Origin of the sequence: Paenibacillus motobuensis (assembly GCF_039521865.1) — a bacterium.
In the GTDB taxonomy this organism is placed as follows: Bacteria; Bacillota; Bacilli; order Paenibacillales; family Paenibacillaceae; genus Fontibacillus; species Fontibacillus motobuensis.
In genome coordinates this window covers 281,959-339,629 of sequence record NZ_BAAACX010000009.1, presented here as the reverse complement: position 1 = coordinate 339,629, position 57,671 = coordinate 281,959, and the positions used below count along the sequence as shown (strand labels likewise).

The 57,671-nt window shown below is 46.4% G+C and carries 50 protein-coding genes (1 of these 50 running past the window's edge); 42 read left to right on the top strand and 8 right to left on the bottom strand.

The window, feature by feature from the left end; all coding sequences use genetic code 11:
- Nucleotides 1–211: the beginning of an aminopeptidase gene (locus ABD014_RS12225; protein ID WP_343861358.1), read on the bottom strand. Its footprint begins 1,019 nt before the window's first position; only the first 211 of its 1,230 coding nucleotides appear in the window; the start codon lies at nucleotides 209–211; its stop codon lies beyond the left edge, outside the window.
- Nucleotides 212–469: 258 nt separating this feature from the next.
- Between ABD014_RS12225 and ABD014_RS12220 the strand changes: the two genes are divergently transcribed.
- The 7 genes from ABD014_RS12220 to ABD014_RS12190 all read left to right on the top strand — a co-directional run bounded on the left by ABD014_RS12220 (nucleotide 470) and on the right by ABD014_RS12190 (nucleotide 10,739).
- Nucleotides 470–2,371: an assimilatory sulfite reductase (NADPH) flavoprotein subunit gene (locus tag ABD014_RS12220; protein ID WP_343861355.1), complete on the top strand. Its 1,902-nt coding sequence runs from the start codon at nucleotides 470–472 to the stop codon at nucleotides 2,369–2,371.
- 61 nt (nucleotides 2,372–2,432) lie between these two features.
- Complete coding sequence (gene cysI, locus ABD014_RS12215; protein WP_343861353.1) at nucleotides 2,433–4,157, top strand: assimilatory sulfite reductase (NADPH) hemoprotein subunit; 1,725 nt, start codon at nucleotides 2,433–2,435, stop codon at nucleotides 4,155–4,157.
- A gap of 277 nt (nucleotides 4,158–4,434) precedes the next feature.
- Nucleotides 4,435–5,805 (top strand): extracellular solute-binding protein, encoded by a 1,371-nt coding sequence (locus tag ABD014_RS12210; RefSeq protein WP_343861350.1) that lies wholly within the window; start codon nucleotides 4,435–4,437, stop codon nucleotides 5,803–5,805.
- 95 nt (nucleotides 5,806–5,900) lie between these two features.
- Nucleotides 5,901–6,794 carry a carbohydrate ABC transporter permease gene (locus tag ABD014_RS12205; RefSeq protein ID WP_343861348.1) on the top strand — a complete coding sequence of 298 codons (894 nt, stop codon included), beginning with the start codon at nucleotides 5,901–5,903 and terminating at the stop codon, nucleotides 6,792–6,794.
- Between the two features lie 28 nt (nucleotides 6,795–6,822).
- A complete protein-coding gene (locus tag ABD014_RS12200; protein ID WP_343862091.1) occupies nucleotides 6,823–7,695 on the top strand; it encodes a carbohydrate ABC transporter permease in 873 nt (290 codons plus the stop codon).
- 12 nt (nucleotides 7,696–7,707) lie between these two features.
- On the top strand, nucleotides 7,708–9,537 hold the full coding sequence (locus tag ABD014_RS12195) for a sensor histidine kinase (RefSeq protein ID WP_343861346.1): 1,830 nt from the start codon (nucleotides 7,708–7,710) through the stop codon (nucleotides 9,535–9,537).
- Nucleotides 9,534–10,739, top strand: coding sequence for a response regulator (locus ABD014_RS12190; protein ID WP_343861344.1), 1,206 nt, complete (start codon nucleotides 9,534–9,536; stop codon nucleotides 10,737–10,739). The genes ABD014_RS12195 and ABD014_RS12190 overlap by 4 nt, the downstream gene beginning before the upstream one ends.
- Before the next feature lie 105 nt (nucleotides 10,740–10,844).
- Here ABD014_RS12190 and ABD014_RS12185 read toward each other — a convergent pair whose 3' ends face one another.
- Nucleotides 10,845–11,432, bottom strand: coding sequence for a TetR/AcrR family transcriptional regulator (locus tag ABD014_RS12185; RefSeq protein WP_343861342.1), 588 nt, complete (start codon nucleotides 11,430–11,432; stop codon nucleotides 10,845–10,847).
- Nucleotides 11,429–15,661 (bottom strand): acyl-CoA dehydratase activase-related protein, encoded by a 4,233-nt coding sequence (locus ABD014_RS12180; RefSeq protein WP_343861340.1) that lies wholly within the window; start codon nucleotides 15,659–15,661, stop codon nucleotides 11,429–11,431. The genes ABD014_RS12185 and ABD014_RS12180 overlap by 4 nt, the downstream gene beginning before the upstream one ends.
- Nucleotides 15,662–15,895: 234 nt before the next feature.
- On the opposite strand from ABD014_RS12180, the gene ABD014_RS12175 reads away from it, so the two are divergent.
- The gene (locus tag ABD014_RS12175; protein WP_343861338.1) at nucleotides 15,896–16,600 is read left to right on the top strand and encodes a DsbA family oxidoreductase; all 705 of its coding nucleotides are present in this window, start codon (nucleotides 15,896–15,898) and stop codon (nucleotides 16,598–16,600) included.
- Nucleotides 16,601–16,709: 109 nt separating this feature from the next.
- On the opposite strand, the gene cls is transcribed toward ABD014_RS12175, so the two are convergent.
- Nucleotides 16,710–18,167, bottom strand: coding sequence for a cardiolipin synthase (gene cls, locus ABD014_RS12170; RefSeq protein WP_343861336.1), 1,458 nt, complete (start codon nucleotides 18,165–18,167; stop codon nucleotides 16,710–16,712).
- Nucleotides 18,168–18,760: 593 nt separating this feature from the next.
- Between cls and rsgA the strand changes: the two genes are divergently transcribed.
- The 5 genes from rsgA (at nucleotide 18,761) to ABD014_RS12145 (ending at nucleotide 22,668) form a co-directional block, all read left to right on the top strand.
- Entirely contained in the window at nucleotides 18,761–19,867 is a 1,107-nt protein-coding gene (gene rsgA, locus ABD014_RS12165) for a ribosome small subunit-dependent GTPase A (RefSeq protein WP_343861333.1), read from the top strand.
- Nucleotides 19,868–19,962: 95 nt separating this feature from the next.
- On the top strand, nucleotides 19,963–20,235 hold the full coding sequence (locus ABD014_RS12160; protein WP_343861331.1) for a hypothetical protein: 273 nt from the start codon (nucleotides 19,963–19,965) through the stop codon (nucleotides 20,233–20,235).
- 111 nt (nucleotides 20,236–20,346) lie between these two features.
- The gene (locus tag ABD014_RS12155) at nucleotides 20,347–20,658 is read left to right on the top strand and encodes an ArsR/SmtB family transcription factor (RefSeq protein ID WP_343861329.1); all 312 of its coding nucleotides are present in this window, start codon (nucleotides 20,347–20,349) and stop codon (nucleotides 20,656–20,658) included.
- 196 nt (nucleotides 20,659–20,854) lie between these two features.
- The gene (locus ABD014_RS12150; RefSeq protein ID WP_343861327.1) at nucleotides 20,855–21,814 is read left to right on the top strand and encodes an alpha/beta hydrolase; all 960 of its coding nucleotides are present in this window, start codon (nucleotides 20,855–20,857) and stop codon (nucleotides 21,812–21,814) included.
- A gap of 116 nt (nucleotides 21,815–21,930) precedes the next feature.
- On the top strand, nucleotides 21,931–22,668 hold the full coding sequence (locus ABD014_RS12145) for a tyrosine-protein phosphatase (RefSeq protein WP_343861325.1): 738 nt from the start codon (nucleotides 21,931–21,933) through the stop codon (nucleotides 22,666–22,668).
- 80 nt (nucleotides 22,669–22,748) lie between these two features.
- Here the strand turns inward: ABD014_RS12145 and ABD014_RS12140 are convergent, their stop codons facing one another.
- The gene (locus ABD014_RS12140; RefSeq protein WP_343862089.1) at nucleotides 22,749–23,588 is read right to left on the bottom strand and encodes a helix-turn-helix transcriptional regulator; all 840 of its coding nucleotides are present in this window, start codon (nucleotides 23,586–23,588) and stop codon (nucleotides 22,749–22,751) included.
- A 153-nt stretch (nucleotides 23,589–23,741) separates the two neighbouring features.
- Here ABD014_RS12140 and fabF point away from each other — a divergent pair, with 153 nt between their 5' ends.
- On the top strand, nucleotides 23,742–24,977 hold the full coding sequence (gene fabF, locus ABD014_RS12135; protein ID WP_343861323.1) for a beta-ketoacyl-ACP synthase II: 1,236 nt from the start codon (nucleotides 23,742–23,744) through the stop codon (nucleotides 24,975–24,977).
- A gap of 53 nt (nucleotides 24,978–25,030) precedes the next feature.
- Here the strand turns inward: fabF and ABD014_RS12130 are convergent, their stop codons facing one another.
- Nucleotides 25,031–25,927 (bottom strand): cation diffusion facilitator family transporter, encoded by an 897-nt coding sequence (locus ABD014_RS12130; protein WP_343861321.1) that lies wholly within the window; start codon nucleotides 25,925–25,927, stop codon nucleotides 25,031–25,033.
- Between the two features lie 246 nt (nucleotides 25,928–26,173).
- On the opposite strand from ABD014_RS12130, the gene ABD014_RS12125 reads away from it, so the two are divergent.
- The 9 genes from ABD014_RS12125 (at nucleotide 26,174) to ABD014_RS12085 (ending at nucleotide 35,702) form a co-directional block, all read left to right on the top strand.
- Nucleotides 26,174–27,202, top strand: a complete 1,029-nt coding sequence (locus ABD014_RS12125) for a UDP-N-acetylmuramate dehydrogenase (protein ID WP_343861319.1) — start codon at nucleotides 26,174–26,176, stop codon at nucleotides 27,200–27,202.
- 109 nt (nucleotides 27,203–27,311) lie between these two features.
- Nucleotides 27,312–27,797, top strand: a complete 486-nt coding sequence (locus tag ABD014_RS12120) for a GNAT family N-acetyltransferase (protein WP_343861317.1) — start codon at nucleotides 27,312–27,314, stop codon at nucleotides 27,795–27,797.
- Complete coding sequence (locus ABD014_RS12115) at nucleotides 27,794–28,570, top strand: HAD family hydrolase (RefSeq protein WP_343861315.1); 777 nt, start codon at nucleotides 27,794–27,796, stop codon at nucleotides 28,568–28,570. Before ABD014_RS12120 ends, ABD014_RS12115 begins: the two co-directional genes overlap by 4 nt.
- 274 nt (nucleotides 28,571–28,844) lie before the next feature.
- A complete protein-coding gene (locus tag ABD014_RS12110) occupies nucleotides 28,845–29,222 on the top strand; it encodes a hypothetical protein (RefSeq protein ID WP_343861313.1) in 378 nt (125 codons plus the stop codon).
- Nucleotides 29,223–29,449: 227 nt separating this feature from the next.
- On the top strand, nucleotides 29,450–30,496 hold the full coding sequence (locus ABD014_RS12105; RefSeq protein ID WP_343861311.1) for a hypothetical protein: 1,047 nt from the start codon (nucleotides 29,450–29,452) through the stop codon (nucleotides 30,494–30,496).
- A 14-nt stretch (nucleotides 30,497–30,510) separates the two neighbouring features.
- Complete coding sequence (locus tag ABD014_RS12100; RefSeq protein ID WP_343861309.1) at nucleotides 30,511–31,671, top strand: hypothetical protein; 1,161 nt, start codon at nucleotides 30,511–30,513, stop codon at nucleotides 31,669–31,671.
- A gap of 4 nt (nucleotides 31,672–31,675) precedes the next feature.
- On the top strand, nucleotides 31,676–32,536 hold the full coding sequence (locus ABD014_RS12095; protein ID WP_343861307.1) for an ABC transporter ATP-binding protein: 861 nt from the start codon (nucleotides 31,676–31,678) through the stop codon (nucleotides 32,534–32,536).
- Between the two features lie 18 nt (nucleotides 32,537–32,554).
- On the top strand, nucleotides 32,555–33,805 hold the full coding sequence (locus ABD014_RS12090) for a hypothetical protein (protein ID WP_343861305.1): 1,251 nt from the start codon (nucleotides 32,555–32,557) through the stop codon (nucleotides 33,803–33,805).
- Between the two features lies 1 nt (nucleotide 33,806).
- Nucleotides 33,807–35,702, top strand: coding sequence for a hypothetical protein (locus ABD014_RS12085; RefSeq protein ID WP_343861303.1), 1,896 nt, complete (start codon nucleotides 33,807–33,809; stop codon nucleotides 35,700–35,702).
- Here the strand turns inward: ABD014_RS12085 and ABD014_RS12080 are convergent.
- Entirely contained in the window at nucleotides 35,696–36,256 is a 561-nt protein-coding gene (locus ABD014_RS12080) for an RNA polymerase sigma factor (protein WP_343861301.1), read from the bottom strand. The two genes, ABD014_RS12085 and ABD014_RS12080, sit on opposite strands and share 7 nt — an antisense overlap.
- A gap of 201 nt (nucleotides 36,257–36,457) precedes the next feature.
- Here ABD014_RS12080 and ABD014_RS12075 point away from each other — a divergent pair, with 201 nt between their 5' ends.
- The 10 genes from ABD014_RS12075 to ABD014_RS12030 all read left to right on the top strand — a co-directional run bounded on the left by ABD014_RS12075 (nucleotide 36,458) and on the right by ABD014_RS12030 (nucleotide 46,333).
- On the top strand, nucleotides 36,458–37,975 hold the full coding sequence (locus tag ABD014_RS12075; protein ID WP_343861299.1) for an MFS transporter: 1,518 nt from the start codon (nucleotides 36,458–36,460) through the stop codon (nucleotides 37,973–37,975).
- 11 nt (nucleotides 37,976–37,986) lie between these two features.
- The gene (locus ABD014_RS12070; protein ID WP_343861297.1) at nucleotides 37,987–38,913 is read left to right on the top strand and encodes an ABC transporter ATP-binding protein; all 927 of its coding nucleotides are present in this window, start codon (nucleotides 37,987–37,989) and stop codon (nucleotides 38,911–38,913) included.
- Nucleotides 38,910–39,677, top strand: coding sequence for an ABC transporter permease subunit (locus ABD014_RS12065; protein WP_343861295.1), 768 nt, complete (start codon nucleotides 38,910–38,912; stop codon nucleotides 39,675–39,677). The genes ABD014_RS12070 and ABD014_RS12065 overlap by 4 nt, the downstream gene beginning before the upstream one ends.
- Nucleotides 39,678–39,796: 119 nt before the next feature.
- The gene (locus ABD014_RS12060) at nucleotides 39,797–40,393 is read left to right on the top strand and encodes an acyl-CoA-like ligand-binding transcription factor (protein ID WP_343861292.1); all 597 of its coding nucleotides are present in this window, start codon (nucleotides 39,797–39,799) and stop codon (nucleotides 40,391–40,393) included.
- A 126-nt stretch (nucleotides 40,394–40,519) separates the two neighbouring features.
- Entirely contained in the window at nucleotides 40,520–41,233 is a 714-nt protein-coding gene (locus tag ABD014_RS12055) for a response regulator transcription factor (protein ID WP_343862087.1), read from the top strand.
- Between the two features lie 5 nt (nucleotides 41,234–41,238).
- Entirely contained in the window at nucleotides 41,239–42,633 is a 1,395-nt protein-coding gene (locus tag ABD014_RS12050; protein ID WP_343861290.1) for a sensor histidine kinase, read from the top strand.
- Between the two features lie 117 nt (nucleotides 42,634–42,750).
- Entirely contained in the window at nucleotides 42,751–43,290 is a 540-nt protein-coding gene (locus ABD014_RS12045) for a hypothetical protein (RefSeq protein WP_343861288.1), read from the top strand.
- A 181-nt stretch (nucleotides 43,291–43,471) separates the two neighbouring features.
- Complete coding sequence (locus ABD014_RS12040; protein ID WP_343861286.1) at nucleotides 43,472–44,596, top strand: FtsW/RodA/SpoVE family cell cycle protein; 1,125 nt, start codon at nucleotides 43,472–43,474, stop codon at nucleotides 44,594–44,596.
- Between the two features lie 56 nt (nucleotides 44,597–44,652).
- Complete coding sequence (locus ABD014_RS12035; RefSeq protein ID WP_343861284.1) at nucleotides 44,653–45,237, top strand: undecaprenyl-diphosphatase; 585 nt, start codon at nucleotides 44,653–44,655, stop codon at nucleotides 45,235–45,237.
- Between the two features lie 142 nt (nucleotides 45,238–45,379).
- Nucleotides 45,380–46,333, top strand: coding sequence for an LCP family protein (locus tag ABD014_RS12030; protein ID WP_343861282.1), 954 nt, complete (start codon nucleotides 45,380–45,382; stop codon nucleotides 46,331–46,333).
- Between the two features lie 93 nt (nucleotides 46,334–46,426).
- Here the strand turns inward: ABD014_RS12030 and ABD014_RS12025 are convergent, their stop codons facing one another.
- The gene (locus ABD014_RS12025; protein ID WP_343861280.1) at nucleotides 46,427–46,879 is read right to left on the bottom strand and encodes an SRPBCC family protein; all 453 of its coding nucleotides are present in this window, start codon (nucleotides 46,877–46,879) and stop codon (nucleotides 46,427–46,429) included.
- A gap of 162 nt (nucleotides 46,880–47,041) precedes the next feature.
- Here ABD014_RS12025 and ABD014_RS12020 point away from each other — a divergent pair, with 162 nt between their 5' ends.
- The 9 genes from ABD014_RS12020 to ABD014_RS11980 form a co-directional block, all read left to right on the top strand.
- Nucleotides 47,042–47,851 (top strand): DUF6597 domain-containing transcriptional factor, encoded by an 810-nt coding sequence (locus ABD014_RS12020; protein ID WP_343861278.1) that lies wholly within the window; start codon nucleotides 47,042–47,044, stop codon nucleotides 47,849–47,851.
- 231 nt (nucleotides 47,852–48,082) lie between these two features.
- Nucleotides 48,083–48,850, top strand: a complete 768-nt coding sequence (locus ABD014_RS12015; RefSeq protein ID WP_343861275.1) for an ABC transporter ATP-binding protein — start codon at nucleotides 48,083–48,085, stop codon at nucleotides 48,848–48,850.
- The gene (locus ABD014_RS12010) at nucleotides 48,837–50,768 is read left to right on the top strand and encodes an ABC transporter permease (protein ID WP_343861273.1); all 1,932 of its coding nucleotides are present in this window, start codon (nucleotides 48,837–48,839) and stop codon (nucleotides 50,766–50,768) included. The genes ABD014_RS12015 and ABD014_RS12010 overlap by 14 nt, the downstream gene beginning before the upstream one ends.
- 57 nt (nucleotides 50,769–50,825) lie before the next feature.
- Nucleotides 50,826–51,197, top strand: coding sequence for a YxeA family protein (locus ABD014_RS12005; protein WP_343861271.1), 372 nt, complete (start codon nucleotides 50,826–50,828; stop codon nucleotides 51,195–51,197).
- Between the two features lie 130 nt (nucleotides 51,198–51,327).
- On the top strand, nucleotides 51,328–53,523 hold the full coding sequence (locus ABD014_RS12000; protein ID WP_343861269.1) for a M1 family metallopeptidase: 2,196 nt from the start codon (nucleotides 51,328–51,330) through the stop codon (nucleotides 53,521–53,523).
- Between the two features lie 133 nt (nucleotides 53,524–53,656).
- Entirely contained in the window at nucleotides 53,657–54,364 is a 708-nt protein-coding gene (locus tag ABD014_RS11995) for a response regulator transcription factor (protein WP_343861267.1), read from the top strand.
- A 4-nt stretch (nucleotides 54,365–54,368) separates the two neighbouring features.
- Nucleotides 54,369–55,817, top strand: a complete 1,449-nt coding sequence (locus ABD014_RS11990; protein ID WP_343861265.1) for a sensor histidine kinase — start codon at nucleotides 54,369–54,371, stop codon at nucleotides 55,815–55,817.
- 52 nt (nucleotides 55,818–55,869) lie between these two features.
- Nucleotides 55,870–56,301: a CBS domain-containing protein gene (locus ABD014_RS11985; protein WP_343861263.1), complete on the top strand. Its 432-nt coding sequence runs from the start codon at nucleotides 55,870–55,872 to the stop codon at nucleotides 56,299–56,301.
- Nucleotides 56,302–56,660: 359 nt separating this feature from the next.
- A partial coding sequence (locus tag ABD014_RS11980; RefSeq protein ID WP_343861261.1) for a DUF7948 domain-containing protein occupies nucleotides 56,661–57,671 on the top strand: 1,011 nt, incomplete at its 3' end.

Below are 57,671 nucleotides of genomic sequence, written 5' to 3'. Positions count from 1 at the left end.
TCTCATATCTAATCTGCGAGATCATCTCGTCGATCCATTCCACCTGGACAAGCTTAGCTCCGGCCTCATAGGCTTTGCCGACGATTAGACGCGTCAAATCTACCGTTTCTATCGGGGCTTGTACGATCAATAGCTGGCCCGGCTGAATATTAACGCCTACTCTTACTACCAGTTCAGCGTATTTTTCTAGTAATTGATTAAAGTTATCCACTGCTCATTCCTCCTTAAACTTGCTTGTCTTCAGTACAATTGTACACCTCGCCCTCTAAAAGGGCCCAATCTCCATTATAACGCAATCTTACGAGATGAGGTTATATAAGAGGGTTCGGCTCACTTTATCAGTATTATTGATAAATACCATAAGATCATTCTAATTGACCTCGTATTCATGCTATGTTAATTTCAGTTTATATAATTCAGATATAAATACTTGGAATTTAAAAAGTGCACGTTGGACGGGGTGAAGTTATTGGTCTTACAAGTTACGAATAGTCCTTTTAACGAAGAACAGGTTGACCTACTAAATCGCTTATTACCGGGTCTGAACGATTCACAGCGGGTGTGGCTGAGCGGTTATCTCACCGCGCTGCTGGGAACTGCCGCTGGTGCAGTGGCTCCAATAGCGTCTACGGCCACTGGTCAGACAGTGACTGTGAGTACGGCGGATTCTATGATTCCTACGGCAAGCGAGTTTTCTTCAGCAGTGAAACTGGGTGCTCCAGCATCCAAAGAAGTAACGGTGTTATACGGCACTCAGACTGGCAATGCGAAAGGACTTGCGCAGCAACTGTCGCGCAGACTGGAGGGAGAAGGCTTCCAGGTGACGACGGTCTCGATGGGAGATTTGAAGCCGAACCAGTTGAAGAAAATCGAGAGACTACTGCTTCTAGTCAGTACTCATGGGGAAGGCGAGCCGCCGGATGCAGCGATCTCATTCTACGAGTTCCTGCACAGCAAACGCGCTCCGAAGCTGGAGGGGTTGGAGTTTTCTGTGTTGGCGCTTGGCGATACGTCCTATGAATTCTTCTGTCAGACAGGCAAGGATTTTGATCAACGTCTAGAGGAGCTTGGCGGCAAGCGAATCATCGACCGTGCGGATTGCGATGTCGACTTTGATGAAGCAGCGACGGAGTGGATGAATCAAGTTCTGGCTGCGCTAAATGTAGGGCATGCGGTTGCATCGGGTACTGTTCAAGCCAACACGTCTCAGGTTGCGGGAGGTCAAGCCGACGAATATTCCTCCGCATACTCACGTACGAACCCTTTTAAGGCTGAAATCCTTGAAAATCTAAACCTCAACGGACGCGGATCAGAACGCGAGACACGGCATATTGAGTTATCGTTGGAAGGCTCAGGTTTGCAGTATCAACCAGGCGATTGCTTGGCTATTTACCCGGAGAATCATCCACAGCTTGTTCAGGATATTTTGGGAGCGATGGGCTGGTCAGGTGAGGAACTAGTGACAATTAACAAGAACGGCGAGCAGAAGTCGCTTCGCGATGCTCTGTTGACCCATTATGAAATTACGGTGTTAACGAAGCCGTTGTTAACCCAAGTCGCGGCCTTAACAGGGCACGCTCAACTGCAAGAGCTAGTACAGGCAGGGCATGAGGCGGAGCTGAAATCGTATCTGAGCGGGCGCGACTTGCTGGATTTGATACAAGATTTCTCACTTAAGGGACATACGGCACAGGAAATTGCATCTATTTTACGAAAAATACCTCCCCGCCAGTATTCGATCTCCAGCAGTCCAACAGCATATCCGGAAGAGGTTCATATTACCGTACGTACAGTAAACTATGAGTGCTATGGCAGGGAAAGATACGGCGTCTGCTCCACACAGCTGGCACAGCGCGCAGAGGTGGGCGAATACCTACCGGTATATATTCAACAGAATGATCAGTTCCGTCTTCCGGATAATCCGGATACGCCGATTATTATGATTGGTCCAGGCACGGGCGTAGCTCCGTTCAGAGCGTTCCTTGGAGAACGGGAGGAGACAGGGGCAACCGGCAAATCATGGCTTTTCTATGGGGACCAGCATTTCGTAACCGATTTCCTCTATCAAATTGAATGGCAGCGCTGGCTGAAGGACGGAGTCCTTACCAGGATGGATGTAGCCTTCTCTCGGGATACGGCCGAGAAGGTGTATGTACAGCATCGTATGCTGGAGCACAGCCGTGAGCTGTTCGCTTGGCTGGAAGAAGGCGCAGTCGTATACGTTTGTGGGGACGAGAAAAGAATGGCCCATGACGTTCAGGTAACTCTGCTTCAAATCATTGAACGTGAGGGTGCCTTGAATTCTGAGCAAGCTGCACAATATTTGGCCAGATTGCAGCAGGAGAAGCGCTACTTAAGAGATGTGTATTAAGAGATATGTATTAAGAGAGGTTTATTGACTACCTCTAAGGCTTGTGAGAGGAGAATGGCGGATGTCTGATAATAACTTACTATCGCCGAACAGTGCGCCGCATAGTGATGTGGAGGATATTAAGCGCAGCAGTAATTATCTGCGCGGCAATCTGCAGGAGACGCTGGAGGATCGCATTACTGCGTCCATCCCGGAGGACGATAACCGATTAATGAAGTTTCACGGCAGCTATATGCAGGATGACCGTGATCTGCGCAATGAGCGTACTAAGCAGAAGCTGGAACCAGCTTATCAATTTATGCTCCGTGTCCGCGCTGCGGGCGGAGTCGTTACACCGGATCAATGGCTGATGATGGATTCTTTGTCGGAGCGCCACGGAAATGGCACGATCCGCTTAACGACGCGGCAATCCTTCCAATTACATGGACTCTTGAAATGGAATTTGAAGCAGACGATTAAGGAAGTCAATGATTCCTTATTGACGACAATTGCGGCTTGCGGAGACGTGAACCGGAACGTCATGTGCAACCCAAATCCTTACCAATCGGAGATTCATGAGCAGGTCTATGCCTGGGCCAGCCAATTGAGTAAGCATCTTGAGCCAAGAACGTTAGCCTATCATGAGATCTGGCTGGATGGGGAGAAGGTGGAGAGTACTCCGAGCAAGGAGCAAGAACAGGAGCCCATTTATGGCGCGGTATACTTGCCGCGGAAATTCAAGATCGGGGTCGCTGTTCCACCTTCGAATGATGTAGATGTCTATTCACAGGATCTTGGCTTCATCGCGATCGTAGAGGATGGCAAGCTGCAGGGATTTAATGTAACGGTCGGCGGAGGAATGGGGATGACCCACGGCGATACCAATACTTATCCGCAGGTAGGGCAGTTGATTGGTTTCTGTCGTCCGGAGCAAGTTGTTGATCTCGCAGAGAAGACAGTAACGATACAACGTGATTATGGTGATCGTGCAGTGCGCAAGCATGCCCGCTTCAAATACACGATCGATGACCGCGGCATCGATTGGTTCATCGAAGAACTGACCAAGCGGCTCGGCTGGAGCTTGGAGGACGTTCGTCCGTACCATTTTGAGCATAATGGTGATCGTTATGGCTGGGTGAAGGGCAGCGACGGCAAATGGCATTATACGTTGTTCATTGAGAATGGCCGCATAAAGGATGAGGATGGTTACTTGCTTAAGACCGGCCTCAAGGAAATTGCCAAGATTCATCAGGGTGATTTCCGCTTGACAGCGAACCAGAACTTAGTGATTGGCGGTGTGACGAGTTATAAGAAGAAGAAGATCAATGAGCTCATCCAGAACTACGGATTGTCCGACGGCGCGAACTATACGGCTCTGAGAAGAAATTCAATGGCTTGCGTCGCTTTTCCGACCTGCGGCCTGGCAATGGCTGAATCGGAGCGTTACTTTCCGACCTTGCTTGATAAGATCGAGCCGATGCTGCAGGAATCCGGGCTAGCGTATGAAGATATCGTCATCCGTATGACTGGCTGTCCGAACGGCTGTGCCAGACCAGCGCTGGCCGAAATCGCCTTCATCGGCAAGGCGCCTGGCAAATACAACATGTATTTGGGCGGCGGCTTCGCCGGTGACCGCTTAAGCAAGCTGTACAAAGAAAACATCGGTGAAGCGGAAATTCTTGATTCACTCTCACCGATCATTAAGCATTATGCGGCCGACAGGCGGACAGGGGAGCATTTCGGCGACTTTGTCATCCGCAGCGGCTACGTCAAGGAAGTCCGCTCTGGACTTGATTTTCACGCATAGCGTATAACGCAGCAGCGCTGGCTTAATAGCCGGCGCTGTTGTTGTTTTGCTAACTACACAGCAGCAGGAAAGCCCTCGCCGCTAATTGTTTTATTCCCCCTAACGATATTGAACTGAACACGTACCTTGTACTATGACATTAGAACCAAAAACATGCATATTTGCAAAAGATCTTAATTTTACAAACATGACTCCTTAAGATCACGCATTGTGAGATGATCCCGCTTACAACATAATGAAGCTAGAAATTAAATATTTGCTAAGGGGGATTTACGGGATGAAGTTCAAGCCACTGATGATTGCGCTGCTTGCCAGTGCACTGACATTGGGTCTGGCTGCTTGCGGCAGCGGCAGTAATGGAAGCGCTAGCAGCAACGGCGGGAAGAACGAAGGCAGTACGAACAGTCAGTCGAACTCCGGTACCAAAGAGGATACGAGCAAGAAAGAGGTTAAGATCACTTTCCAGAACATTTATCCGGACCCGACCGATCCAAAGTACAAAATGATTCGTACGGTCGTTGCCAACTATGAAGCCGAGCATCCAAATGTCAAAATCGAGCTGGATTCGCTGAATACCGACCAGCAGAAGGTGAAGCTAAAGACTCAAGCGGCTTCCAAGGAAGTGCCGGACATTACAATCGTTAACCCGGCTGCACAAATGAAGCCATTTGTTGATGCAGGCTTGTTTGCACCGCTCAACGAGATGGTAGAGAAGAATGGACTGAAGGGAACATTCCAGGAAGGCATCCTGGATTATTACACCTTTGACAATAATCTCTATGCACTTCCAGACGGCAACAATATCGCACTTATCTATTACAACAAGAAGATGTTCGAAGAAGGCGGAGTCAAGGTTCCTACCACTTTCGAGGAAATGGTCGATGTGGTGAAGCAGCTTAAGGCGAAGGGCATTCAGCCGATGGCGATCGGGGAGAAGGATTCCTGGACCGGTTCCTTCCTGTTCATGAACATCCTGCTCCGCACGAATGGCGGCCCTGGCTTCCTCCAGGATGTGATTGATGGCAAGAAGACTTTTGAAGATCCAGCGTTCACCGAAGCGGTTAGTGCCTTTGAAGATCTGGTGCAGGCCGGAGCTTTCCAAGAAGGAGCAACCTCATTCGACTATAACGCAGGCGAGAACTTGTTCAAGACGGGCAAAGCCGCGATGTACTTCATGGGTAGCTGGGCTACGGGTGGTATTGAAGAATCGACTGCTAACGAAAATCAGAATGTCGGCGTGTTCAAGTTCCCGACCGTTAACGGCAAGGGCGATCCTAATGAGTTCATGCTCGCTCCAGGCAGCGCATTCGCCGTCTCTAAGGACAGCAAGCATTTGGAAGAGACCCTCGACTTCCTGAACTATTTCCTGGTCAACTATCCGAAGGAAATGTTCAATCTGAAAGGCGCGATCGGTCTGGCGCAGACTGTGGACGGAGATTTCAAAGCCGCAGGATATTCCGATATGGCGATGGAAGTTCTGAACCTGTTCAAGGATGTTAAAGGTGGCGACCTCGCCTTCGATAATACGATGAACCCAGGTACAGCGCAGGCTCATCTAAGCAGCATTCAGAATCTGTTCGTATCGAAGACAGATGCGGCAGTAGTTGCGAAAGAGCATCAGACTGCTTACGACGAGAATAAAGAATAACAGACACTGAGGAAGGAGACCGGAAGGAAGCTGGAGTTCCCATGCTCTCTTCGGTCTCCTTCCTCTACATTAACGTCTAGATAGGAGGGAACATCATGAATGTGCTTAAGGTATCCGGATGGAAGATCGCGGCGTTCGTGCTGCCTTGTCTATTAATATACAGCTTGCTAGTATTCGTGCCGATTCTCGTATCCTTCTACAGCGGCTTGCTGGATTGGAACGGGATCGGCGCGGCTAAGTTTATCGGGTTCAAAAATTTCGAGAAAATGCTGACGAACGACCCTATATTCTGGCCTGCCGTAGGAAGAACAATGCTGCTGGCTGGGGTATCCATGTGCGTGCAGCTGCCCATCGCTTTATTCATAGCCATATTAATCAGCCGCTATGTGAAGAAGCCTAACTTTCTCGTCTCCAGCTATTTTCTGCCCGTCATTCTATCCGTTGTCGTGATTGGACAACTGTGGAAGACCATTTACAATCCGGCCTCGATGGGCGGGATGCTTAATCAGATTCTGGAGTCGTTAGGGCTTAATAGTTGGACGCACTCCTGGTTGACCGAGCCGAAGATTGCGATCTATTCCGTGATTGTCGTCGCTTTATGGCAGTACCTTGGCTATCATATTCTGATTCAATTTACCGGGATACAGAATATTCCGTCCGATATTTACGAAGCTGCCAAGATCGATGGCGCCAGCGGGATGAAGGCAGACCGTTACATTACGCTGCCGCTGATCGTGCCGATCTTCAAAATCTCGGTGGTACTATCGTTTATCGGTTCGCTGCAATCCTTTGACTTGATTATGGTTATGACCGGCGGAGGACCCGCTCATGCGACAGAGGTCGTCGCCAGCCTGATGTACAATATGTCGTTCTTATCCATGAAGTATGGATACGGAAGTGCGATCGCTTCCTTCCTGGTCATTCTATGTCTGGCAGCAACGATAATAATCAACGGTTTGTTCAGTAAGCTGGACAAACGGTATTCATAGAAGAGAGGGGGGAGATAAGATGAGTCACATGGCACCTGTTCTGCGGAAACCAACTGTGCGGAATTATAGACGCAGACGCTTCTCAGTCACGACTTCAATCGTCTATCTGATCTTCGCGATCCTGATCGTTACTCAGCTCTATCCTTTGCTGTGGCTGCTGATCTATTCCTTGAAGACGAACGAGGAGATTCTCTCTGGCAGCTTCTTCGCCTTGCCAGCCAGCCTGCAATGGCAGAATTACAGCGATGCGCTCGGAGGCGGGCAGTATTTCCGTTATTTGCTGAATAGTCTATTCGTTACTTCTGTAACGATGATCTGTGTTATTGTGCTTGCTTCGCTGACTGGATTCGCCATCGCCAGATTCCGTTGGAGATTTGCGAATGCGGTATTGATGGTGTTCCTCGTTGGGATGATGATCCCTATGCAGGGAACTTTGCTTCCGCTGATGATTATTTTCAAGCATCTAGGCATTCTGAATACGCATCTGTCGCTAATCTTGCCTTATATGGCTTTCCAGACGCCGATTGCCGTCTTTATTATTAGCGGGTTTATGAGGTCGATCCCTCACGAGATCGAAGAATCAGCTATTGTAGATGGATCGGGCATCTTCCGGATTTATTGGAATATCGCACTCCCGATATCTGTTCCGCCGATCATGACCGTCTGCATACTTACTTTCATTAACATTTGGAACGAATATATCCTGGCAGCCACCTTCGTTACGGCTGAACGGTTAAAAACACTACCTTTTGGCGTATACAGCTTCGTCAGCCAGTATTCCGTCAATTATGGGGGAATTGGGGCCTTCCTCGTGCTCGGAGCATTGCCAGTCATCCTGATCTACTTCCTGCTCGCAGAGAAGATTACGAAAGGGATGGTCGCCGGAGCAGTCAAAGGATAAAATAGGTTTACTATGAGAAGCTTCCGTTCAATCCATACCCGTCTATTTCTACTATTATTAGTCGGCATGTTGGCCCTAGTATTAATTACGACTTATCTCTATTATCAGCGGGCCACCGAGCAGATCCGAACCAAGGTTAGCGACATTGCAGAGAAGAACATGTCCCAGACCGCAGGGTTATTTGACCTGCTTCTAAGAAGCTATGACAGTGTCACTAAATCTCTGAACAGCAATACTGAGTTAATTCGCCTGCTGCAGGATCGAGGAAATAAAGATAATCCGGTGGTCCAAGTCAATAATGATCAACGGATTACCGATACATTAGGGGCGATCTTCTATTCGCGTGATGATATCGTAGGTATCCATATAGTTACCTATTCCGGGCGGGTCTACAGCTATGAACGATCTATGGGCGGAATGGTTCGGGAATATGCGGAGACGGCCTGGTTCCGAGTACTCCGTCAGTCTTCCGGGGAGATGAAATGGCTGGGGGTGTATCCGCATTCGCTGATGAGCGGAGGGTTCGATAAGCCCGTCTTCGCCTTTGGCCGTCAGCTGTTCGAGCTTACCGAACTTAAGCCGATCGGCATCGTGTTGATCGAGACGGATGCTTCCGCGATTATCTCAGCGTTGTCCAATGCCAGTCTGGGCGCAGACAGCATTGTGGCGATCCGCGATGAGCATGGAATGGAGATCATCAGCACAGCCCAGGGCGGAGAGAAGACAGGCATTCCGCAGGATTGGCCCTCTACAGTTCGTATCGACGGCATACGAATTCAGGAAATGAATGGTTCACTACTTACGGCAGCACCGATTCAGAAGCCGGAATGGACATTGATCAGTCAGACACCGATGTCGGATATGCAGCTTGAATTGAAGAAGACAAGACAGTATCTAATGTCTGTCGTGATTGGCGTCATTATCGCCGCTACATTCCTGGCCGGCTTCATCTCGCGAACCTTCTCCCTGCCATTCAAGCGACTGATCCGCCAAATGAAGCAGGTAGAGATGGGAAATTTCCGCGGGGAAGTGAAAGCCGGCTCCTATGAGGAGATTAATGTGCTTGTCGCATCCATCAACCGGATGGTCGGACGAATCGACGAACTGATCGAGCGAATTAAGCTGGCATCGATCAGCGAGAAGAATGCCCAGCTTCAGGCGCTTCAGACCCAGGTGAACCCACATTTCCTGTTCAATACGCTTGATATGATCTATTGGATGCTGGATGAACGGGAGAATGACCGTCTGGGCCGGGTTATCCTGGCCTTGTCCCGCATGTTTCGCTATAACAGCGAATGGGAGGAAGGAGCCAGTTCCACGCTGGGCAGTGAGCTGGAGCAAATGCGCAATTACTTAACGATTATCGAGACTCGTCTCGGTGAGAGATTGCATGTAAATATATCTGTTCCAATGCAGCATCTGGATTCAAAAATTCCGAAAATGACGCTTCAGCCGATCATCGAGAACGCTGTAAAATACGGCCTTGAACCGATGGCCCAATCGGGCACGCTGCATGTCTATAGTGAGGAATGCGACGACCGCCTGCTATTGATCGTTGAGGATGATGGTGTAGGCATGGACACGGCAACACTGGAGCGCCTCTCGGATATATTGCTTCCAGGCCGCAGCAGAACCGAGGATGAGCTGGAACCGCAGATGAAGGTGGAGCAGGTAGAGGGATTGGCAGTAAGCCGCCGCGGTATAGGGCTTTTTAATGTTGATCAAAGATTAAGGCTGATGTTCGGCGAGCCCTATGGTCTCATTCTACATAGCGAATCGGGGCAAGGAACCAAAGTTATTGTTGTAATGCCGAGATCCGATACGAGAGGAGCAGAGGTATGAACATTTTGGTAGTTGATGATGAGAGCATCATCCGCGAAGGGATACAGCGCACACTATCTCATCATTTTCCTGAATATACGGTTCATTTGGCTGCAAAAGCGGATGAAGCGGCTTGGCTGCTCAGAAACGAGTCTATCGACCTGGTCTTAACGGATGTACGAATGCCTGGCATGACAGGGCTCGAACTGATGGAACTGTCTCGCGGCAGACACCCTCAGGTCAAATGGGTTGTCATCTCGGCTTATTCCGAATTTGCCTATGCCCGTGAAGCGGTGCGCCTTGGTGCCCGGGATTACTTACTTAAGCCGATCGGCAAGGAAGCACTAATCGATATGGTAGAGCAGCTTAGCGCAGAAATTGAGCAGAGCACGCTGCGCTCCAAGGAGACGCACTTGTTGCGGCAGAATGTGCGCTTGCTTCGGGAAGGCGTACTAACCCGGCTGATTACCGGATTGGACCTTGGCGGTATCGATTTGAACACGCTGCTGGAGGAGCCTCCTTATTTCTATCTGGTTATGGTACAAATCGAACAGAAGAGGTCCGGACATCTGGAGCATTTCATCGTGGAAAATGTGTTGACGGAGTTGATCGATAATATTGGCCATGGTGTTGTGGCCAGCGCCTCGCTCTGTCATCTCGTAAGTTTGGTGACGCCGAATCTACCAGACCAGCTGCCTGTGCTGCTTGATGAACTGAAGACACAACTGAAACGCTGTTTGAAGGTTCCATTCCAGATCATTGCATCGGAGGAATTGGACAATTTCTCACTCATTCCGAGACAGGTTGAGCTTCTGAAGAGAGCGGCAACGGATCAATTCAACGAGCCCGATTATGATAATCATAACAATGAGGCCATTGAACTGGCGCTAAAATATATCCGCGCTCACTATCAGGAGGAACTTACTCTTGAGAAAGTATCTTCTGTCGTCTTTCTAAATCCGGTCTATTTTAGCCAGTTGTTTAAACAGAAGACGGGACATGGTTTCAAGGACTATATTATCCATCTGCGAATGGAGGAAGCACGGTACTTACTGGGCCAACCGGGCTTGAAAATTTCTGATGTCGCGGAGAAAGTCGGCTATCAGGATATGAGGCATTTCTCCCAAGTGTTCCGTCGTAAATACAATATGACCCCAAGTGATTATCGCCAGCAGTCAGGCGATTCCGAGAAGGAGGAGGGACATCGCCTAACCTGGAGCTAGTGGGCGTAGGCCCTCATAGACACAAATAACGAACGAGTACCGCAAAAAACCGGGATATCCCCTTATTTTAAAATCTGGGATACCCCGGTTTGACTTTTCATGAGCTTATGACATTTTACTTAGAATCTCTGCTACCTGCTGCTCAAGATCGGGCATAGGGCAATGAAACATCGGACCGATAAGCGGCTCCATCAGGATCGGGAAGAGCAGAGCTCCAAAAATCTGCACGCTAGTTAGAATCAGCTTGTCCGAGTCCAACTCATTCGTTATTTCTTTCAAGACAGCCGTTACTTTGGGAAATCCCATTGTCTTAACAAAATGAGCAAATTCAAATTGGGAGTCGAACGGGAAGCTGCTATGCCTTACAATTTGCCTCAGAAGCTCCGGATATTTCTGAAAGGTTCTGGCGTATTCGGTCAGGAAGATCTCCATGCGCTTCTTAGCGGGCAGGTCCGCTTGATCCAGAATGGAGAAGCAGCCCTTATATGAGTTCAGAATCGTCTTGATCGTCTCGTTCAACAGCTTATCCTTAGAGCCGAAGTAGTAATTCACCATCGCAATATTTACGTTCGCCAGCGCCGCGATCTTCCTTGTCGTCACAGCTTCAAAGCCTGTCTGCAAAATATAATCATGAGTGACCTTTAAAATATGCTCTTTCGTTGATAATTCATGTTCTTTAGATGACTGCTTCATAGGTTCACCCCGGCTCGTTCAATATTTTTAAATGCCGTGGCCAGCATCAGCTTCAGACGGTTGATCTGGTTGACCTCAGTTTCGCTAGCGTCATAATCAATCGCTGTAATGTTGGCAGCTGGATACAATTCCTTAAGGCCCTTAAGCATTCCACGTCCTGTAACATGATTCGGCAGACAGGCGAACGGCTGAATGCAGGCGATATTTGTTACTCCGTTCTCAATCAGCTCCATCATCTCCGCGGTCAGGAACCAGCCTTCTCCGGCTTGATTGCCGATAGATAACAGCCGACTCGCCTTATCGGCCAGCTCGAAGATCGTCAGCGGCGCGGTAAAGCGCTTGCTGAGCAGCAGTGTATCCTTGAGCGGCTTGCGGAACTGCTCTAGGAAATAAATCGCGCTGCGTCCGCCAGCGATCCCCAGCTTGCTCTTGCCGAGATGCTGGCCTTTGTACATTGGTCCGTAGCTGCAGTACAGGAAGAAGTCGAGAATATCGGGAATCGCTGCTTCTGCACCTTCCTGTTCAATAAGCTCCACGATATGGTTATTGGCTCCGGGATGGAATTTGACGAGAATCTCACCGACGACACCGATTCGAGGCTTACGCTTATTCGTAATCGGCAAAGAGTCGAATTCCTGTACGATCCGGACGAGATTGCTTCTGTAGATTCGGAAGCTGAAGTTGTACAATGAAGCCCGGCAAATGTCCATCCATTTACGGAACAGGTCATCGGTACTGCCCGGTTGAAGCTCGTATGGGCGGATACGGTTTCTGACCCTCATTAGGGCATCTCCATAAACGGTAGCCGCAATCAGCTTCTTGACCAGGCCTAGCGAGAATTCAAAGCCCGGATGCTTCTCAAGGCCGACCGCGTTCAGCGAGATGACTGGAATTTGCTCCAGGCCGGCATCCTTTAGCGCTTTGCGCAACAAGGCGATATAATTCGTAGCGCGGCAAGCCCCCCCGGTCTGAGACATAATAACCGCTGTACGATTGACATCATATTTGCCGCTTCTCAGCGCATGAACGAGCTGGCCGATGGTCAGGATCGCCGGGTAGCAGGCATCATTATTCACGAAGCGCAGTCCTTCATCGATCGTGTCCGTCGTAACTTCCGGTATCAGTTCAGCCCGATACCCCTCACTGTTCAGCACCGCCTCATATAATTCAAAATGAATCGGCGACATTTGTGGAATCAGAATAGTATAATTCTGCTTCATCTCCTCCGTGAACAGGCGTGTACCGCTTGTTATGGTCTCTGTTCGATCCGCTGTGATAGTCTTATACTCGCGCTCTTTCATTGCGGCCAACAGCGAACGAATTCGAATGCGGGCTGCCCCAAGATTGTTAATCTCATCAATCTTGATCATCGTATACATCTTATGGTTACTTTCCAATATCTCCTGAACCATGTCCGCTGTCACCGCATCAAGACCGCATCCAAATGAATTCAACTGCACAAGCTCGACCTCATCACGCTTGGCAACTACCCTGGCAGCGCGATAGAGACGGGAATGATAGGTCCATTGATTAACGACACGCAGATCATTGGCGGGCTCGGCAAGATGGGCGATAGAATCTTCGGTTAATACCGCCAACCCGTACGTATTGATCAACTCAGGGATTCCATGGTGGATCTCCGGATCAACATGATAGGGTCTGCCAGCGAGCACAATACCCTTCGTCCCTGTCTCCTTCAGGAAATGCAGCGTTTCCTCACCCTTGCGGCGTATATCCCACCTAACTGTATTTGCTTCTGCAAGAGCGATATCAACGGCTTCATTAATCTCTTTGCGCGAAATTCGTGGAAAGGTATTTGCCAGCTCTTTCTTGAGTGACTTCGGGTTGTCCAAAGTCAGGAATGCTTGAACATACGGAATTCCTGCCTCTTTGAGTCGATCCATGTTAACGCGGATCACTTCGGGATAGGAGGTGACCACCGGACAGTTGAAATGATTCCTCGCTTCTTCATCTTCTTTGTGCTCATAGACGACCGAAGGGTAGAAGATGAAATCCACCTTCTGGTCTATCAAGCTATCCACATGGCCATGAGTTAATTTCGCAGGATAGCAGACTGATTCAGAGGGGATCGATTCCATGCCCCGCTCATACAGTTTCTTGCTAGAACGAGGGGAGAGGATCACACGGTAACCCAGTTTTGTGAAGAAGGTGTGCCAGAAAGGATAATTCTCATACATATTGAGAACTCTTGGAATCCCAACCGTGCCTCGCGATGATTCTTCAACAGACAGTGATTCATAGCCGAAGATCCGGTCATACTTATATTCATAAAGATTAGGCAGATTGCTTTTCTCTTTGCGCATTCCGGCGCCGCGTTCACAGCGATTGCCAGTGATGAAGAAGCGCCTGTCTTGGAAGCGATTGATAGTCAGGGAACAGTTATTGCCACATAGACCGCAGCGGCTATGCGACACTGAGCAGGTGAATTCCCCAAGCTCGGATAGTGACAACAATGCGCTTGATCCGTCCTTGTATTGTTCCTTGGCGATCAAGGCGCAGCCGTAGGCGCCCATCATCCCGGCGATATCCGGACGAACAACCTGCTTGCCAATCAGCAGCTCAAAGGCTCTTAGAACCGCTTCATTGTAGAATGTCCCGCCTTGAACGATGATGTTCTCACCAAGTTCCTCGGTATTACGCAGCTTCAGCACTTTCTGGATCGCATTCTTGATCACGGAATAGGAGAGACCGGCAGATAGATTAGCCAAGGATACGCCTTCCTTCTGCACCTGCTTCACCTTGGAGTTCATAAACACGGTGCAGCGTGAGCCAAGATCAACCGGTTCATCGGCAAGCAGCGCAGCTTCGGCGAATTGCTTGATAGGAACGTTAAGCGAACCAGCGAAGCTCTCCAGGAAGGAACCGCATCCAGCGGAACAGGCTTCGTTCAGCATCAGTCCATCGATCGCTCCGTTCTTGATCTTGATGCATTTCATATCCTGCCCGCCGATGTCGAGGATAAAATCCACGTCAGGAGAGAAGCGAGCCGCCGCTTTATAGTGGGCGACCGTCTCGATTTCGCCGATATCGATCTTGAACGCGGCTTGGATCAATCCCTCACCATAGCCCGTTACCGCGGCATTGGCGATGTAGACATCGCTTGAAAGCTCACGATACATCGCTTGCAGACCGAGGCGTACCGATTCTAGAGGATTCCCATGATTGCTATCGTAGAACGTATAGAGGAGCTCATCCTCCGTTCCGGTTAGTACGATCTTGGTGGTCGTGGAACCCGCATCGATCCCCAGGAAGAGGGGGCCTTGGTAGTCTAACAGTTCCTCCTTGGGGACCGAGGCTTGAGCATGACGCTCACGGAACTGTTGCAGTTCCAATTTATCTTGAAATAGGCGGGGAAGGGAGGCAGTGCTGCGGCTCCTACCCGTCATCGTGAAGCTCTCAAAGCGCGAGCATAGATCACTGATCGCTATCGTCTCTTGGCCGCGGCTTTTGATGGCTGCACCTAGTGCCACGAAATACAGACTGTTCACGGGAAAAATGACCGCTTCGTCGGCGATCTTCAATGTCTCGGCGAAGCGGTGGCGCAGCTCAGACAAATAAGTCAGTGGGCCGCCGAGAAAGGCGATGTTGCCGCGGATCGGACGGCCGCAGGCCAGTCCGCTGATCGTCTGTGTGACGACACTCTGGAATACGGAGGCGGCGATATCCTCCTTGCGGGCACCCTCATTGAGCAGCGGCTGTACGTCGGTCTTGGCGAATACGCCGCAGCGGGAAGCGATTGGATAGATCGTCTTGCAGCCTTTGGCCAGCTCGTTCATTCCCTCCGCATCGGTCTTCAGCAACGCGGCGATCTGGTCAATGAAAGCGCCGGTGCCTCCGGCGCAGGCGGAATTCATTCGCTGCTCCAGGCCACCAGTGAAATAAATGATTTTGGCATCCTCGCCACCAAGCTCAATGACAACGTCTGTCTTTGGTATGTATTGTTCGACGGCCTCTGTGCAGGCGATAACCTCCTGAACGAAGGGCAGTCTCACATGCTCTGCCAATGATAGTCCTGCAGAACCAGCTATATTCATCGATACGGAAGCGTCCGGAAATTCCGACTTCAGCTCATTTAACATTTGTAATGTCGTACCTTTAACATCCGAATAATGTCTGCCGTATCTCTGATGTATGATCTCGCCATTTCCTGTAATGGCAACCAGTTTAGTTGTAGTTGAACCAATATCCAGTCCAATGTGAAGTAGCATACAATAGGGTCTCCTTCAAACTATGATTTAAACGCTGTTTAACGCGAATATAGCACCGGGACTTTGGTCGCGTCTGTAATAAAAGGCACAACCTTTTTGAAATAATTAATTTAAGGTACTGTAGTTTTGTAAGTTTATGTTTTATAATGTAATTGTCGTAGTTACAGCTATGATTCGTATTCATAGACAATGGTGTATCGGCTTAAGGCCGGGAATAAATAAGGAGGATTTAGGATGAAAGTTGAAGTGTGGTCAGATGTTGCTTGTCCTTTTTGCTATATCGGAAAACGGAAGTTTGAACAAGCGCTGGAGCAGTTCCCTCATAAAGATCAGGTGGAGCTTGTCTTCAAGAGCTTCCAGCTCGATCCAAATGCGCCGAAGCAATATGACGAATCGATGGACGAGATGCTCGCACATAAATATGGCATTTCCGTTGAACAAGCTAGAGGAATGAATGAACAGGTCTCAGCGCAGGCGCGTGAAGTCGGATTGGATTATCATCTTGATACGGCGGTTATGACGAACACGCTTGATGCTCATCGCGTCAGTCATTATGCCGATTCGAAGGGCAAGAGCAAGGAAATGATGGAGCGTCTTCTATCTGCGTATTTCACCGAATCGAAGCATGTCGGGGATCACGAAGTATTGGCCGGTTTAGCTGCTGAGGTTGGCCTGGATGCGGATGAAGTGAAGCAAATGCTCGCTGGAGACGAATATGAAGAGCAAGTCATCGGCGATCAGCAGGAAGGGGCAAGACTTGGTGTTCAAGCCGTGCCGTTCTTTGTACTCAATCGAAAGTATGCGGTTCGTGGAGCGCAGCCTGTAGAAGCCTTTCTAGGCGCTCTGAATCAGGTATGGGAAGAAGAGAATCCTAAGACGAAACTTGACGTCCTCGGTCCTGAAGGTGCAGCTTGCACAGATGACTCTTGCTCATTGTAAACAGCATAGGATTGTTCATAAAAAAAGCCAACCGATGATTAGCAGAAGCTGATCATTAGATTGGCTTTTTGTTCGTGATGATTTGCTATAAGGTTTTTAGTTCACTTCACTACAGAATTGGCGATATCAAGCGGGAAATAGATTCCTTCATGCGCACCAATCTTGGGCGCTGCTCGTAATCTTCCACAGTCAGCAAGGTGGAGTCTTTGACGTCCTCCATGAATATTTCTCTCAGCTTCTTAGCGGTAGCTTCATGATAAATAAATGCATTCACTTCAAAATTCAAGCGGAAGCTGCGATAATCCATATTTGCGGTTCCGACCGAGGAGATCTCATCGTCCACGACAATCGTCTTAGCATGGATAAAGCCTTTTTTGTAGAGATAGACCTTGACTCCAAGCTTCATCATTTCCCCGATATGGGAGAGGGTAGCCCAGTAAATAAATGGATGATCCGGCTTGTCCGGGATCATGATATTTACATCTACGCCGGATAGCAAAGCGATTCGCAGCGCATCAAAGACGCTAGGGTCTGGAACGAAGTAAGGTGTCTGAATGTAAATAGACTGCTTGGCTGACATGATCATTTTAATGTAACCGTTCTTGATATGCTCTAGCCTGGAATCGGGACCACTGGTGACAATTTGCATACTTACCTGATCCTTTGTCTCTATAGACGGGAACAGGCTAGGCTCATATGTAATCTCATTATGCTGCGATGCTTGACTCCAGTCGAGAATGAAGCGAATTTGCATCGAGTATACCGCACTGCCTTGAATTCGTAGATGGGTATCGCGCCAGTAGCCGAATTTCTTCTTCAGACCGAGGTATTCGTCCCCGACGTTGAAGCCACCAATGTATCCAATCTTGCCGTCAATAATGACTAGTTTGCGGTGATTGCGGTAGTTGATTCTCAGGTTGATAAGATGTAACTTGGACGGAAAGAAAGCCTCGGCCTCGCCGCCTGCCGCGAAGAATTCCTTGAAGAAGCCCTTGGTTAACTGCCTGGAGCCAAGCTCATCATACAGCAGACGAACCTTAACACCTTGTCTCGCCTTCTCTGTTAACAGATCAAGAAATTTCTTGCCTAGATTATCTCGACGGAAGATATAATACTGAACATGCACCGATTCCTGCGCCTCTCTAATGTCCTGGAAGAGCCGGTCGAATTTAACCTTTCCATCTGTAAAAATATCGATCTCATTATCTTCAGTAAGCAAAGCATGATTCTCGTTCAAATGCATGTAAATAAGATCGTCATACTTCTTGGCAGCTTCATTTTTGAACTGAAAACGGCTTGATTGGATGCTCCCCATCTGTGTGAGTAATATTTGCTCATAGTGCAGCTTTTTGAAATCATCCCAATGAAAGAGCCGAATCTTGCGAAAATCCTGTGCAAATAGCAGGTACAGAATGAATCCGAGGACCGGAATGAAGGATAGGACGAGTAGCCAGGCCCAGGTCGAGCCGATATCTTTCCTCTCCTTAAAGACAATGACGAGACCGAACAGAATGTTCAGAACAAAGATAATACCGGCGACGACAGTAATTATGGAAGAAATGCTCATATAATTCCAATTAGTCCTCCTGCAACGAGTTTGTAATATTGTGATGATTATGCCACATCATTATACTTAGCCCCTCCCAAAAAGACAACCTTCAAGAGGTTGTTCATAAATTTAGCTTCGGATTAAGAGATCATTTCCCAATAGATGATTATAATTATTTTGTCCATTGACTTCCCCTAGGACTTTCCGATAAACTATGGGAAATTGTTGAAGGAGGCGATGTTATATGAGTAACCGGATAATCGCTGTACATGTTGCTTATAAAATTACGTCTCCCGAACGGATATTTGTCCTCTGATCACAGTGCTTGCCCGTTTTGTAGTTCATTACATAAAACGCTGGCAAGTTTTGATTTCATCAGATAGGCATAAAGCTTGAGCATCCGTAGAGGGATTTCTGCGGATGCTCTTTTTGGTATGTGCTTATATCGATTCAGCGTTACGGTGATCGACAGTTGCGAATTGCTTCGGGAATGGGTCATTTCTCTACTGTTTATCGTAATTGATGAGTAAATATGTGCCCCAGGAAGCTGCAGCGCAGGGACTCTTGCGGATCTCTTAATCTGTCGGGAGAAGACGAAGGGAGAACATCATTTGGAGAATCATCCATTAGAAGCATTCGGATGGACTGCGGAATGGCAGCCTAAATGGCAGAATATTGCCGAACAATACAGTGTAAAAGGGCTAATTGAGCCGGCAAGGATTGTAGCGGATCATGGCCAAAAGTATGAGATTAGAAGTGAGCGGGGGACGAGTTGGGCTACCTTATCCGGCAAAGCTCGCCTAAAAGCCAGTGAGCTGAGAAGCTATCCCGGTGTCGGAGACTGGGTCGCGGTGAAAATGATGAATGAGGGCGATGATGCGATTATCCATGAGATCGTGGATCGCAAGAGCCTGATCGCTAGGCAAGCTGCGGGGTTTGAGACGAAGGAGCAGATTATAGCTGCTAATGTAGATACCCTGTTCATCGTCTGTGCGCTCAACCACGACTTTAATGTCCGCCGCTTAGAACGGTATTTAATCATGGCCTGGAATAGTGGGGTTAATCCGGTGATCGTTCTGAGCAAAAGCGATCTCTGTGATGATATCCCGTCCTATATCGCTGAGACAGAGATAATTGCCCCTGGAGTGCCTATAATTAGCGTCTCGGCTCATCTTGGCATCGGTAGGGAGCAGCTCGAGACTTACGTCTACCCAGGCACAACGATAGCTCTGGCAGGGTCGTCCGGAAGCGGCAAATCCACGATTATCAATTGGTTAACCGGAGCTGAGCTGCAGCTTACGCAGGAGGTGCGCGAAGACGATAGCCGTGGACGCCATACGACGACGCATCGGGAGCTGTTCTTGCTGCCGCAGGGCGGTGTGCTTATCGATACTCCAGGGATGCGGGAGCTATCGATCTGGGATGATGATGGCGGCCTCGAGCGCACCTTCGAGGATATCGAGCGATTGAAGGAACAGTGCCAGTTCAGTGATTGCCAGCATAAGCATGAGAAAGGCTGTGCGGTACTACAGGCGATTGACGAAGGACTGCTTGACCGGAAGAGACTTGAGAATTACCATAAAATGCAGCGTGAGATTCGATTCCAGATGAGAAAAGAAAGGATCGCTGCGAAGAGAAACGCCGGACGTTCAGGCACAAGCTCCTCCAAATCGGGGAAAAGAAGCCGCCAGGAATGGCGTAAAGAGATCGAGGAATAACTCCTCGATTTCCTTATTTTAACCGAAGATATACTTGGCGGGGTTTGACATTCTTCTTCACAAGGGCACACAAGAAACTAACAAGGAGTTTTAACATGACAGAATACATGAAAATGGTAGAAGCAGCGTTAACCGATAAGCAGCCGTTAAAATTGATTTTAAAAGGGTGGGTGGAAGAGGGAGTAGGCATTGTCGCTGTCGTTTATGCAACCACAAATTCCAACAAAGCTAGAAATCGTTTCGAGGAGCTAACATCAGCAGCAAACGAGAACATTTACTATATGGTCTATAGCGTTCCATTCGATACAGATTTAACTCAAATGGGACACTACCCATCGATCGCGATTTCCAGAGAAGATTTTGAATAGTTGAGAGGGAGTTAGTTCGTAATCCAGTGTAATCATTGACGGGAGAGATGCGGATTTCCTATAATTTATTTAACAAGTAAATGTTCGAATAATTAGACAGGGAGATAAATCATGAGTCAACAAACCATAAATATACTTAGAGAATGCACACCTATTTTCTCAATTTTGCAGGATCCTAATCGTCAAGAAATAATGGTGTTACTATATGATGAGGGAGAAATGTCAGTCAATCAGATCGCTGAACGTCTTTCCCTATCTAGACCTGCTATCTCACATCATTTGAAGCACTTGTTAAACGCCAAGATAGTGACTGTTCAAAAGCGTGCTACAGAAAGATATTATTCCCTTACTCTTGATAACTCCCTAATGCTATTGAAACAATTAATCCATTCGTTGGAAACCGATCATCGATTGAAAAAATAAACAACAAATGAATATCAAGAATGACAAAAGTAGTATTTCAAAAATACTGCTTTTTTTTTATGAATTGACCCATTAATAAAATATTGACAAACATGAAAAAATAAATTAATATCATCCTCATTAAACGTTCGTTAGTTCGAACATTCTGACATATAATCACTCAAAAATGTCTTTAGTATATAAAGGAGGAAACGAAATGACATATAGCAGACAAAGCGAATGGCAAGAGATACAACATTATTTACCGGTCAAGTTCCACTTTACGGAAAGCCATCATCCCACAGAAGAATGGTGGGGCTGGAAAGGCCACAAGGTTCATTTAGATTGCTTTCGTAATAACAAAGCTCCAGTAAAAGTGATATTATTGCACGGAGTGGGTACTAATGGCAGACAAATGTCGATGATTTTAGGGGGTCCCCTTTCAAAAGATGGGTTCGAAACGATTGCCATTGACATGCCTACCTATGGAGTAACCGAGGTAAGAAAAGGAGCTGTTGTGAAGTATGATGACTGGGTTGATCTAGCATGTGATTATATCGACTATGAATTGCAACGGGATGACCGACCTATTGTACTTTATGGCTTGAGCGCCGGCGGCATGGAGACTTATCATGTTGCTGCAAAGAATAAGAAGGTTAAAGGAATCATTGGGATGACGTTCTTGGATCAAAGAGTTCAACAAGTGCGGGATGAGACAGCTAAAAACCTGTTTATGAGTCGGGTTGGAATTCCCATGGTGGGGATTGCTTGTAAAGTCGGCTTGGGAAATTTCAAGATGAAGATGAGTACAGCTTCAAAAATGAGCGCACTGTGCAATGATAAGAAGGTAATGAAGATATTTAATCGTGATAAGACTTCAGCTGCCAATAAGACAAGCATGGAATTTCTAAAAAGTTACTCAGAGTATCAACCTGCAGTCGAAGCAGAGGATTTTGATGTATGTCCAATTCTTTTAACTCAACCTGAACAGGATCGATGGACGCCACTGCATTTAAGCACTCCGTTCTTAGAGAAAATAAATAAGGTAGAAGTGAAAATCGTTTGTTTAGAGAACGGGGGTCACTATCCCGTGGAGCAACCTGCATTGGATCAAATGCATGAGGCTATCCTAGAATTTATTAATAAAGTGACCGCTCCTGCTCCAATCCAGGCATAAAATTGACGGAAGAGCCGTGGATTTCCTATAATTTGTAGTAGGAAGCTGCGGATTTGCCTGTTGATTTGCTAATAGGTATCCGACAAGTAAGGATCCTGTGAAAGGCGGTTATTCTATTGAGAACGGCAAAGAACGGCTTGGAACGTCTGCTCAAATTGGACGGAGCTTATAATGTGCGTGATATTGGCGGATATGAGACAATGGCCGGTGAAATGGTACAGCGAGGACGCTTGTTCCGTGCAGATGGTCTGCACCAGCTCTCGGTGCGCGACCAGAAATTGATTCTGAAGCTGGGAGTAAGGACGATAATTGATCTGCGCTTCCATGATGAGACGTCCGCTAAGAAGGATGTTTTTGCAGATCATCAGGGGGTCAATTATTATAACATCTCGTTGGTAAATCCAGCGACTACGAAGCTAAGAGACATTCGCAACCTCGGTGATATGTATAAAATACTGCTTGACACCTCCGGGCCGTTGATCGCGGAAGTATTCAGCCGTATTGCGGAGGCGGAGAACGGGCTGCTGTTCCACTGCTCTGCTGGCAAGGACCGGACAGGTGTTATCGCTGCACTTCTGCTGGATCTGGCAGGAGCCCCCCGGGAGACCATTGTTAGCGATTATGCCGAGACGGAGACGAACCTGGCCCCAATTATCGATGAGATGGTGAAGGATCACCCGGCAGAAATGTCGCTGGAGGAGTACCGTGCCTTTATGGGCAGTGCACCCGAAAACATGGAGATTATGCTCGATCATCTCTATTCGGTTTATGGCGGGGCAGAGCAATATCTGACCACTAACGGTCTTCGTACGGACGAGATCGAGACGTTAAGACATAAACTGTTGCAGGCCTAGGTCACAGAATGAACGGTAGAGTCAAAAACCTGCATTTTTGCAGGTTTTTTTGTGTTCACGTAGCTTATCAAACGATCTGCTTACTGTCTCTCCAGCAGTCTTCTCAGTTTATTCTCTGTATTCGATTCGGGGGCGGGGGTGTAAATGCTGCAGCGCAAATCGGCGTCACCCTGTACCTGGAAAGAGGTGAGATGAAATAACATCTTGCCAGCTTTGGCGTGTCTGAATTCAATCAGCACCTCTGGCGCGGTACTTACCTTGCTCTGCTGCCATAAGGTGTTGAACTCCGGCGCGGCCCTGTTCATTTCAGCAATGAATTGCTCGTACCATTCATCCTCTACGTACTGGCCATAATAAGCGCGGAAGATCGCCAGGAAGCCGCTGACGAAATCTTCCCAATTGACGGCGAGTCGTCGTAATTCCTTCCTTGTAAAGAGGAGTGAGATCATATTTCTCTGCTCATAGGGAATGCTGTCGAAATTGATGAATACCTGAGAAGCCGCCGCATTCCAGGCCACGATATTATAATGGCGGTCAGTGATAATCGCCGGACAGTAGCGCAGCTCCTGAATAATCTTGATCAAAGCAGGGCTGATCTCTGCAAGCTCGTCTTTGGAGCGGGCGGCAGGAGAGACAGGACCCATGGCCAGGGCAAACAGGTATTTCCGTTCGTCAACGGTTAATTGCAGTGCTGTAGCAACACAATCCAATACAGAGGTGGATACCTGAATATCTCTGCCTTGCTCTAGCCAGGTGTACCAGGTCGGGCTCACCCCAGCCAGCTGCGCCACTTCTTCTCTGCGTAATCCAGGCGTACGCCGACGCGTACCGTGCGCAAACCCGACCGATTCCGGCGAAATTTTGGCCCGGCTAGCCTTGAGAAATTCCGATAAGGCCTGAAGCCTTCCTTGATCTTTCATCATTCATCCACCCTTCATGAAGATCGAACTCGTTAGACTAGTAGTCCTTATACTATGATAACACACAACTTGTAATAGCATAATGAAAGTGACAAGATGGATGGTGAGCAAGGTTCTGACCGAGCTGGATCAGATAGAAAGGAAGAATGAACGATGGAACGAGTAGTGATTACAGGAATGGGCGTTATATCGCCTGTCGGAAATGAAGTGGACAGCTTCTGGAACAGTCTTATACATGGGAAATCAGGAATATCGCCTATTGATACATTTGATGCTTCAACGCATAAAACCCGGATTGCCGGGCTTGTAAAAGAGTTCGATGCCGAAGCGGAGTTTGGGCGAAAAGAAGCGAGACGTATGGACCGCTTCTGCCAATTCGCTATGGTTGCTGCGGATCAGGCCGTTAAGGATTCTGGTCTGAATCTAGATGAGATTGATCTGCTGCGTCTGGGGGTCTATGTCGGTTCGGGCGTAGGCGGGATACAGACACTGATCGACCAACATGATCAGCTGAAGAACAGAGGGGCTCAGCGAGTCAGCCCGACACTGGTGCCGATGATGATCTCTAATATGGCTGCAGCAATGATAAGCATTAAATATGGAGCGACCGGGCCGACCCTCTCTCCAGTAACAGCCTGCTCGATAGGCAATACCGCGATAGGCGAGGCTGCACGGCTGATTCGTGCTGGCGGTGCTGATGTCATTATTGCCGGTGGCACGGAAGCAGCGATTACGGAAATATCGCTGGCCAGCTTCGGCAACGCTGGGGCATTATCAAGCCGCAACGATGCACCAGAACAGGCGAGCAGACCGTTCGATCGGGATCGCGACGGCTTCGTAATGGCGGAGGGTGCGGGGATCGTTGTGCTGGAATCGCTGGCCCATGCCGAGCGGAGAAACGCCAGGATTTATGCCGAAGTTATCGGCTATGGAGCAACTTCCGACGCCTATCATATGGTGGCGACTCATCCGGACGGAATAGGAGCGTACCATGCGATGGAGCTCGCGCTGAAGGATGCCGGAATTGAGCCAGGGCAGATTGATGTAATTAGCGCCCATGCGACGAGTACGGAGATAGGGGATATCTCGGAGACGAAGGCGATTAAGAAGTTATTTGGAGCTGCAGCGTATGATGTTCCCGTAACAGCCAATAAATCGATGACAGGCCATTTGCTTGGCGCATCCAGTGCCGTTGAAGCGATCGCTCTCGTTAAGAGCCTTCAGGAGGGCATTATCCCGCCGACGATCAACCTGAACGATCGGGATCCAATCTGCGATCTGGATTATGTTCCGCATGAAGCGAGAAAGAAGAACCTACAGATCGGCATGTCCAATTCTTTTGGATTCGGTGGACATAATGCAGTCATTGTGTTAAGAAAATTTAATTAAAACAAAGAAGAAGAGAGACCGTGAATATGAAGCCGGAGGCTTGCGGTCTCTTCTTATTTATTCTTGGGAGCTATATGGATGCCAGCATGCTTCTGCTCATGTTCGGGTTCGACATGTATGAGTATTTGAGCTCGGTTAAAAATGCGTTTAATGGCCGTCTCAATGTTATCGCAGAGCTGGTGCGCGGTTTCTATGTCCATTTTAGATGGAAGCACGAGGTGAAAGTCGATATATTCCTCAGGCCCGGAGCGACGGGTACGGAAATCATGGATTTCAATGTACTGGGTATCGTATAGAGCTATTGCCTGCAAAATCTGCTCTTCTTCCGCCTCAGTTAGTTGAGCATCGATCAACGGAGGGAAGGACTCTTTCATAAGCTTGTAGGCTTCCCACATTATATAGCAGGCGAGCACGATTCCGATCAGAGGATCAAGAATGGTCCAGCCCGTGAGCGCGGCCAGAAATAGGCTGATTCCAACGCCGAGCGAAGTATATACATCGGTAAGGAGATGCAGTGCGTTGGATTTCATAGCTACGGAATGAGTCTCAGCTGCGGCACGCTTTACCTTCATTGATACGACGAAGTTGATCGCTGCGCCGATAAACATGACGATAATTCCGAGATGCGGAAGCTCGACCGGGGAAGGATGGGCCAGCTTCTGCACACATTCATAAATGATCCATAAGCCGGCTACAAAGATGAGCAGCGTCTCGATTGTTCCCGATATGTTCTCTACTTTCCCATGCCCATACGGATGGCCGCGATCTGCGGCACGGCTTGAGATACGAACGGATATAAAGGCAATTAACGAGGCTACCAAGTCCAGAGCAGAATGAATCGCTTCTGAGATGACGGCAACGGAGCCGGTCAGGAAGCCAACAATGAGCTTCAATATAACGATAAAAGTATTACTGAACACAGACAGACTGGCTGTTCTGGAACCGTTCATTCAGATCACAACCTTAAAGTTCTTTCTTTTATTGTACTACCTCATTATATTACTCGTGTAGTCTCCGTCGAAATTAGCCGCCTTATTCAAACCTTACGTTCTTATTCCATAGCGCAAATCGGAAATCAGGCACATATCTTGTATAGAGACCTATAACTATATATACTTATAGAGTCCGCTTCATTAGCGGTTTTTCTTTGAATGGCCTCGTTAGAGGTTTTCTTATTGTTGAAAGGAGACTTACCCATGTTTTGGGATCACAGACTAACCCAGATATGCAAAGAGAATGAGAATTTATCGAAATATTCAACTTATGAAATCGGAGGGATGGCCCGGTTTGTCGCCAAACCCAGATGCACAGAGGATATTGTACTATTATTAGATCTAGCTCAATCCAGCGGAATGCAAACGGTCATGTTCGGGATGGGATCAAACTTGCTGCTGCCCGATCATCCCGATCCTGAGACGATATATATATCGATGCGTGACCATATCGAAGTTATGCCAAGAGGAGATCTCCTATATGTGTCGGCAGGAACTCCGCTATCGATGTTATCGCTATTCGGCGATCTCAGCGGCTTCACAGATTATCACTTCACTTTCCTGCTGCCGGGTACGCTGGGCGGTGGCGTCTACATGAATGCCAAATACTTTGATAATGTGATGTGCGATTATCTAGATACGGTATACTATATCGATCTGGATACACCAGGGAGAGGAATCCAGAGCATCCATGTGGACGATTGTCAATTTGCTTATAAGCAATCTATTTTCCAGCACCAGCCTTGGTTCATCACTGGAGCTGATTTGAAGATAAAAACAGCAGGAGCGGTATTTGATTTTGAACGGATCAATGGTTATTTGAACCAGCCCCTAGTCAGGGAGAGCATCGATAATTCCAGCTTATCAAGCTTCTATCGTTTTTATCGTAGTTATTTGGCTTCATTAGAAGGGGGCAACAAGCCGGTTCCTGAGGCAATGATGAATGTCGTTCATGATCGGACAGGGAAAAATCATTTCGATTACCCTTCCTGCGGTTCCGTATTTAAGAACGATTATACGATCGGAACGCCGGTCGGTAAGTTGGTAGAGAGCGTCGGGCTTAAGGGAACTGCTCGCGGTAATGCGATGATCTCTCCGGTGCATGGCAATGTCATTCAGAACCGCGGTGGAGCAATGGCAGCTGATGTGATAGAACTCATCAAAATCGTCCAGGAAGCTCTCCATAAAAGCTTCAATTTCGTTCCCGAACCGGAACTGGTCATTGTAAAGTAAAAATATAGATGCAGTGTATTATGGAAAAAAGCTCGTATACAAACACGTCTCGACCCGGATTAGAGCATCCAGGCCGAGGCGTTTTTTTATTTAAGTTTAGAGGAGGAAAATGATGATTAGATTGTGCAGGGACGAAGACATCGAACGAATGCACCGAATTATTAATGATGCAGCAAGCGCTTATCGAGGGATCATCCCCGATGATCGGTACCATGAACCTTACATGGAACTGAACGAGCTGAAGTCCGAGATCCAGGCTGGAGTTGTGTTCTGGGGATATGAACATCAAGATGAACTGATCGGCGTGATGGGCATTCAGGATAAAGGGGATGTTAGCTTGATCAGGCACGCCTATGTCTTGACTAAGCTCCGCCAGAAGGGGATAGGCAGCCAACTGCTCGCACATTTGATTGAATTAACCGACAAACCGATCCTGATCGGCACTTGGGAAGCTGCAGAATGGGCCATCCGTTTTTACAAGAAGAGCGGATTTGAACTGGTCACCTCAGAGGAGAAGCAAAGGCTGCTCAAGAAATACTGGGACATTCCGGAAAGGCAGATTGAGACATCTGTTGTACTAAGTAGCAAGCTATGAGATATGCCGCTGTCGTGTTGGATCTGGACGGAACTCTTCTGAATTCAGACAAGCAGGTATCAGTCAGGAACTTAAGCGCGCTGCTTCGTTGTTACCGATTAGGGATGAAGGTGATTTTCGCTACCGGACGCCCACCACGGGCAGTGAAGCGTTTTCTGCCGGAAGAGCTGCTCAGCATTGGTTCGTTTATATACTATAACGGGGCCATGATCAGCTGTAAGCATACCGGTATTTCCCATCATGAACCGATTGAAGTACATCTTACCGCAAAAATATTAGATTATTGCCTGAGTCGCAATCCCGGGCTTGATATCAGTCTCGAGGTGGAGGATCAATGGTTCAGCTTGAAGGAATATGATTATACGACCTTGATGAGGGTGAAGGGCCATCCGATCGTAAAACCGTTGGAAGAGCTCCGGGAGCTTGCTGCGACGAAGATTTTGTTCTCAGGAGATATGGACATCAACCCTTTTCAGGCGAAGTTCGGAGCAGAACTGAACATACTGGTTACGGATCAGGGGCAACTCGTTCAGATTTCATCCAGTAGAGCGTCGAAAGAAAATGCTCTCATCACCTTATGTCATCGAATGGATATAACACTGGATCAAGTGATCGTCTTTGGAGACGACATGAATGATATCGGACTGTTTAACGTTTGCGGCCGGTCTATCGCAATGGCAAACGGGGTTGAAGAGTTGAAGCGGCTGTCCGACGAGATTACCGATACTAATGATAAAGACGGAGTAGCTATCGTTTTAGAGAGAATAGATTAGCATAAATATGCAGCGCCTCAGCCTAAATCAATTAGGATTGAGGCTTTTTTATCTTTAATCCAAAAAAATAAAAATAAATTTTTGCAAAGGGTGTGATTTTGCCGATTGAATGTAATGTAATAGTATGTAAGGGATATTATGTAATATATTCTAGTTTATATGACATTTTAAGAGAAAGTGAAACAAGAGACTCGCATTTCAGACAGATTAATGATGGGTGCAATTATTAAGTAATATAGAGAATCCAATTTAAAATGAGAGGGACGATAGGTGTATGAAAAATTTCAAAGTTAAAGTTCTAGGTGCTGCAACTGCAATTATGGTAATGGCCTTTGCCGGAAGCGCGAGTGCCGCTTCGGTGAGTACAAGTGAATTTGGAACATTTACTTATACTCTGTCAAAGAGCGGATCAACGGTAACAGCTAATACATCTATTACAAAATATAACTCCTCTACAAAAGTAATTACCACCTTGGAAGTCCAAGATAATGCAACAGGAAAAATGCTGGCAAATGTGTCAAGAACAGTGACTGGCGGAAGCTCCTCATCGATTAGCGCTACCAATCTGACGGCTACGAAACTGGCTGCATTCAGTGCACACGAAGCAAGAGGCAATGGCAGCGTCGCAAAATACTTAGCGAGCACATTCTAATCATTCCCAATAATATCCACATAGTTCCATAATTGAATAACGTATTACTTAATATTGTACCGTATAGCATGACGATGTGAGCGAAGCTTGGCTTACAAAGTCATGCTAGTTTTACTATTGGACCAATTTCAATTAAGAGGTAAAAAATAAAATATTTTCTAAAAAGAAGCAACAAAGAAAATAAAACTAACGTTAATAATGAAAAGATTATGATGAGGAGTGTAAATGTGAGGAAATCTATGATTAGTGCAATGATGATAGTGAGTTTATGTTTTCTATTGGCAGGATGTTTTAATGTAAAGTCAGAACCAGCGGTAAATAGCAGCAACGTGAACGGGAGTATCGGAGATGAATCGCCTTCGGACATATTTGCCAGTGACTCCTCCCAACGAGGAATGGGCGCTTTTTCTTTTGGTCCTGTCACTGCTAATGATGAACAGCAGGTATTTGAATACAGTGGAGAGGAAATTCGCATCCCTTTTAAAGTGACGGGAATGGACAAAGATGTAAGCTCGGATTTCGGATTGCTTGTTTTCTTAGATGGGGTATCGCAGCCTTACAGGATTGAAGAGAATAACGGCACATCCAGCAAGGAACAGGTAATGCACAAATTCTATTTAAAAAATGAAGAGTCCAAACAATTTGATATCGTGTTTACGCCGGTCATCGGACAAAAAGGGGACAAAGCAGGCGTTGTTTTCGCAACGATTCTTCAGCCTGATTATGAACCCGAGGACGAGAGTAAAACGAACTATGGTATATATCACAGTTTAAACGCTACTTTACCGCAAGAAATTTATTTCAAGAGTGACATTGCCGGCACAAGCAAATTACATTCCTATTCCGAAGCGGCCGTCCAAGATATCCCGGAAGAGATCCGGAATCAGGCGGAAACGATCATCACCGATGGAAGCTCCGACTACCTGGATGAAACGACGACGATCGAATTGCTTCCGGAGGACCCGGGTAGCAATTCGATCTCGGCCAAGATTGGCAAGGCGAAGCTGAAGTTTCGTATTTATGGCGGCTTAGAGACGACATATCGTACTACAATTTTTGTGAATCATATTCCGGTTCAAATCATGGGCTCCGATTTCGTGGAGACGGTGCTGCAGAAAGGCAAGATGAACACGGTGGAGCTGGAGCTGAATACAAGCGATTTAGGAAAGATTAATACGATCTACGCTGTTTCTGTCGTGTCAGGCAAAGACTATTTGACGAACAGTAATTCACCGCTCAAGACAAAATCTCAGTTATTAGTGAATGAATCATAATGGAGAGGCGAGATATGAGAAAACAGCTCTTTACGATACTTATTTTACTATGTACCGTTGTACTGCTTACGGCTTGTTTTAAAAACGGAGAATCCATCGACGCTGGCAAGAAGATCGCTCAGAACGAGATTAACACCGAGAACGCATTCGGACAGAAACCGCAAAATAATGCGAACGACGCCAATAGAGTTGAGGATATTTTCCATGACTTGAATTTTGACTATAAGACGAATCGTCTGGTTCTGTCTGATCTTACGACAAATGCAGAGATGGAGTCCATTACGCTAGATAAGAACAGTTTCGCCAAGAACATCATGAAATGGGATCAAGGTTATGTCGTCGAAGTATTGTTGGCCGATAAACCGGTTCAAGTTAAGCAATCGTCAGGGCTTGAAATTATCTCATATCCGCAGAAAATAAACGGCAAACTAGTTCGAATATATAACGAAGCATTGAAACTACAGAAGGAAATTGACTTAACCCAAGTTCTGCCGAAGGAGCTTATTGAGAATGAACCGTTTGCGGCTGTCTCGAACGACGGAACTAAAATCGTCTGGGCCAATATTATGAGTCTGTATATGTATGATGTCCCTGCTGGTGAGCTGACTACTATTTTTGACGATACGAATAATCAAGTGATTTTTGAGAGGGTCGCGTTTACACAGGATAACAATAAACTGGTATTCTTCGGCAGCCAGGCAGATCATGCAGAAGGGGAATTAAGCTATGGGCTTATTGAGCTTGGAGCTAAAAAAATATCGGTCCATACCGAGAAGCAGTATCAAGGCAGCGATATTCAAATTTCGGATCAATATGCCAGCATTACCGATGTAATTAATCCAGTGAGCAATACCTCAAGCGGCAAAGTTATAATCATTGATATCCTGACGGGAGAAGCCTTTGTAATGCAAGTAGATGGGACAGAAAGCACGATGGCCAGAGTAACGAAAGATGGAAAGTACTTGCTTGCCGTCAATCAAGAGGACGAACTCAGCTACCGAATCCGTCAGTATAAGCTGAAATCCGAAGATGTGGTGAAAGAAGAGAACTTTAAACCTGTGCAGCAGGAGAGCAAGGCGTTGCGGCTAGATCCGTCAGTCAACCCGGCTGTTTATAATCTCATCGTGTTTGCGGAAAGTAAATATTACTTCCTTCCATTTGTTAGTGAGGAATAACGAGATGGAACTGAAATTCGACCAAATCAAGAAATTATATGGTAAGCAAGCAGCCCTGGATAATTTTAATGCTACGCTATCTGAAGGAGTATATGGGCTATTAGGCCACAACGGTGCGGGCAAGACTACACTGATCAGCATTCTGATCGGAATTCTGGAGGCAACGGATGGCAGAATCCTTCTTGATGGAATTGATGTTAAGCATATGGGAACCCGGTATTTAGACCGAATTGGCTATTTGCCTCAATACCCCCTATTCTATAAAAACTTTCGTACTGACGAATTTCTAAAATATATGTGTGCGCTCAAAGGCATTCCAAAACGCCAGGTTAACAGCCGATTGGAGGAAGTGCTGGAACTGGTCAATCTCACCGACGCTTACAAGAAGAAGGTTGGCGCTTTGTCGGGAGGGATGAGGCAGCGACTCGGCATTGCCCAGGCGATACTGAACAGGCCGGATATTCTCGTCCTCGATGAACCTACTGCCGGGCTGGACCCGGGGGAGAGGATCCGATTTCGCAACATTATCTCCAGATTGTCCAGGGATAAGCTGGTGCTGCTGGCGACTCATATCGTTCCCGATGTGGAGTATATAGCCAAGGAAATTTTAATTTTGAACAAAGGCAAGCTTGTTATGCAGGGTTCCCCGGAACAACTAGAGAAGAGCGTCGAGGGGAAGGTATGGGATATTATTGTCGGTGAAGTGGAAGTCGAGGAGACGGTTGAGAGATACCAGGTCAGAAATGTGAAGCGCCTGGATCGAGAGTTCTCTCTGCGGATTGTCAGCGATGAAGCACCGCCGGGAAGGAGCAAGCAAGCTCAACCTTCGCTAGAGGATGTGTTCCTGTCCATATTTGAAAAATAAACTAGGGGTACAGCATTTATGCTAAGACTTGTTTATTATGAAATCCGTAAAAATTATATAAGGGGCCATATTCTGGCTGCCATCTTCCTATTCGTAGTGCTAAATTCTTGCATTATATACCTGGGTTACTTAAGCGGAGATGGATTGATGGGTTACTTCATGCCGCATTCCAGCGAGACGAAGGTGGAATGGGACTTCTATCATCGTATGCATAAGAAGCTGGATGGCCCGTTAACTGCGGACAAAGCCCGTTTTGTCAATGATGAGCATGAGCGGCTGGGTTCATTGACGGCAGATAGGACGTACAGCAGGGAACAACAGGATGATACGTATACGGGGCATGTCTGGAATGATTATGTAATGATCACGAAATACTTCTATGAACCGATGAAATACGCGGCTAGTTACGAGAACCAAATGAATGAAGTAGTTGAAAAGGCTAAAGACAATATTGAATTCTATAGCAGATATAATAATAGCTTTGAGCAGGCCAAAAACAAATATATTCAGGATCAATATAGCGGGAGGAAGATCACCGTCTTCTATGATGGCAAGCCCTGGGAGCTTCTGTTCAAATATCGATTCTCGGATTTGCTCATGATGCTGCTCCTGCTTCTGGGGCTTGTTCCGATCTATGCGAACGAGAAAGAAACCAGGATGGACGATCTGATTCTGTCCAGCAGAAAAGGTAAAGGAAATATGAGCCTGGCAAAGGTGATATCAGTACTTGTATATATCGTATTCCTGCTGCTGGTATTTTCTAGCCTAAACCTGCTGACATTTAGAACTCTCTATGGACTTTCTGGTCCGGGTATGCCGGTCTATGCTATTGAAGCCTATCAATATACGCCTTTCTCGCTATCTATCGGTTCTTTTTACATGTTATTATGTTTGGTCAAAATGGCTGGCTTTGTCGCGATCGGGCTTTGGCTGTGTCTATTGTCAGCATGGTTCCAGCGTGCGCTCTATCCCTATATGCTAGGCGCCCTACTTATGGTTGGCGGCATATATGCCAGCGGCTATCTAGCCTCGGTGGAGACAGGAAAGACGCTCTGGGCGCTATTAAGTCCGTTCACTTTACTCAAAGGAAATGAACTGCTCATGGAAATGCTAGGAATGAATATCGGAAATATGTTCGTCCTCAGGTTGACGGCTTGCTTAGTGATGCAGTTCATCCTTTCAATCACGCTGTATTTCATGATTCGCTGGTTCAGCACCTCAAAGAAGTTAAGCAGACGAACCATGTTTCCTGTAAAGGAAGGGGCTTGATATGTTGTACCAAGAATGGCGAAAAATTCTAATTAAGCAAAAAGGAGTGCTGGTCATTGCGATGATGATTGTTTTAAAAATCGCTTTGACCCTGCAGCAGGGATACGACTCTAATCTAATCATCAATCGGAACCCGGAAGGCTACACCGCCTATATCAAACTCTATGAAGGCAAGCTTACGGAAGCTAAAGAACAGCAATTGCAAGAGGAGTATTATGCTGTTGTGCATGCTAATGCCGAATTGGATGGGCTGGCGCGTCAGTGGAAGGATGGGAGCATTGGACAGGAAGTCTATGAACAGACGAGTAAACAATACTATGAGCGGATAAAGAACAACGCCGTATTCAATGTAGTCTATAATCAATATTACTATGCCAAGGAAGCGCCTGAAGAACGGTATTTGATAGACGAGAGGGGATGGAGCACGCTGCTTGGCCACAGCAGGCCTGATTTTGTACTGCTTCTCAGTCTGATTATTGTATTAACGCCTTTATTTTGTTACGAGTACGAGTCCGGGATGGACGCTTTATTGCTATCGAGTTCCAAAGGCAAATATCAGACAGGTATGGTCAAGCTTGCAATCGGCGTGATGATGGCTATGGCCACCACGGTTTTATTTACTCTGATCGAGTATTTTTGCCTGAATGGAATGGTAGGCTTGAGGAATGGAAGCTTCCCGCTGCAAAGTCTGGAGTTCTTTGCGAATAGTGAATACCCTGTCACGTTAAATCAGGCGTTCCTTATTCTCCTACTGGTCCGTATGCTGGGGGCGGCTTTGTTTGCCGGTTGCATCTCTCTGACAGGTATTATTACTAAAAATACGGTTATTACCTTATTTATAAGCAGTGTTCTAATATTTCTGCCATACATTCTTTTTCCGAGCAAACCTTGGCTCTATTATCTTCCTCTGCCTTCAGGACTGCTCGCTGGGACAGGGTATTTATGGGGAACGGTTTATACGAGCGCGTATAATGATCAGGGTAGTGTCGAGAAGATCGTTCAATTCCAGGCCATCGGAAGGAAGACCTTCTTATTCCTGATCGTCGGGTATGCTATTGAAATGGCTCTACTCTATTTATACAGTCTCAAAAAATATTCAAAATATATGCTGAAGAGGCGCTTAATGCATAGAATGCGAAACAAATTTCCATTGTCTCTTAGTCTACTTATCATCTGCTGCTTGATCATAAGCGGGTGTGAACATGCTGGGAAGGTTAAGGATATTTTCACTTTCGACGCCCGTGATGCAAGAAATTATGGAGAGACGGCCGGATACGCCATCAGTCTGGACGAGGAGAATAATATAATTACTGCCAAAAGTATCGATACAGGAGAGGAATTTCTGCTAACACGCGAACCGTTCATCCAGAAAGGGGATATTTCCGCCATATTCGTCCGCGACGGGTGGTGCTATTACGTTACTCAAACTCTAGGGGCGGAAGGGATACGAATATATGGCATTGACCTGAAGAACTTCCGTCAGAAGCTGATTTATAACAGTGTACCTGAGAATACGGAAGACTTCTTCGGGATCGCTTCAGGTCAACAAGACTTGGAAGAGATGGCCAGGAACACCTCTTTAATCTACTGCTTGGTTCTAAATGAGAACAACATTTATTTTGTAGTGAACTCGGAGCTGGTGCAGATCAACCGGAATACTGGCCGAGAGAAGATCATAGCTCGGGATGTAAAGGGAGGAATGTCTCTAGTCTATTATAATGGCGATATTTACTATATAGATCATCAGTATCGGCTCAGTGTATATAAAGAACAGGAGGGCAAAGTACACGCGCTGGATTCACTCTATACCGACAACTTCCGAATCGAGAACGGTTCGCTGCATTATAGAAGCTTGCTCGATGATAAGCAGATTCTAACCTATAAAATTGCTCAATAAAGATGTTCGCTATAATGTTTGCTAATAATCATCTTAATCTTCTTCTTCAGCCGATGGATTCTGGTTGTGACTGCAGTGGCGGAAATACCGTACTTCTTGGATAGACTCGCTATAGTCAGTCTGTTCTGATAATAATCGGTATATAGCTCATTTTCTTGTCTGCTTAGTCTTCCCAAAATTTCAATGCACAGCTGGTCGAAATTGAGGGCTTCTTGGAACAACTGCTCTAATTCCTGATCCAATTGCATCAGAGAATTGGAGATTGTCTCATCAAGAATAACTTCGCGCTGCTTCTTGGTATATAGGCTCCTATAAGCGTTGTTGATCATGTTGCGGGCGGTCGTGTATAACCAGCCTTCGATATTAGGATGCGATCTTAAGCTGGAAAGCTGCCTATGAGCTTCGAGAAAGGTGCTTTGAGTACAATCTTCGGCAATATCATTGAATTTCTCCTGCCATTTTACACGTTTCTTGCAATAGGCATAAATTTGCTCGTAATATTTGTTGTATAATTCCTCGGTGTAGACTTCATCATTCAGGTTTACTGGATACAAAGAATTCTCCTTTCCAAATATATGTATAATTTATATATTATGGTCATTATACCATAAATATTAAAAAGAGGCGATCTTTATAGATTGCCTCTTTTTAATATTTCTCCATGGCGACATAATGTAGAAATAAATATTTTGACACTAACTATCAAATGATATAGTATGTCAATATAATCCGAATAACAAAAGGAGGTTGCTATCATGATTAATCAAGTGAAACAAAGATGGTGGGTACTGGGGGCTCTTGCTGTAGGAATCCTAGCAGTTGGACTGGATATGACGATTCTTAACCTGGCTTTACCCGTCGTAGCAACAGAGCTGCATGCAACGAATGGGGAGCTACAGTGGTTTGCGGATGCATATAACCTAGTATTCGCAGCTATGCTCTTACCAGCAGGCCTGCTAGGTGATCGATGGGGAAGAAAAAAACTGCTCATCATTGGCTTAGTCATGTTTGGTGCGGCGTCTGTAGTATGTGCTTATGCCAGTTCATCCTGGGAGTTGATCGCTGGCCGGGCACTTTTGGGACTTGGTGCCGCATTTTTGGTGCCATTATCTATGTCGATCATACCGGTACTGTTCTCTGAGCAGGAGCGCCCCAAGGCGATAGGCACATGGATGATGGCGAATGCACTCGGTATTCCGCTGGGGCCGATTGTAGGAGGCTGGCTGCTGAATCATTATTGGTGGGGTTCGGTCTTCCTGATCAATATACCGTTAGTCATTATTGCTCTGATCGCCGTTATTCTCTTACTGCCTGAAACTCGAAGCGAAGTAAAGCAAAGAGTAGATTTAATAGGAATTCTTGCTTCAAGCCTTGGCCTGGTCAGCTTGACTTACGGGGTCATTGAGATCGGCGAGAAGGGATGGGGAAATGTTGCAGCATTATCTACTATGATTGGCGGGATATTGTGCTTAGGATTATTTACTTTATGGGAGAAACTTACTAAGCAACCATTAGTGGATCCCTCATTATTTCAATCATCCAAGTTCACATGGGGCTCGATATTGGCCGCTATCATATCCTTTACGATGTTCGGAGTATTGTTCGTTACGCCACAATATTTCCAGGCCGTTCAAGGGGTTGACGCCTTAGGTTCGGGATTGCGCTTATTGCCATTAGTTATTGGCCTTCTGCTTGGAGCACCATTATCCGACAAGCTTCAATTGAAGTTGGGTACCCGGGTTACGTTGACTCTTGGCTTCTTTATACTCGTTACCGGCTTAGTAGTTGGAACCAATACAGGTGCAAATAGCGGATACGGTTTTACTTCAATATGGTTAACTATCGTCGGACTTGGGATTGGATTAACCTTGCCTGCAGCAATGGACATCGCAATGTCGGCGTTATCGACAGAGCACAGCGGTATCGGTTCAGCTCTTATCATGTCATTACGGCAAGTAGGGGGAACGATGGGAGTGGCCATATTAGGGACAATTCTAGGCACTTACTATCGAAATCATGTTGATTTGAACGGTTTGCCGAAAGAAGCAGCTGAATATGTGCAGCGCAGCGTATCCTCTGGTGTAGCCGTGGCGCAGAAATTCGACTCAACCGTGTTATTGAGCTCAGTACGCGCTTCCTTCGTGACCGGAATGGAGATGATGCTATGGGTATGCGGTGGGGCAGCCGCGTTGGGAATGCTGTTATCAGTGATCTGTATACAGAAGAAGACAAATTCCAACATGACGTCTGAGCTTAAGCAAAACTATGAATAAGGTGGTGTCCTATGTCAGCCATTCTTCTCCGCAATCTGAATAAAACATATAACGGCAAACGAGGTGTTATAGATTTGAATCTTACGGTAGAGCGAGGAGAGATCTTCGGCTTTATCGGACCAAACGGGGCAGGGAAATCGACTACGATACGGCTGCTCCTGCAATTGATTGCTCCAACTTCTGGTAAGATTTTTGTTTTGGGACACCGCGTTCAAGGTGATGACCCGTCCCTGCGCAGAAAAATAGGCTATCTCCCCTCTGAGATTCGGCTTTACCCAGATATGACCGGCCATCAAACCCTAAGCTTCGCTGCAAGTGTACACGGAGTAGATATAAAAAAGTCCCGGATACATGACTATGCTGAACGACTTCAATGGAATGGAAAGCAGAAAATCAAATCCTATTCATTAGGAAATCGGAAGAAGTTGGGTATTCTGCTCGCCCTCATTCATAATCCTGAATTGCTTATATTGGATGAACCAACCTCGGGGCTGGATCCGCTTGTGCAGCAACAATTTTTCCAAATACTCCGAGAATGGAATGAGCTAAAAGGAACGACTGTGTTCTTCTCGACACATATTCTGACTGAAGTTGAAAAATTATGCGACCATGTTGCTATTATTCGAGACGGGCGCTTAGTACAAGTATCAACGGTGTCGGAAATATCTGCGATTAGTGATCATTTCATTGAGGTTTCTTGCTCTCCCTCCGAAGATGCCCATCGGCTGCAAGAGCTGTGTCAAATTGATCGGAATGCGAGGCATGAAGACGGAGTATACCGATTCCGTGTTCAGAATAAAGAGCTCTGTTCTGTACTCGCCATGCTGTCTCGTATGCCCGTTAAGAATTTGAGCGTACGCAGAATGTCGCTGGAGGAGAAGTTTATGAGCGAGTATGCTTCAGAAGCTAATGAAACAGATGAGGTGGGCCAAATATGAATAAAATGATCCGTTACGAGCTGAACCAGAATAGAAGAAGCTTCTGGATTGCTTTATTTGTCGTAGGGCTTCTTCAGGCTATCCCGGCGGCAGCCTCCAAGTCGTATTTGGATAGTGTGAACCAAAAAATGCAGGCGGAGCGATTGGAGAACTATGCCGAGCATCTTTCTACTTTTGAAGGATGGGTCTCCGGACAGCCATTTACATTCTTTTTGCTTCTCGTTGGATTTTTCTCTATGAGTTGGGCTATTGGCTCTATTGTTAAAGAGCGGGATCGTTATACCGTGGAGTTCTTATTTACATTACCCTATAGCCGAACATCTATTTATTGGGCTAAGTGGCTGGCACAACTTTCGCAAGTGATCTTTATCGCTGCCGTCTCTACAGGAATTGTCTTGCTGATTGGTAAGTCTATCGGTATGCTCAATTCACCCTGGGCAGTAACAAGCGTGATGCTGGCAGGGTTATTGACCTCGCTCGCTTTTATGGGCATCGGATTCGCCATCTCACCTTGGCTGGACTCAGAGCGGGGCGCCTTGTCGATGGGGATTGGAATTGTAGTCATTATGTTCTTATTCAACATACTGTCGGGTATGAATGATAGCTTCATTTGGATGGGTAAGGTAAACTTGTTTCAATTATTTGATGCTGCGGCCTTGAGTAAAGGAGAAGGGCTGCCTGTCCTATCTGTAATCGGCGCATTGGGACTGTTTGCAGCAGGGAGCTGTGCAGGATGGGCGGGAACTATTCGAAGGGATCTGTAAGGTATTAGCTTGCTTGCTTTTCAACAAACATGCTAAACTTATTATATTTGATGTTTGGGCAAGTCCATTGCGGATGGTGTTCAATATACCTTTGAGCTAATCTATTGGGAGTGAGCAGTGTGTCAGCAGGTAACCAGAAAGCCCTCGGGTTGCGAGAACGCAAAAAAGCCAAAACTATAGCCGCTGTCCAGATGCATGCGTTGCGTCTTTTCAAAGAATTTGGCTATCATGAAACTACGGTGGAGCAAATTGCTGAGGCGGCAGAAATATCACCGAGTACTTTTTTTCGGTATTTCGCTACTAAAGAAGACGTGGTTATTACTGATAATTATGATTCCCTTCTTACCTCTGCTTTTGGGGAGCAGTCTTCCGAACTTAGCCCACTTCAAGCCTTGCGGCAAGCAATAACCTCAGGAATGGCCCACCTGTCGCCGGAGGAGTTGAAGACGGTCTATGAACGCAACCAGCTTATCATGAGTGTGCCGTCTCTGCGGGCAGCATCACTGAACAATTTAACTCAATCTTTGCAGATGTTTGCTAAAATTGTTGCCGAAAGAATGGGGCGCAAAGAGGACGATTTGGTGATCCGAACGCTAGCCGGCGCTGTTATGGGAGTCAATTTTTCAGTGATGCAATACTGGTCTGAGCATCCTGAAGCCGATTTTGCAAAGCTTCTGGATGAATCTTTAGCCCTCCTAGAAGGGTTGCCGTTATAAGATTATAATGCTAGGGAGCCAAGTCTAAACCTTGTCAGGGTTTGGACTTTTTGAGTTCTTCGTTTTTTGACAAGATCTGCAATTTCGAGTAATATCCACTTTATCGTTAACGCCCATGGTTGGGAGGTGCAAATCTTGGATACAGCAACACGTAATCAAGTATTGGTCTGTGAAGATGATGATCATATCCGACGCTTTATTTCGATTAATTTATCGAACAATGGATTCATAGTCTATGAAGCTGCTGATGGCGAGTCAGCTATACAGAGCTATTCTGCGAATCAACCGAATGTTATCGTTCTGGATATTATGCTGCCGGATGCCGATGGATTTGAGATCTGCAGACGAATCCGGGAGAAGGATCCCTCTGTCATTATTGTCTTCTTAACCGCACGCGGACAAGATTTGGACAAGATCAAAGGGCTGGAGATCGGAGCTGATGATTATATCGTTAAGCCGTTTAATCCTCTCGAACTTGTCGCACGAATACACGCCATACTGCGACGAATGGACAACCGTTACATCCCACAGCGGCATATTCTGGAGTCTGGTCCGGTTCGCGTCGATATGAATTCCAATAAAGCGTTCAAGCATGACGAAGTCATTGAGCTGACACCGAAGGAATTCCAGATGCTTCGAACCTTTCTGGAGAACCCTGATACGGCGTTATCCCGCAATGAACTGTTGAATCTCGTATGGGGCGAGGATTTCGTCGGTGATCCGAAGACGGTGGATGTGCATGTGAGGAAGCTCCGTGAGAAGATCGAGGATGACTGCTCCGATCCGCAGTGGATTGAGACGGTGTGGGGACTCGGATACCGTTGGAGGAAGGACGGATAAGAAGCATGAGCATACAGAAAAGGCTCGTGGGAAGCTATATGGTCGTGATCTGCCTCACCGTACTGATTCTTGAGATCTTCCTGATCGCTTCGGTGAGGTTTTATTATTTTCATAATGTCGAGCGGATTTTGATGAATCAGGCTGAACTGTCAGCTTCCTTTTATCAGCAATATTTCGCTGAAGAGGATCTAGCGGCGCAATCGGAGCGCCTATTAAGCGGCTTCGCACACAATTCCGAGGCCCAGGTACAGATTATTACCACATCTGGCCAGCTATTGCAGGATTCCAGCGGTGTTCGGGGGGGCCTCTCTATGACGGAATATCCGGATGTACAGACCGCTATCTCTGGCGTACCCGGAATATGGAGGGGGAAGGACCCGGTAACGAGTGAGCCGGTATTAGCGGTATCCTATCCTTTACAAGCACATGAAAACGGCGTCACGCAGGGCGAGGTTAGATTCGTTACTTCCTTGACAGCAACGCTGCATACGATCCACCAGATCACTGTTATTCTGATCACTGTCGGCCTACTTGTCATTTCCATAGTCACAGCGCTCGGATTGCTGCTGTCCTGGACGATTACAAGATCGATCAAGGATCTCAAACATGCAGCAGACCGGATGACCGAAGGGGATTTCAGCATACGGGTGCGCAAGCGTTACCGGGATGAGCTGGGCTCTCTCGCGGAGACGCTGAATATGATGGCCTCGAGAATTTTGAAGGGTGAAGAACTGAAGAATGATTTTATCTCCACCATTTCCCATGAATTAAGAACTCCGCTTACCTCCATCAAGGGCTGGGTCATTACGCTCAAGGCAAATGGACGCGACAACCAGCAGCTCGTTCAAGAAGGACTCGATATCATTGAGGTGGAGAGCGACCGGTTAGCTCATTTGGTGGATGAACTGCTCGATTTCTCAAAATTGGACAACGGAAGAATTACTCTTCAACTTGCCTCTGTTGATCTTGAACAGCTGATTCGACAAATCGCCAGCCAACTCGGTCCAAGAGCAGACCGGCAAGGGGTTGCGCTAGAGGTGCGGGTAGGCGAAGACGTTCCCCATATCCAAGCTGATGTGAATCGGCTTAAGCAGGTCTTGATTAATCTGCTGGATAATTCGCTTAAATTTACCGAGCCCGGCGGTAGAATCGTGATCCGAGCACATCGGGATCATGGAAATGCCGTTATATGTGTTGAGGATACAGGGGCAGGCATCGCAGAGGATCAGTTGGCGAATGTCCTTCACAAATTTTATAAAGCGGATCAGCATACCGCAGGCAGCGGACTTGGCTTGGCCATATCCGAACAAATCATTCAATTGCATCACGGAGAATTACGAATCAGCAGTACGGTAGGAAAGGGAACGAAGGTTCATATTTTCCTGCCTATAGGTTCATAAGGGGCGGTTTTTCAGCACTGAGAAGGTTGAATGAATAAAATTTAACTTTTTCATAACCACTTGCAGGACAGCTGCGATTAAAATAGATACTAACCTTGAACAGTCAGGGGGATGATCATGAACATGCTTCAGAGACTGAATCGGACAGGAATCCTGGTTACGATGTTATTGCTGCTCGGAGGTTGCGGCATTCCGGCAACGCCAATCGATATGATTAAGCCACCTGCATCTGTTAGCAGTCTCCAGCGGGACAACATCAGTCAAGAGCTTATGAAGCTGCTGCCCGACCAGGCGAAATTAATAGTACCTATGCAGGGTGAACAGGGACAGGATATCTCCTTCGGCGATATGGATGGCGATGGAATAAATGAAGCTGTCGTCGTATACGAAGAGAACAGGACGTCGGGAAAAGCATTAAAGGCTGCATTATTCAAGCAGCAAGATAACACGTGGCGAATCGTATCCGAGATCAAGGGCTTTGGATACGGGCTTGAATATGCCGGGTTCCCGGATATTAATCACGATGGTAGACTGGAGCTTGCGCTCGGCTGGTCATTAGGAGCGGCTGGCAATGGGCTGGATATTTACGAATTGAAAAATGAGCAATTAGAGCTCGTAAAGAAGAAAGAGTATCACGGCAAGCTTGATCTTGAGTAATTGTTTGGGACACAAATTCCATATAGGGGTCTAGTATCGGACAATATATCTCCGATCGATATGATCCAACGGATAGTCCGGGGCACTGCGTCTGCATAAGGCGTATGAGCGCTCATTGGACTATTTGTGATGCCCATTTTTAGTGTTTTTTCGTAAGTTAGAGGATTGAGGTCATACTATCATGCTTAAGCGCAAAATTATGAAGCTGGATAAATTCACACTGTTCATTCTGTTATGCCTGGTTGCCTGTGGAACGATCTCGATCTACGGAGCGACCCACGAGACGAAGCTGGAAGGGCTTCATATCAGCAACATATATCTGTTCATTGCCTTCTGTATACCGATGCTGGCTCTAGCTTGGTTTGATTATAAGATTCTGCTGGGCAAATGGCTCTATCTCTTCTATGGCCTGGGCATCGGATTGCTATTTTTGGTCAAGTTCACTGGCGAAAATATCAATGGGGCAGTGCGATGGTTGAATATCGGTCATTTTCAGCTGCAGCCCTCGGAGATCGTCAAGATATTTACCATCCTACTCGTTGCCCAAATGCTTGGCAGACGTGAAGGGGAAGCACTTCGTCCGATCCGTGATCTGCTTCCGATCTGCCTGGTCTTTATGGTTCCTATTATGCTCATTATGCAGCAGCCGGATCTGGGCACTGCACTGGTATTCGTCGGGGTACTGCTCAGCATGCTGTGGATGGGTAATGTCCGTCTGGTCTATATGATTGTATTTCTTGGTGTCGTGATCACGATGATCGCTTCGGTCCTATGGCTATATTATGCGAACCATGATTTGCTCGCCAAAATCGTAGAGCCGCATCAAATGGCCAGAATTCAGACCTTTCTTGATCCTGCAAGCGATCCAGACAAATCATGGCATGTCAAAAATGCAATGCGGGCGATCGGCTCAGGAGGACTAACTGGCGGTGACGGCTATTATTTGCAGATGGGTTATATTCCTTATGCCTATTCCGATTCCATCTACGTCGTCATCGGCGAGAATTACGGATTTATTGGCTCAGCCGTACTCCTGATTCTCTATTTCATGTTGATCTATCGCATGGTTCAAATTGTGATGGACAGCAGGGACCTCGCTGGAGCTTATATTGTCGTCGGCATTATTGGTATGCTCGTATTCCAGATTTTCGTCAATATCGGGATGCTAATCGGTTTGGTCCCGCTTACGGGAATTTCGTTGCCATTTATCAGTTATGGCGGCAGTTCGCTACTTAGCAATATGATCGCCATCGGCTTGGTGCTAAGCGTCTATGCTCACGGAGAGGAAGAATCCATTTCTAACTGAACTTTTTATAGGCAAGATCGCAATAGACTATATCGCTCATCAGGAAGAAGGTTTTTATGTTGAACTTTTCTCAATTCGATCATTCCATTTTTGAAGCTATTCATCAATTCGCGTTATCCTTGCCGGCATTGAATCCGGCTATGCGCGTATTGTCGGAAAAAGCAGAATATCTCTTTTACCTAGGAATCATCATCTATTGGTTCAGCCGCAGACGAGAGAACAAGAAGATGGTTCTTGTCGCACTTTTCGCCGCCTGTGTAGCATTTGAAATAGGAAGTGTTCTTTCTCATTTCTTCTATCGGGATAGACCGTTCATTCAATATGCCTTCCAGCCATTCATCGAGCATGCTGCAAATGCCTCATTTCCTAGTGATCATTCGATAGGTTCTTTTGTTATTGCTACCGCTATTTTCTTGTATCGCAGGAAGGACGGAACCGCTTGGCTGCTGCTTGCCGGGTTGATCTCATTTTCCCGGATATGGAACGGCGTTCATTTCCCATTCGATGTTATCACGGGAGCTCTCTTGGGTGTATTGAGCGCTATTCTAGTGAAACAGTTGTTCCAGCATTGGTCTCTGGCCCATAGATCCTTGAACGCTGGCCTTGACCTGTACGAGGGTATGGTAAGGAAGGTGGGGTGAGCGAGATATGGCTGTCAGTAACAATAGTAGAAGCAGAATCAAAAACAAAAGCAAAAACATAAACAAAAGTAAGACAAAGCATAAAGTTCTAAAAATCGCAGGTATGGTATCAGCTGTTCTCATACTTGGAATCTGCATTTGCGTGGGGTATTTATATTATAAGGCGGAGGCCACTATTCATCGCATTGCTTCCCCAGAAGTTTCAACTCAGACGTATCAATCATCCCCGCCAGGTGAAGAAAATAATGCCGAGCAACAAGTCCCCGCTCCGCATCTTAAACCGATGATCATCTTGCTTGCAGGAGTCGATAGTAGGGATGGCAGTGGAGGGACGGTGAATACGGATGTGCTAATGTTCGTTAGCTACAACCCGGATACGCGCTCTGCAAAGCTCTTATCTCTACCGCGCGATCTATTGATCAAGTCCGAGTTCGCCCGCTCTCGCAAAGCAAATTACTATTACGCCTATTACTATAACAAGGACAAATCCACGGCTATACCGAATACGAAGCAATTTTATAGTGAGCTGTTGGATCTGCCGATTGATTATATGGTGGTGGTCGATTTTGATGCCTTGCGTAAGACGGTGGATGCATTAGGGGGACTGCAGATCGATGTCGAAATGGATATGAAGTACAGGGACACCGCGGACGGAACGAATATTGATTTACGAAAAGGACTACAGAAGCTCGATGGCTCACAGGTTCTTGACTATGTCAGATATCGGAAGTCCAATCAAGGCACGCAGGAATCCTCCGATTTTGCCCGCAATGAGCGGCAGCAAAAGGTGATCAAGCAGATTCTGGAGAAGCTAGGGGCACTCAGTGGAATAAGCCAATGGGGGACGATATTGGACATCATCGGTGATCATGTTACCTCAGATATTCCCGAATCGCTAATACGCCAAGGGATCTTGAATTTCAGCAGCTTGAAGCCGAATCAAATACAAGCCTTGAATATGGAGAGTCTCTGGAAGAGTCCCTTCGTCTATGTGAAGCAGAAAGACCTTCAAAGTGCGCTGATCGCATTGCGGGAGGAAGTTGGCTTAAGCACTGATAGCCAGACTCGGTTTAAATCGATTGGGACGATGGAATAGTAATTTTGGAGACAAAAAAAGGAGTATGCCCTATTCCGAAGGGAATGGGGCATACTCCTTCTTAATTCTATAATAATTCTTATGCATTTGCTCTCACCAGCCAAAATCGAGCGTATTCCCGGTTTCGGCTAAAGTTTTGATATTGCTCAGCATCATCCACCAATGACCCTCCGTATTTTGCAGAGAAGGATGGTTGTCCGACCATTGATCATTGATTAGTGTCAGCTTCGTGCATTTTCCTACCGTATCCAACGTAAAGGTCACACGCGAGGTCAACTCCTGGTGATTAGCATGATAGGAAGGACCCGGATGCTCAAGATAGCTTAACGTCTTGTTCGGTTCATAGGCCAGGATGTCCCCGTATACATGCACTGTCTCATCTCCGTCAGCCCCCGGACCAATGTAGGCGAAGGGTTCTCCGGCTTTAAAACTGGACTGCAGCACACAGTTAAAAAAAATCTTCTTTGTTCCTTCCGGCTCTACTAGTAGCTTCCATACTTTCTCCGGCTCAGCTCCGATATAAAATTCATATTTCAAGCTTGTCATATTGCCACACTCCTTATTGGTAGATATCTCTTTCAGGAAAGTTTGCCAAACTCCTGTATTCAGGAATTTCATGTTAAAATTATGATATCTTGCAAGTACAAGCGTGTATTGTAAAAACACGACAGGAACGATTGTTCTGGATAATTCGGGAGATGATTAATCATGAATATCGATACCCAGAAGCCAAGTATGGGAGTTCTGAACCTGCAAGGGGGAGAGAAGAGGTTCAATTTGTCCCGCCTTCCCGCAGCGGAAGCGCTGAGCTATTTTGTGAAGCATTATTGGATTGTCCGTTGGAATAGCCGAGATGATGAGCCTTATATGCAGCATGTTGTCCCGAATCCTTGCGTTAACCTGATTGTGGAACCAGGGAAGACGATGATCTATGCTCCTTCAACGCAGAAATTCACTTATCCCATTTATGGAGAAGGTCTAGTATTCGGTGTCAAATTTAAGCCTGGGGGCTTCTATCCATTCCTGAAGCGTCCTGTATCCAGGTTGCTAAATCGTCCGCTCGAAGTGAGCGCTATTCTCGATATGAACGGGCCGGAACTGGAAGGGACAATTCTCTCTCTGGGTGATGAACAGGCTATGGCTATAGTCATGGATAAGCTACTCTTGTCCAAGCTTCCGCCGCAGGACGAGCAAGTGTTTCAGATCAACCGGATCATTGATTTCATCGCAGAGGAGAAGGATTTATCCAAGGTAGATGCGGTATGCGAGCATTTTCAGATCCATATCCGCAAGCTCCAGCGTCTATTTGATCAATACGTTGGCATCAGCCCAAAGTGGGTGATTCGACTGTACCGCCTTCAAAATGCCGCTGAGATAATGGACTTGCGGATGCCGATCGATCTGTCACAGCTTGCCATGGAGTTGGGCTACCATGATCAGTCCCATTTTATAAAGGATTTTAAGGCGGTTGTCGGCTGCACACCAGATGAATATCGACGGAACGTCCAGAATGGCTGAGTCTAATGGAAAAGAGGTACATCAACCAACCCTCAGGGTTCGCTTCATTTGCGAACTCTGGGGGTTTTTGACGTTTGGGCATCACTTTACGCCACTTCATCTTTCCAGCAGTCTTTCGCCAGCTGATGATGTTTTAAGGTTTATGTAAGGTTCGGATTAAAATGCTGTAAGGTACGCCAGTTATCATAACATTTGTGTTCGTTAACTTATGTATGTAAGGAGATTGACCTAATGAAAACTATTTTGCAAGCTGCAGATGTTACTAAATCGTTTGGTACGAAAGGAAATATATATACAGCGCTGCAAGAGATTAATCTGACTATTCAGGAAGGCGAGTTTGTCGGTATTATGGGTCCATCCGGAGCGGGGAAATCGACGCTGCTTAACATTTTCTCCACCATCGACACGCCGACCTCGGGAGAAGTGATCATCGACGGCGAATTGATCGCATGGGCGAATGAAGAAAAACTATCGGATTTTCGTCGGAATAAGCTCGGATTTATTTTTCAGGATTATAACCTACTCGATACGCTGACAGTCAAAGAGAATATTCTACTTCCGCTTGCTTTATCTAAAGTGCCTGCAGCTGAGATTGAGAAACGTGTAAGCGAAATTGCCGATACTTTCGGCATTCGAGATATTTTGGACAAATATCCCTACCATATTTCCGGGGGACAGAAGCAGCGCACAGCGGCGTCTCGCGCCATTGTGACCCATCCAAGCCTGATTCTGGCGGACGAGCCAACCGGAGCTCTGGATTCCAAATCGGCGACGAGCCTGCTGGAGAGTCTGAGCCGTCTAAATGAGACCAATCAATCCACCATTATGATGGTAACGCATGATGCCTATGCAGCTAGCTACTGCAGTCGTGTCATCTTTATCAATGACGGCAAGTTGTTTACGGAAATACGTAATCTGAACTTTGCGCGAAAAACATTTTTCCAAAAGATTTTGGAGGTTCTGGCAGAGCTCGGAGGTGAGCATCATGACGTTGTTTAGTATCGCCCGCAAAAACATCAGGAAAAACTTTACGAATTATTTCTTATATTTTGCTTCCATGATTTTCAGTATCGTGATTTACTTTACGTTTGTTTCTTTGAAATACGATACAACGATCCATTCGGCTTCCGACGGTTCGCCAAAAATCAGTTCAGCCTTTAGCGGGGCGTCGGTTGTACTTATGATCTTTGTGGCCATTTTTATTTGGTATTCAAACTCATTTTTCACTAGAAAACGCAAGAAAGAAGTCGGATTGTACTCCTTACTCGGGGTACGTAAAAAGCAGATCGGGCGCATGTTGTTTTATGAAAATTTCCTGATGGGCATATTGGCGCTAGTTATCGGGATTGCCCTTGGTTCGGTACTCAGTCAGTTTTTCGTCATGATCTTGATGAAGGTGATGGGTTATGAATTGCTCAGTCAATTCTCAATTTCTTTCTCAGCAGTGCTGAACACCGTGATCGTATTTATGATCATTACCCTGATCACATCATTCCAAGGTTACCGCTTGATTTACCGTTTTAAATTAATCGAACTGTTCCGTGCTGACCAGGAGCATGAGCGGGAGCCGAAGGTATCGTGGATCACGGCGCTAATCTCGCTGATTCTGATCGGGATCGGTTACTGGCTTGCCCTGCAGAATCTGCTTCAGTCCAAGGTATGGGCGACGTTAGGATATATGATGACCCCGCTTGTGATTTTGCTTACAGTTATCCTGGGCACCTATTTTCTCTTCAGCACTTTGACCGTCGCTTTGTTGAAATTGTCCCGAATCCGTAAAAAGAGTTACTGGAAAGGGATGAACATGATCGGCACCTCCCAGCTGCTATACAGGATCAAAGGGAATGCACGTACACTGACAATCATTGCAGTGCTTAGCGCAACTACGTTGACTGCTGTCGGGACGTCTTACAGCTTTTATTACAGCAACCGCACTAACACCGAGCTGGCCAATCCAAACAGCATGATGTTTATCGCTACAGATGACAGCTCAGTTAGGAAGGTAGAGGATTTGGTCGCAAACTCAGCGGATCACAAACTTCGTTACCATCAATCTGTAGCGGTACTTGAAATGAATGCGGACATAAGCGATCTTGAATCCGTCTTATATGACGGGGAAATGGCGTTTACCATTTTATCGGAGCATGATTTCAATCAACTGGCTGATGCTCAGAACAGAGATGAGAAGCTCACACTGAAGGGAGATGAAGCTGTTGTGCTGGATCCATCTTATATGGAAGGATTTTCGCCTCAATATGTCGGCAAGACCATTACATTAAAGGACAAACAGCAGAAGCAGCAGGTAACCTTCAAGGCAATGCATAAATACAACGTTTTGAACCAGCGTGCCGTTTATACCACCATTGTCGTTAGTGACGAGATATTCGGGAAGTTACAGCCGAAGGCCATAAGCGACACACTTGAGATCTACAGCATTACAGGTCAAGACAAAGCTAAAACATTAACTGCGGATATTGAGAAGATTTTACCAGATAACGCGAAACTTTCGAGCTTCTATGACACTTATTCCAAAGGGATGGAAGCGTCTGGACTTATGATTTTTATGGGTGGATTTTTAGGACTTGTTTTTCTGGCTGCAACAGGCAGCATCATTTACTTTAAGCAGCTGACGGAAGCGAGTGCCGATAAAGGGCGCTATTTGATTTTGCATAAAATCGGCGTCAACAAAAAGGAGATCCGCAAAACAGTCGCCAAGCAAGTTGGTTTTATATTCGCCCTACCGCTGATTGCCGGCATCGCCCACTGCGCAGTTGCTCTATCGGCATTATCCAATTTGATGCAAATCAATCTGGCGATTCCAGTAGTTATTTGCATGGGCGTGTACACTTGCATCTACCTGATCTATTATGTGTTAACCGTCAATGCGTACTACAGAATCGTAACGAATGTTAAGTAAATACAAGTCGAATAAAAGACACAGAAAACAACTTAATTAGAATGGGGAAGAGAAACGATGAAAAAGGGACTTTTAATTGGATCGGGTATTATTTTAGTACTTCTTATCGGATTTATTGTTTTTATCCAAAATGTCAACATCAACCGTCTTGGCGCGGATAGTTATTATGTACAAATCCAGGATAGCGGCAAAGAGATAGAAGGTAAGTCCGATAGTGGGAAAATTTTCACTTATTACGAATACACGATAAAAGGTTTTGATGAAGACGGGAAAGAAAAAACGTTCACTTTTACAGCGCAGAAGGATCTTCGCAAGCAAGCTTATCTTCAGGTATACCTAAAGGGAGATGAAGTAAAGTCTTATCAGGAAGTGCAGGCAAACGACCTGCCAGAGAAGGCAAAACAGAAGCTGGAAGATAGCGGAAATTAATGCAGCAGCAGAAATTAACCCGTAGAAATTAAGAAGCAAAAAGTAGCGAAGGGGACGGAATCGATTCTTTCGAAGGTTCGGAAGATCGATCCGTAACCGAAGCGTTACATAGAAAAAAGGAGAGAATTCTATGAAACAAATTACAACTTTCAAATCGATTACCCTAAAAGCAATCGCCTGCTCGGTGGCTATAACGTTGACAGCAGGTCCTGTCGTTAGCGGTGTTCATGCCTTGGCAGCGCCAACATCCATTGCTGGACAGTCGGTGAATGCCTCAGAGGTGCAAACGCCAATTCATTACCAGATCAATGCCCGATTGGATGAGAAAAACATGCATCTCCTGGGCAGCGAAACTGTGACCTTCCGCAATACTACCAAGGATACGCTGCATGAACTGGTGTTCCATACTTTTGCCGATGCCAATCGTTCGAAAGAGACCCAGGCAGAGATGTTCAAACGGAAGAATGAAGAAATCCTAAAAGATAATCCTAAACTAACTCCGGATAATTTTCTGGGTGGTATTGATATGAAAAAAGTAACGACAAACGGGCAATCCTTAACTTATGAGAATAAAAATCAGGCCTTGACCGTCTTACTCGTGCAGGGACTTAAGCCCGGCGAATCGATCACCTTGCAGCTTGAATTCGATGTCAAGATTCCGTATGGCTCTGAACGCTTGTCATACTATAAAGACATTATTAATGGCGCGCATGCTTTCCCGGTTCTGGCCGTTTATGATGAAGCCAAGCATAAATGGAATAAAACGCCATATAGCACAACGTTTGAAACTGATTATTACACGTCCTCGGATTTTGAAGTTCATCTGGGTGTACCGGATAAGTATCAGGTATTGATGCCGGGAACGATCACTACTCAACAGGATAAAGAAGCAGGACGCAAAATAGTATCTACGGTGGCAAACAACACGAGGGAATTCGTCTTTTTTGCAAGCCCAAATTATAAGGTGGAGCGTGAAACGCGCGACGGCCTGACGGTTGAATATTATTATTTTGACAATGTGCCGGACAAGAAAAAAGTCATTGATCAGTATATTGATCAAGCATTCAAAGCAATTCAGTTCTTTAATGATAAATACGGAAAATATCCTTACCCTGAATTCCGGATTGCCGAGTCTTATGTAGAGGGTGTTGCAGTAGAATTTTCCCGTGTCATCCAAATGGGCTTGAAAGGAAACAATGCTGACGCTGCCCATGATGATGTGTTTGTGCATGAAATCGCCCATCAATGGTTCCATGCTCTGATCGGCAACAATTCGGAGACAGAATCCTTCTTGGACGAAGGCTTCGCTGATTTTTCTAAAATTTATTTTGCGGAAAAACAGGGAGATTTAATGAATGGCTTCAAGATGCTTCAATATGATGATTCCTCCTTCGAGGAACCGATCGCTTCAACCAACAAGGAAGTTGGTGACAATGCGAATCCGGTATACTATGGCAAGGGCCGGCAGGCAATCTACCAGCTATACCGGTTGGTCGGCGAGGACAAATTCGATGCATTTATGCAGGAATACTTCAAGCGCTATGAATATAAGAATGCAACGATTGCCGGTCTACTGCAGACGATAGAGGATACACTTGGTTTACAAGCCCGAGATGAGATGGATAAAGCGCTGCATGAGCCAAATTTCGTGCTGAAGTCGGAATACCAATTGACCGAAACTGAAAAAGCGGATTATATGCGAGAGCAGTTCAAAGAGATGTATCATGCTTCCCTGATCCAGATTCCTGGGCTTCCGTACGAAACGATGAGCAGAATTATGGATAAGGTGTATGCAGGTGAACCATTAACCATCGTACTGAGCGATCAGGTTGGAGCTAAGGCGAAAAAGCAGCAGGAAACGATCAGGAATCAGATTGAAGCTACATTATCGTTTACAGGTATTAAACCTACTGTGATTACGGAACGCCAGGTGCTGAAGAAGAAAATGACTAATGAATTGTCTGTAAGCAATATTATCGTCATCGGCAGCGCCAAAACGAACGGATTCATTCAAGCTCTGAAGCCAGGCATCATTCAAAAATCCCAAAATATCGGTTGGGACTGGAAAAAGATGATGAATAAAAAAGAAGGTGCAGGTGCTTATATTATTAAACATCCGTATAACCAGAACCGCTTAATGCTTCATTTCTATTGGAATGGGGATACACTAACAGACGGACTGGTTGAGCCGTTTGGGGAACAAGCATTGACAGCTCTAAATTTCACTTCTGATTATTATCAATATTACGAGATGAACCGAACAGGAAAAGTTACTATGGACAAAAAGACGGCAAATCCAATGGCCAAATTTTTTGCTCAGGAGTAAAAAATAGTTTCCGTAGCTTACCTTCGCTTGTTATAGTAAATCGAAGGGTAGGGAGAGTACTGGCGTGTGCGGTTTTATGGGTTCGGCTGCATACCCCGTATCCCCGACCATTTGAAAGGAGGTTGAAATCGCTTTGTCATGGGATCAAAAGGTGCTAATCGTAGATGATGAGGTTGATATTTTGCGGCTATTGAAGACCGTTCTGGTAAAGGAGGGGCTCGATCAGGTCTATACTGCTTCGACCGCTGCAGACGGTTGGACGCAATTTCAAGATACACAGCCCGACCTTGTGATTCTAGATATCATGCTTCCGGATGGGGAAGGCTATGATGTCTGCAAAAAAATCCGCCATGTTTCGAATGTTCCGATTTTCTTCTTATCAGCGAAAACCGAGGAGATTGACAAAATTTTAGGATTCGCCATTGGTGGCGATGATTACATCACCAAACCTTTCAGCCCGAAGGAAGTAGCTTACCGGATCAAAGCACGGTTCAGAGAACCGGAAGTTACTCAGGTGCAGGAATCGCAGCCGCGTATCATTAAGGCAGGTCCTTTCGAGTTAAATGAAGAAAAGATCGAGATCAGGAAAAACGGCGAAGTAATCGAGCTCAAGCCTAAGGAGCTTGGGTTGCTGACTCATTTGCTTAAGCATCCCAATCAGATCATCAGTAAGGAAAGTCTGGTTGAGAGGGTATGGGGTGAGGAATTTTTCGGGTTCGACAATACCGTTATGGTACATATTAGGCGGCTTCGAGAGAAAATCGAAGAGGATCCCTCTAACCCTCGTTATTTGGTTACAGTGAAGGGACTCGGTTATAAATTGGCAATAGAGGATGAATAGCTGAATGAAATGGAAGCTGACCGGGCGATATTTGTTATCCGTTGTTCTAATCGTTGTTATCGTAATCATCATGAATATCTTCGTGGTGATCGGGTTAAATATTCAGCAAATGGCATCTAAAGGCCCTCTATTGCATAGCCAAGATAATTCGGCGGAGTCCTTTACTCGTTCCTTTGCGAGCGAAATCAATGTCTCTCCATCCGGAATTTCCATTACCGACAATGGGAAAGCTGAATTGCAGAACAAGCAAGCATGGATTCAAGTACTGGACGAGGATGGCAGGCTTCTGTATGGCTACCGTGTTCCTGAAGAAGCCAAAACGAAATATACGCCCATGGATATCGTCCAGACCTATAAATATGTTGAAAAAGAGACCTTATCCACCGTTTTTGTTGGGGAAAAGGCGGAGTCTAATTACCGTTACAGCTATCTGATTGGCTTCAAAGACGGTTATTTACAGCGGTATGTGTTAACTTACGATTACAGAGTAATCGGTCAGACACTTAAAACCGGGACCCTAATCCTGATTGCGGTCGACGGATTCGTCGCGCTTTGCATCGCCTATATTTTTAGCAAAAAGCTGACTCGGCCGCTTCACGCCTTGATTAACGGGATCAAGCAGCTGGCTCACAAAAACTATGATGTGTATTATGAGTCAAAAGGTATATACAAAGACGTGTTTCATAACATCAATGTATTGTCCCAGAATTTGCAAGCCAGCGAACAGGAAAGAAAGAAGCTGGATCAGATGAAGGAAGAGTGGATTGGAAATATTTCGCATGATATTAAGACACCTCTTGCTTCCATTCAAGGTTATGCTGAGATGATGAAGGACAAGGATTATCAATTTTCGATCGAGGAAATGAGAGATTACGCGGAGATCATTGAAAGCAAGTCATTGTATCTGCGGGACGTGATCGAAGATTTGAATTTATCCACCCGTTTAAAAAACAAAAAAATAATGCTTCACAAAAAGAATGTCAACATCGTGAGCCTGGTCCGGAACACCGTTATCGATACGCTGAATGATGCCCGGTATGCCCATCGGAACATTGATTTCCACTGTAACAACGAGGTGATCAATATCGACGTCGATGAAATTCTGATTCGTAGGGCTGTTGGCAATCTGATCTACAATTCGATTGTCCATAACGATAAACAGGTGGCGATTCAGGTTGAGGTTAAGAAAAGCGGTCTAGACGTCTGGATCTGTGTCGAAGACAATGGTAAAGGCATCCGGGAGGAAGAACTGGAACGGATCTTTGACCGGTATTATCGGGGAACAAACACAGGTGAACTACACAAGGGTTCGGGGCTAGGTATGGCCATCACCCACGATATTGTGAAGGTGCACGGAGGAGAAGTTAACGTTACAAGCCAACTTCATCATGGTACACGAATTGAAATTCGACTGCCTATATTCCTCAAAGATAAACCGGTTAGTACAGGATGAATAGTATCCACGATTTGCGGAAAATCTACTCTTTGAAGAAAGGGGGATTCTCATGAAAAAATTACGTGAGATTATGACTACAAACTGTGAAACCGTATCACCGGAAGACGATATTTACCAAATCGCCATTAAGATGGAGAAGAATAACATCGGCTTTATTCCTGTTGTAGACAACAAAAGGTTACTTGGCGTGGTAACCGACCGCGATCTTGTCGTGCGCGGATATGCCGCTAAGAGACCTGGCTCTACTTCGGCCACTGAGGTGATGACACAAAACATTGTCACAGCGTCGCCTGATACGACGGTTGATGAAGCTGCCGATATGATGTCAAAGGAAATGATTCGTCGTCTGGCTGTTGTTGAGCAGGGGGAATTAGTCGGCGTCGTAGCCATTGGAGACCTGGCAACGTCAGGTCAATTCGATAGCATCGCTGCGGATGCGCTGAGTGAGATTTCCCAACATACTGATGTTATGCATCACTAATCTTTGAGGGCCAATTAATAAGCGTTACTATTAAATTTCCAGGTTTACCCATAAAGGAGTCGCTGCTTCCTTCCGTGACGGAATAAAGTGGCGACTTTTTTTATGGGTATTTTTCTAAAAATCCGACTTCATGTCAGAAGAACATATACACTTATCGAGTCGCAATTTGGCGGCTTTTTTGGGGCGGTTTGATGAACGGGATCACTTGGTTTGGTGACTCCGAGCTAAAATCTGTTTGACGATACCGTGCATAGTCATTCATCCATTCCAGACAAGGGACAGATGCATATGTTGTATGCAGGTACCTAAGCGGAACTTTACTTAATAGCAATGATCATATGAAATAGGAGGTTTACTTCATGTCAACGATTGAAGCTCAGCGGTGCACCACTATCGAAAACTACGGGAAGCTTCCTCTGACTTTCGTGGAAAATGCCGGTCAAGCTCGTTCGGATATACGCTATCTAACAAGCAGGTTGGGATATGGAATCGCCTTTACCCCAAAAGAGGCCATGTTTGTGTTCACCCGGAATGCTCGTGATGAGCAAGAAGGACTGGCGCTTTCCTTGCGGTTTCTCGGCGCGAACTCCGCGGTAAAGATCGAGGGCCGTTACCAGGATCAGGAGAAAGTCAACTTTTTTATCGGGAATGATCCAGCAAACTGGCATACCGATCTCTCCACGTACCGGGAGGTCGTTTATCGAGAGCTATGGCCGGGAACAGATATGATCTTCTATGGAGAGAACGGGAAGCTGAAATATGATCTTGTTCTTCAGCCGGGCGCAAGAATAGAGGATGTGCAGCTCACCTACCGTGGTTCAGATCGGTTGTCCCTGGATGAGAAGGGGAATCTTCTGATCCATACGCCACATGGGATCTTGACCGAGGATCGACCGGTAAGTTATCAGGAGATTGATGGCAAGAAGGTAGTTGTAGGAAGTTGCTTTGTATTAAAGCTTAGCGGGCAGGGAGAGTGTGTCTACGGCTTTGAAGTATGCAGCGGATACCATCCCGACTATCCATTGATCATCGATCCGGGTATTCTGTATTCCACCTATCTTGGCGGCAGTGGGACTGACACTGGTCAAGCCATTACGGTTGACGCTTCCGGCAACGCCTATGTGACGGGGCCAACCAGTTCCACTAATTTTCCGGTTACTGCCGGGACGTTTCAGACCATAATTGGTGGAGGTCAGGACGCTTTCGTGAGCAAATTGAATGCCACCGGCACGGCGCTGATCTATTCCACCTACCTTGGCGGCAGCGCCTTTGAAGTCGGCACAGGCATCACAGTTGACGCTACCGGCAACGCCTTCGTGGCGGGGCAAACCACCTCCCCTAATTTTCCGGTTACTGCCGGGGCGTTTCAG

Bases quoted from the DNA above. Each gene is read 5' to 3' on its own strand.
- ABD014_RS12010 (WP_343861273.1), top strand. From the start codon at position 48,837: ATGACGTTGTTTAGTATCGCCCGCAAAAACATCAGGAAAAACTTTACG.
- ABD014_RS11985 (WP_343861263.1), top strand. From the start codon at position 55,870: ATGAAAAAATTACGTGAGATTATGACTACAAACTGTGAAACCGTATCA.
- ABD014_RS12095 (WP_343861307.1), top strand. From the start codon at position 31,676: ATGGAACTGAAATTCGACCAAATCAAGAAATTATATGGTAAGCAAGCA.
- ABD014_RS12000 (WP_343861269.1), top strand. From the start codon at position 51,328: ATGAAACAAATTACAACTTTCAAATCGATTACCCTAAAAGCAATCGCC.
- cls (WP_343861336.1), bottom strand. From the start codon at position 18,167: ATGAGCATTTCTTCCATAATTACTGTCGTCGCCGGTATTATCTTTGTT.
- ABD014_RS12195 (WP_343861346.1), top strand. From the start codon at position 7,708: ATGAGAAGCTTCCGTTCAATCCATACCCGTCTATTTCTACTATTATTA.
- ABD014_RS12115 (WP_343861315.1), top strand. From the start codon at position 27,794: ATGAGATATGCCGCTGTCGTGTTGGATCTGGACGGAACTCTTCTGAAT.
- ABD014_RS12090 (WP_343861305.1), top strand. From the start codon at position 32,555: ATGCTAAGACTTGTTTATTATGAAATCCGTAAAAATTATATAAGGGGC.
- ABD014_RS12070 (WP_343861297.1), top strand. From the start codon at position 37,987: ATGTCAGCCATTCTTCTCCGCAATCTGAATAAAACATATAACGGCAAA.
- ABD014_RS12050 (WP_343861290.1), top strand. From the start codon at position 41,239: ATGAGCATACAGAAAAGGCTCGTGGGAAGCTATATGGTCGTGATCTGC.
- ABD014_RS12075 (WP_343861299.1), top strand. From the start codon at position 36,458: ATGATTAATCAAGTGAAACAAAGATGGTGGGTACTGGGGGCTCTTGCT.
- ABD014_RS12185 (WP_343861342.1), bottom strand. From the start codon at position 11,432: ATGAAGCAGTCATCTAAAGAACATGAATTATCAACGAAAGAGCATATT.
- ABD014_RS12210 (WP_343861350.1), top strand. From the start codon at position 4,435: ATGAAGTTCAAGCCACTGATGATTGCGCTGCTTGCCAGTGCACTGACA.
- ABD014_RS12005 (WP_343861271.1), top strand. From the start codon at position 50,826: ATGAAAAAGGGACTTTTAATTGGATCGGGTATTATTTTAGTACTTCTT.
- fabF (WP_343861323.1), top strand. From the start codon at position 23,742: ATGGAACGAGTAGTGATTACAGGAATGGGCGTTATATCGCCTGTCGGA.
- ABD014_RS11990 (WP_343861265.1), top strand. From the start codon at position 54,369: ATGAAATGGAAGCTGACCGGGCGATATTTGTTATCCGTTGTTCTAATC.
- cysI (WP_343861353.1), top strand. From the start codon at position 2,433: ATGTCTGATAATAACTTACTATCGCCGAACAGTGCGCCGCATAGTGAT.
- ABD014_RS12040 (WP_343861286.1), top strand. From the start codon at position 43,472: ATGCTTAAGCGCAAAATTATGAAGCTGGATAAATTCACACTGTTCATT.
- ABD014_RS12200 (WP_343862091.1), top strand. From the start codon at position 6,823: ATGGCACCTGTTCTGCGGAAACCAACTGTGCGGAATTATAGACGCAGA.
- ABD014_RS12045 (WP_343861288.1), top strand. From the start codon at position 42,751: ATGAACATGCTTCAGAGACTGAATCGGACAGGAATCCTGGTTACGATG.
- ABD014_RS12180 (WP_343861340.1), bottom strand. From the start codon at position 15,661: ATGCTACTTCACATTGGACTGGATATTGGTTCAACTACAACTAAACTG.
- ABD014_RS12100 (WP_343861309.1), top strand. From the start codon at position 30,511: ATGAGAAAACAGCTCTTTACGATACTTATTTTACTATGTACCGTTGTA.
- ABD014_RS12035 (WP_343861284.1), top strand. From the start codon at position 44,653: ATGTTGAACTTTTCTCAATTCGATCATTCCATTTTTGAAGCTATTCAT.
- ABD014_RS12175 (WP_343861338.1), top strand. From the start codon at position 15,896: ATGAAAGTTGAAGTGTGGTCAGATGTTGCTTGTCCTTTTTGCTATATC.
- ABD014_RS12140 (WP_343862089.1), bottom strand. From the start codon at position 23,588: ATGAAAGATCAAGGAAGGCTTCAGGCCTTATCGGAATTTCTCAAGGCT.
- ABD014_RS12120 (WP_343861317.1), top strand. From the start codon at position 27,312: ATGATGATTAGATTGTGCAGGGACGAAGACATCGAACGAATGCACCGA.
- ABD014_RS12205 (WP_343861348.1), top strand. From the start codon at position 5,901: ATGAATGTGCTTAAGGTATCCGGATGGAAGATCGCGGCGTTCGTGCTG.
- ABD014_RS12155 (WP_343861329.1), top strand. From the start codon at position 20,347: ATGAGTCAACAAACCATAAATATACTTAGAGAATGCACACCTATTTTC.
- ABD014_RS12150 (WP_343861327.1), top strand. From the start codon at position 20,855: ATGACATATAGCAGACAAAGCGAATGGCAAGAGATACAACATTATTTA.
- ABD014_RS12110 (WP_343861313.1), top strand. From the start codon at position 28,845: ATGAAAAATTTCAAAGTTAAAGTTCTAGGTGCTGCAACTGCAATTATG.
- ABD014_RS12190 (WP_343861344.1), top strand. From the start codon at position 9,534: ATGAACATTTTGGTAGTTGATGATGAGAGCATCATCCGCGAAGGGATA.
- ABD014_RS12160 (WP_343861331.1), top strand. From the start codon at position 19,963: ATGACAGAATACATGAAAATGGTAGAAGCAGCGTTAACCGATAAGCAG.
- ABD014_RS12065 (WP_343861295.1), top strand. From the start codon at position 38,910: ATGAATAAAATGATCCGTTACGAGCTGAACCAGAATAGAAGAAGCTTC.
- ABD014_RS12130 (WP_343861321.1), bottom strand. From the start codon at position 25,927: ATGAACGGTTCCAGAACAGCCAGTCTGTCTGTGTTCAGTAATACTTTT.
- ABD014_RS12125 (WP_343861319.1), top strand. From the start codon at position 26,174: ATGTTTTGGGATCACAGACTAACCCAGATATGCAAAGAGAATGAGAAT.
- ABD014_RS12020 (WP_343861278.1), top strand. From the start codon at position 47,042: ATGAATATCGATACCCAGAAGCCAAGTATGGGAGTTCTGAACCTGCAA.
- ABD014_RS12025 (WP_343861280.1), bottom strand. From the start codon at position 46,879: ATGACAAGCTTGAAATATGAATTTTATATCGGAGCTGAGCCGGAGAAA.
- ABD014_RS12015 (WP_343861275.1), top strand. From the start codon at position 48,083: ATGAAAACTATTTTGCAAGCTGCAGATGTTACTAAATCGTTTGGTACG.
- ABD014_RS12085 (WP_343861303.1), top strand. From the start codon at position 33,807: ATGTTGTACCAAGAATGGCGAAAAATTCTAATTAAGCAAAAAGGAGTG.